This window comes from Nocardiopsis protaetiae (genome assembly GCF_045446735.1).
GTDB classification, from domain to species: domain Bacteria; phylum Actinomycetota; class Actinomycetes; order Streptosporangiales; family Streptosporangiaceae; genus Nocardiopsis; species Nocardiopsis protaetiae.
Map to the genome: position 1 here is coordinate 1 of NZ_JBJJBV010000003.1, position 56,958 is coordinate 56,958.

Consider the following 56,958-nt stretch of genomic DNA (forward strand, 5'->3'; position numbering starts at 1 on the left):
CGTGCTCTCCGCTCGGCGCGGGCTCTCGCTCAACGGACCCCCTCCACCTCCCGGGGCACGCGGCTGCGGCCGCGGACCAGGCTCACCCCGGCGACGACCAGGGCGGCCATGCCCAGCAGCCGGCCCAGCGGCAGCAGCGCCATGGCCATGGGCCACAGCACCGACACCAGGGACAGGACGGCGGGGACGGCGGCGATCCACGCGGTGACGCGCACCGGGCGGGTCCACCCGCCCGAGCCCGCCAGCGCCGCGACGAACACACCGAGCGCGACCACGTGGACGACCCCGCCCGTGACGAAGGAGACCGACCGCACGTTGACCGCGGCCTCCACCGACAGCTGGGGCACGAGCACGGACAGGACGACCGCGGTCACGGCCGACACGAGCATGGCGGCGACGGCGGTCCACCCGGCCACGGCCGCGACCCGGCGCGGCACCGTGTCCGCCTCCCGGGAGGGCGTGCGCACGGTGCGGGCCACCACGACGGCCAGGCCCAGGACCGACAGCGTCTGAAGGATCGCGGTGACCACCGACGCGGTGCCGTTGGCGGCCAGGAAGGCGTACACCTCCTCCGCGGGCGTACCCGGGCGCGGGATGTCACCGACGGCGAACATCCCGGCCACCGGGCCGACGGCGAGGTAGAAGACGAGGAAGCCGAGGGCTCCGAGCAGCGGGACGAAGGTGCGGGGGGTCGGGTTCATGGGAGGTGCCCTGCCTTTCTTTTCGGGTCCCCTCCACGGTCCTGCGAACCGGCCTCGCTTTCATCGCCCCGGGCACGTATCCGCTGCTACGGCACCGGGCGTACACCGGCGCGAGGGCCCGGCCGCCCCCGGCGAAAAAATCCCCGAGAAAAATCCCGGCGCGGTGTCGATCCCACCGCGGCCCGTTCGACGAGAGGGTGTAGGCACGGACAAGAAGCGAGGAACTCCCATCATGCGCACTCTGATCGTCACCGCGTTCGTCTCCGTCGACGGCGTCATGGAGGCCCCGGGCGGGGAGTCCGGCTACCGCAACACCGGCTGGACCGTGGACTCCGTCGAGTTCGACGAGGCGGCCTACGAGATCAAGGCCCGCGAGCAGGACGAGGCGACCGCCATGCTGATCGGCCGCCGCAGCTACGAGGCCTTCGCCCCGGTGTGGCCCTCGATGACCGAGGAGTTCAAGGGCTACAACGCCATGCCCCGCTACGTCGTCTCCACCACCCTCACCGGGCAGGACGAGCGCTGGCCCGCCACCATCCTGCGTTCGCTGGACGACGTGGCCGCCCTCAAGGGGACCGAGGGCGGGCCGATCATCGTCCACGGCAGCGGCGAGCTGGCGCGCGGCCTCGCCGACGCGGGCCTGGTCGACCGCTACCACCTGCTGGTCTTCCCGGTGCTGCTGGGCGCGGGCAAGCGCCTGTTCAGCGACACCGACAAGGACCTCACCAAGCTGAAGCTCGTGGAGAGCGAGGCGTACCCCAACGGCGTTCAGAAGCAGGTGTTCGAGGTCGTCCGCTGACCCGGCGGCGGTCCGTGCGGCCCTTACGGTCCGGGCGGTCCGGCGGGGCGCGGGAGGCCGGGGAGCGGCCGGGCGCTGGCCCGCTCCCCGGCCTCCCCGCCGGCCGCGGCCCCTTCAGTCGCCGACCGTCCCGGGCGCGGTGTCACGGCCCTGCGGCGGTGCCGGCTCCGGTTCCCGGCGGAGCACCGTGAGGGTCACCACCGCCAGCACCGCCAGCAGGGGGACCAGGACGAGCGCGTGCACGTGCAGGCTGTGCACGAACGCGCTCCGAGCGGTCTCCACCAGCGCTCCCCCGAGGTCTCCCGGCAGGCGTTCCGCCGCCGTCAGCGCCGCGGGCAGCGTCTCACCGGCGGAACGGGCGAGATCCCCGGGGACGCCCTCGGGCATCCGGTCCCGGACCCGGGCCCCGTAGACGGCGGTGGCCACGCCGCCGAGGACGGCGATCCCCAGGGCACCGCCGAGTTCGGCCCCCGTCTCGGAGATCGCCGAAGCCGCCCCGCTCCGCTCCCGCGGCGCCGCGCCCACGACCAGGCCGGTGCCCAGTGCCATGAAGGGCGACAGCCCGGCGAACAGCGCCACCGAGCCCGCCACGACCAGGCCCGGACCCCCGTCGGCCAGCACGAACAGCACCGGCCCCGCCACGGCCAGGGCCGCCCCCGCGCCCATGGGCACGGCCGGGTGGACGCGGGGCACGAGCCCGGAGGCCACCAGGGCGGTGAGGGTGCCGACGACCGCGGTCGGGGCCTGCCACAGCCCGGCCGCCAGAGGTTCCAGGCCCACCACCAGTTGCAGGTACTGCGAGGTCAGCAGGGTCGTGCCGAACAGGAGGGCGCCGACCACCGTCATCCCCGCCACGGGAACCGCGAAGGCCGGGTTCCGGAAGAGGGCCGGGTCGACCAGGGGGGCGGACAGCCGCCGCTGGCGCCGCACGAACGCCGCCCCGATGAGCAGACCCGCGGCGACCGAACCCAGCGAGGCCGTCCCCGGCCCGTCGGAGGCCAGCCCCTTGACCCCGTACACGAGCGTGAGGGGGGCCGCCAGGGACATCACCACGCTGGCAGGGTCCGGAAGCCCGGCGCCGGAGCCCCGGGACGGGGGCACCAGGAACGGGGCGCACACGAGCAGCACCACCATGGCCGGTACGGACACGAGGAACACCGAGCCCCACCGGAAGTACTGGAGCAGTGCCCCGCCGACGATCGGCCCGAGGGCGCCCCCGCCCATGAACGCCATCGTCCAGATCGTGATGGCGCGGGCGCGCTGCGCGGGGTGGGTGAACAGCCCGCGGATGACGCCCAGGGAGGACGGTGCCATCGCGGCCGCCGCGACCCCCTGGACGGCCCGCGCCGCGATGAGCGCTCCGGCGCCGGTGGAGTACGCGGCGAGGACCGAGGCCCCGGCGAAGGCCGCGGCCCCCAGGAGCAGGACGCGGCGGTGTCCCAGCCGGTCGCCCAGCGCACCCATCGTGATGAGGAAGCCGGCCACCGTGAAGCCGTAGACGTCCATGATCCACAGCAGCTCGGCCCCGTCGGGCTCCAGGTCGGAGCTCAGCCGCGGCAGTGCCAGGTAGAGCACCGACATGTTCATCATGACCAGGACCGCCGGAACGCCCAGGACCGCCAGGGCGGCCCACTCCCGGGCCCCGGCCCGGGCGGGCGGCCGACGCGGACGGCGGCTCACCGGACGTCCGCGCTCTCCGTGACCAGGAGTGTCTTGCCGATGGTCTCCCTGGCCTCGATCGCCGCGTGCGCGGACGACGCCAGGGCCAGCGGGAACGTCTGGCCGACGAGCGGGCGCAGCCCTCCCTCGGCGGCCGTCCGCAGCACCTCCCCGACGAGGGCCCGGTTCTGTGCCGGGCTCGGCGCGGAGGACAGGCCCAGGACGCGGATCGAGCGGGCGGCGAGGGCCTCCTCGCCGGGTCCGGCCTCCTCGCCACTGGCCATCCCGTACCGGCTGACCCGTCCGCCCGGCCCCAGCAGCTCCACGGCCTCGGTGCCGATGGCGCCTCCGACGCCGTCGAACACGACGTCGACCGGGCCGCCCGCCGCGTCCCGCACCCGCCCGGTCCAGCCGGGCAGGGAGTAGTCGACGTGGACCGCCCCGAGGGACGCGACCACCTCGCCCTTGCGCTCGCCCCGGGCCGCGCCGACGACCCGGGCTCCCGCGTTCGCCGCCAGCTGGACCAGAAGGCTGCCGACACCGCCGGAGGCCGCCTCCACCAGGACTTTCTCCCCGGGGGCGATCTCGGCCTGCCGGTGCAGCAGCAGGGCCGTGCGGCCGTCGGCCAGCAGTGCGACCGCGTCCCGGAGACCGAGGCCCTCGGGGACCGGGAACACCGAGTCGGCCCCGGCCACCGCGAGTTCGGCGTAGCCTCCCACCCCTCCCGTCGTGGCCACCACGGTCGTCCCCACCAGGTTCGCGTCCGCCCCCGGGCCGACGGCGAGGACCCGCCCGCCGACCCCGTTGCCCGGCACGCGGGGCAGCCGGGGCGCCCCGAAGGGGCCGTCACCGGAACGGGTCTGGGTCTCCACGAACGTCACGCTCGCGTACGCGACCTCGACGAGCACCTGGCCGGGCCCGGGAACCGGGACCCCGACCCGCCGGGGCCGCAGCACCTCGGGACCTCCGGTCTCCTCCATCACCACACACAGCACGGCAGACCTCCAAACGGATAGATTCGCTCCCTTTGGAAGCTATAACGGAGCGTTTCACTCCGCAAGTGGCTAGAGTGGAGCCCATGAGCCGACGAGCACCCAGGCAGGCGGAAGCCGAACGCAACGACCGCGCGCTCCTCGAAGCCGCGAAGAAGGTCATCGCCGAGGACGGCGTCCACACGTCCGTGGCAAGGATCGCGGACCGCGCGGGTGTCGGGATCGCCAGCCTCTACCGGCGCTACCGCACCAAGGACGAGCTCTTCCAGCGCCTGTGCACGCTGGCGCTGGAGCAGTGGATCGAGGCCGCCGAAGAGGGGCTGGAGTACGACGACCCCTGGGAGGGCCTCGTCCACTGCGTGATCGCCGCCACCGAGTTCAGCGGCGGCGCCCTGGGAGCGCTGGCCGGGACGATCACCGTCACCGACACGATGGCGGAGAAATTCACCCGCTCCGACGAACTGCTGCGGGCCCTGGTGGACCGCGCGCACCGGGCCGGGGCGCTCCGCACCGACGCCACCGCCGTGGACATCTCCCTGCTCATCGAACAGCTCGGCAGGGCCTCCCTACCCCAGCGGTTCGAGGCCAAGGGCCGGGCGGACCTCGTGGAACCGGCACGCGGGGCCCGTCGGCGCACCATCGCAATCGCCCTCGACGGCCTGCGCGCCGGCCACCCGGAACTGCCGGGCCGACCGCCGGCCCCCGAGCTGATCACCGAACGCTGGTGATCGGCGGAAGCGGGTCATCCGCCGATCAGGAGGCGGACCGCGCGGACCGCGCGGTCCGGCGGGAGGCCTGGGCGGCCGCCCGGTCCGCCTCCTGGCAGTACACCGCCCACCGGCCGAATGCCCGGTCCGCTCATACGCAAGGACCTCCACCCGGATCGCCGGACGGAGGTCTCCTCGGAAAACCTACCGGTCACCCGCCCGGCATCGCCGGGCCCGTGCGTGATCTCACCGCGCTCGCCCCACCGGTTCGCGGGGCAGGTGCCCATCGGCACCCCGGCCTCCGCCGTGCGCCGGAACGCCTCCTCGTCGACGACCCCGAGCCGGAACCACACGCCGCGGGCGCCGATCGCGACGGCCCGGTCGGCGGACTCCCCGGCCGCCTCGGAGCGGCGGAGGACGTCGATGGTCCTCCGGTCCGGCCACGGCTCGGTCATGTCGGTGGACGACATCCCCGCCGCGCCGCCGATTCCCGGTCCGGCATCGCCGCGGGCCCCGTCGGCGGACGCCTCCCCGTTGGCGGCGCCACGGCCGCCGCACCCCTCACCGCCGGCGGAACCGCCGCTGGGACCGTCCGGGAGCCGACCGGCTCAGGACGACTCGTACGAAGCGTCCGGGGCGTTGAAACGGAAGCCCACACCGCGGACGGTGACTATCCAGTCCGGTGCGCCGAGTTTCTTGCGCAGGCTGCTCACGTGGGTGTCGATCGTCCGGCTGGCCAGGGGGGTGACCTCGTCCTGGACGACGTTGAACTGCCACACCCGACGCAGGAGTTCGGCGCGGGAGAAGAGGGAGTCCGAGTTGGAGGCCAGCAGGTGGAGCAGTTCGAACTCCTTGCGGGTGGCCTTGACCGACCGGTCGCCCACCCGCACCTCCCGTGTCGTGGGATGGATCGACAGCTCGCCGAAGGCGAGCGCCGACGACGAGGAGACCCGGGAACGCCGGAGGAGGGCGGTGATGCGCGCCATGAACTCCCGGCTGGAATAGGGCTTGTCGATGCAGTCGTCGCACCCGCCCTCCAACGCCAGGATCCGATTCATCTCCGAGGACGTGAACCCGATCATGGGGATGTCGCTCGCCTTGCGGATCTCCCGGCACAGGGTCAGGCCGTCGAAGTCCTCAAGGTCGAGATCGACGAGGACCAACTGGAATTCTTCATACCTGGAAATCGCCTCGGCACCGGTCGAGACCAATTCCCTGGAGAACCCGTGCCTCCGCAGGTCCTTGAGTATTTCATCGCAACCCTCGCAGTCCGCGACCACCAGGACGGGGGGACCACTCCGGGCCACACCGCAATTCTTCTCCACCATGAAAAACGACCATTCAGTTCAATTGCGCCGACACAAGAAAGAATGAACGAACGCCCCTCGGGGGATTGATCTATTTTAAATTCCTAAGAATTCTTCTAAGATAAAACTCGAACATTGGTATTTTTATCACGACATGGGGCCATCTGTAAAGAGGTGGTTTGCGATCGGCCCGCCATCGGAGCGCAGCGGCAATACCCCAGCTCAAAGGCTTTTACAGACGCGCATGTCCTCGGCTTTCGCCAAAGGCTTTAGTGAAGAACCGGACGCAGGTGCGCGTACGCCCAGGCCGCCAACGGGCTGGGAGTGGTGGTGACCACGTCGCGCGGCTGTTCGGGGACCAGGTCGCGGGTGCCCGCCGCCATACCGACGATGCCCTCGACCGCTCCGGACCGCAGACCCGCCGAGCGCAGCACCGCGCGCAGGTCGTCGTCGCTCATGTGGTGCACCCGGATGTCCCGGTCGAGCACCTCGCTGAGGATGGCGGCGACCTGGCGGTAGCTCAGGTCCTCCGGGCCGTGGACGGCCTGGACCCCCTGCCCCCGCCAATCGTCGTTCAGCAGCCGGGCGGCGGCGACGTCCCCGATGTCGCGGGGATCGACCCAGGGCAGGGGCCGGTCGGGGTCCGTCGTCGTGGTGAGCACACCGCACGCGAGCGAGTCGGCGGATGCCAGCAGATTGGTGAAGAAGTACCCGGAGCGCAGGTGGAGCACGTCGACCCCGGTGGCCTCGAACCGCTGCTCGATCCGGGCGAGGCCGTCGATATGGCCGGCGCCGCCCCGTTTCTCGGCCCCCACGCTGCTCAGCAGCACGATCCGGTCCACCTCCCCCGCCTCCGCGGCCCGCGCCAGCGCTTCGGCGGTCCGCAGTGAGGCCTCTACCGGCTCGGGGGACGTGTGCGGCGTGGGATCGACCCACAGGACGGTCCGGGCACCGGCGACCGCCGCGCGGACGAAGGCACCGTCGGTGAGATCGCCCTGCCTGACACCGACCCGTCGGCGGGTCTCCTCCCCGAGCCGCTCCGCGTCGCGGACCAGCACCGTCGGCCGGACGCCGGCCTGGATCAGCAACCGCACCACACGCGAGCCGACATGCCCGGTCGGCGTCGTCACAACGATCGTCATGGAAGTGAACTTCCCTTGAAGAGTCAACGGGGACCGGCCCTCACGTCCCGGGGCCGGGTCCGGGCAGCACGCCGTGATCCACCCGACGAACGCGTCGGTGGCGGGGGAACGCGGTCGGCACAGGCGACGGAGCCGATCAGGACCTTACCGGCCGACCTGCTGTTCCGCCGGGTTATCGACGAATCCGGGCCGGGCCGCGCCCTCGCGGGCGCCGGGGCGGCGGCCGCCGTCGGGGCCTCCCGCGCCGCGATCGCCCGACGGCGCCGTCGGGCGATGGGCGGAAGACAGCGACAAACAGACTTTGAAAACAGTTTGAGAATACCTGAGTGCGCCTGATCTCCGCCCCTGGATACGCTTCACCGTGACCAGGGAACGGCAGTTTTCGCCAAGGGGATTACATGACCGGAACGAACACCGACCCGACCGGAAAAGTGATCGGATTCGATCCGTCCACAAAGAAATGGATAACCGAGGAATCCGGGGTAGCGCACTTCCCACTCGCCCCCGTCCCCCGCCTGGAGGGCGTCCTGGCGGTCGACGACGCGTCCCGGGACGCGGTCTCCGCCGACCTGGGAAACCTCTCCTCCGAGAAACCGGGTGCGGTTCTGCGTCCCGGTTCGGCACGCGACGTGGCCGAGATGATCGCATTCTGCCGTGAGCAGGGAATTCCGGTGTCCGGCCGCGGCCGGGCGCACACCACCTTCGGCCAGGGACTCTCCCGCGGACTGGTGGTCGAGAACCGTTGTCTGAACCGCATCCATTCCCTCGGACCGGACTCCGCCGAGGTCGACGCCGGCGTCCTGTGGAGGGACCTGGCCGAGGCGGCCTACGACCGGTCGCCGCGGCTGACGCCCCCGGTCCTGACCGGCTACACCGGGCTCACCGTGGGCGGGACCCTGTCCGTGGGCGGCGTCGGGGGCATCGTCGGCGGCCTGCGCACCGGACTCCAGGTCGACCACGTGCGCGAACTGGAGGTGGTCACCGGGACCGGGAACATCGAACGCTGCTCCCCCACCCGCAAGAGCGACCTCTTCGAGGCGGTGCTCGGCGGGCTCGGCCAGTGCGGCATCATCACGAGGGCGACCATCGACCTCGTCCCCGCCCGGGAGCGGGCGCGCACCTATGTCCTCGGCTACACCGACGGCGACACGTTCTTCCGGGACCTGCGCGCGGTCATCGACCGCGACGGCGTCGACCACGTCTACGCCGAGTTCGTCGCACCCGGCTCCACCCCGACGTTCACACTGCTCGCGACCGCGTTCTACGACTCCCCCGCCCCTCCGGACGACCGGGAGATCCTGAACGGCCTGGGCGCCTCGCCGGACATCCAGGACCGGGGGTACATGGACCACGTGCTCTCGATCGACGACCTCATCGACCCGCTGTGCGCGACCGAGGGCTGGGACCGGCTGGTCAAGCCGTGGTTCGACACCTGGCTCCCGGGCTCGAAGCTGGAGGACTTCTTCGCCGACGTCCACCCGACCCTGACCCCCCGGGACATCGGCCCCTACGGAGCCGGACTGATCTACCCGCAGCGGAGGTCGCACGCCACGCGCCCGCTGCCGCGCGTCCCCGAACCGCACGGGTCGGAGTGGATGTTCGTCGTGGACGTCAACACCGTGTCCGAGACCCCCGACCCGGAGCCGGGCTTCGCCGACTCCATGCTCGCGCGCAACCGCCGCCTGATGTCCCTGACCCGGGAGCGGCACGGCGGCGTGCTCTACCCGATCGGTTCGGTGGAGATGACGGAGTCGGAGTGGCGCGACCACTACGGTGACGCCTGGGACGGCCTCCGTGCCGCGAAGGAGCGCTACGACCCCGACCACGTGCTCACCCCCGGCCCCGGCGTCTTCGGGGCCCCGGGAATCGCCGGGGAGGTGTGAGGCATGATCTCCCGACCGGAACTCATCGGAGACATCGGAGCGGTCTCCAGCACCTCGCCGCTGGCCTCGGGCGCCGCGATGGCCGTCCTGGAGCAGGGCGGCAACGCCTTCGACGCGGCCGTCGCGGGCGGGCTGGTCCTCCAGGTGGTGGAACCCCACTCCAACGGCCCCGGCGGCGACGTCGCGATCGTCGCCCAGCGCTCGGGCTCGGAGGACGCCTCCGTCATCTGCGGGCAGGGGCCGATGCCCGGCGGCGCGGACCTCGCGCACTTCACCGGCCTGGGCCTGCGCCAGATCCCCGGGTCCGGACTGCTGCCCGCCACCGTCCCCGGCGCGATGGGCGCCTGGCTGCGGTTGCTCGCCGACTTCGGCCGGCTCCCCCTGGAGACGGTGGCGGAACCGGCGATCGGATACGCCGCGAACGGCTATCCGGTCATGCCCGACACGGCGAAGGCGATCGGCGCGCTCGTCCCGCTGTTCGAGGACGAGTGGGCCTCCTCGGGCAAGGCCTACCTGGTCGGCGGGCGCGCCCCGGCCGCCGGGGAACGGCTCGCCAACCCGGACCTGGCCGCCGTGCTGAGGCGGCTCGTCACCGAGGCGAAAGCGGGGGGCGCCGACCGGAACGCGCAGATCGAGCGCGCCGAACGCGCCTTCTACGAAGGCTTCGTGGCAGAGGCCATCGACGGGTTCGTCGCCTCGACCGAGGTGCTCGACGCCTCCGGGCGCCGGCACCGGGGGCTGCTCACCGGCGAGGACCTCGCGGCCTGGCGGGCCGAGGTCGAGCCCGCGCTCCGCCTCGACTACCGCGGGCTGACCGTCAACAAACCGGGCCCCTGGTCCCAGGGCCCGGTCTTCCTCCAGCAGCTGGCCCTCCTAAAGGGCTACGACCTGCGTTCGCTGGCCCCGGACGACCCCGAGTACGTCCACCTGCTGACGGAGGCGGCCAAGCTCGCCTTCGCCGACAGGGAGGCGTGGTACGGGGACCCCGCCGTCCACCCCGACTCACCGCTCACGACCCTGCTCTCCGCGGAGTACACCGCCGCCCGGAGGCGGCTCATCGGGGACCGGGCCGACCCGGCGCCCGTCCCGGGAACCCCGGGCGGCCGGACCTCCGGGGTGCCGGCCGTCGAACCCGACCCGGCCCCCGACTGGGGCGGGGACTGGATGGGCCAGCTCCAGAGCGGGATGCCCACGGTCGTCCTACGGGCCACGCTCAAGCCCAGCGATACCTGCGCGCTCGTGGTCGCCGACCGGTACGGGAACCTGGTCGCCGCGGTCCCCAGCGGGGGCTGGCTCAAGAGTTCGCCCGTCGTTCCCGGGCTCGGCTTCCCGCTCGGCACGCGCGGGCAGACCATGTGGCTGGTCGAGGGGCACCCGAACGCGGTCGCCGGGGGCAAGCGTCCCCGCACCACCCTGAGCCCGACGCTGGTCTCCCGCGACGGCAGGCCCCACCTGGCCTTCGGCACCCCCGGGGGCGACCGCCAGGACCAGTGGACGCTGGAGACCTTCCTGGCCGTGGCCGAGTTCGGCGCGGACCTCCAGCAGAGCACCGAGGTGCCGCTGTTCCACACCGACCACTTCCCGTCGTCGTTCACCCCCCGCGGCCGACGGCACGGGACGATGGTGGCGGAGGCCGGGATCGGCTCCGAGGCCGTGGCCGAACTCCGGCGCCGGGGGCACGTGGTCGACGTGGTCCCCGAGATGTCCCTGGGCGCCAAGGCCTGCATCGTGGGCGCGGGCCGGGACGGGTTCCTGCGCGCGGGCGCGGGACCGCGCGGCCGCCAGGCCTACGCGGTGTGCCGCTGACGGCTCGGCCGCCCCGTGGCCCCGAGGGGCCACGGGGCGGCCGGCGGCCGGCCGTCGCGGGCTACCGCGCGGTCAGCTCGTAGAAGCACGTACGGGGACCGGCGGCCGCGTTGGTGATGACGCGGTCGCAGCGCAGCCGCGACCTGCGGAACACGTCCAGCCACGCCGTCCGGTCCCGCGGTACGCCCTGGCCGGTCAGCACGTGCACGAGGAAGAAGTCGGAGTCGTTCTCCCGGTTGTCGTAGCGGAGTTCGGGCTCCCCGAGCAGGAACACCTTTCCGTCGGTCACGACGTCGGCGAGGCGGTCCAGGACCGCGATCACCGCGTCCTCGCCGTCCCGGAAGAGTTCGTGCAGCACCCCGACCCCGACGAGCACGTCGGCGGCCGCCGCCTTCTCCGACCAGGTGTCGGGGGCGAAGGCGTCGGCGACCTCGAAACTCGTACGGTCCGCGAACCCCTCCCGTTCGCTGTCCGCCCTGGCGTTGTCGATGGCGGCGCGGGAGATGTCGATCCCCGTGCCGTACAGCTCCGGCAGCCGCGCGCACAGCTGGAGGACCAGCGACCCATCCCCGCAGCCGATGTCCAGGATGCGGCGCGGCCGCCGTCCCGCGAGGGCCTCGGCGACGAGTCCGACGTAGGACACCGTGGCGACGGTGCCGGAGTGCCTGCTGAGCGCCCCGCCCGCCCGGACCACATCCCGCCCGTACTCGGCCTTGTTCGTGATCAGGTCCGTCATCCGGGCGGTGACCGGCGCGTACGCCTCCAGGTAGAAGCCGAGCCGGGCCAGCGCGATCTCGCCGGTGAGGAGGGTTCCCTTCGGGGACAGCCGGTAGCGCCCCCGCCTCCGGTCCAGGACGCCGCAGACCCGCAGGTAGTCGAGGAACCCGCGGCCGGTCCCGGTGTCCCCTCCGCCGAGGATCTCCGCGGGCGACGCCCACTCCCGGGCGCGCAGGCGGTCGAGGCATCCGGACTCGGCGAAAGCGTGGATCGACATGCACAGGTGCATCGAGCTTATCAGTTCCGGCATACCGGAAAGGTGATAGGAATGCCATAGGCCGATCTGCTCTTCATTCCACACTTCAACGAGGTCCGGCGCGTCCAAGGGAAACTCCTCAGGGTCTTCACGGGGAAACGCGATTCGGGTTCTCACCCTTTCGCGGACGACCATTGCGCCCCAGGGTAACTTTCACCCGAAAGCAGGACAATCAGGGGACCGACAGAGAAGAATCAGAGGACCTTTAAAACCCCCGGAGACACCCCGACCCACCGTCATCGCACGTCAGCGGCGCACGGGGCCGCGCGCCCGGGGCCGCGGGACGGCCCCGGGCGATCCGCGGCCAAAGAAATCCTTGAGAATATCTTCAGTTCCCCTGATGGAATCACCGCCGGCGAAAAGGAAAGGATGCACCGTAGACCACCTTTCGACTCCCCTGAGGAGGCCCTCGGACCATGAAGGCTCTGGTGCTGGCAGGCGGGTCGGGATCGCGGCTGCGCCCGATCACCCATACCTCCGCCAAACAACTCGTCCCGGTCGCGAACAAACCCGTGCTGTTCTACGGCCTGGAGTCGATCGCCGCGGCCGGAGTGCGCGAAGTCGGAATCGTCACCGGCGACACGGCCGCCGAGATCGAGAACGCCGTCGGAGACGGGGGCCGTTTCGGCCTTGAGGTCACCTACCTCCGGCAGGAGGCGCCGCTGGGACTGGCGCACGGTGTGCTCATCGCCCGCGACTACCTGGGCGACGACGACTTCGTCATGTACCTGGGCGACAACTTCATCGTCGGGGGCTTCGCCGACCTGGCCGCCCGCTTCCGGCGGCACCGCCCCGCGGCCCAGATCATGCTGACCCGCACCAGCACGCCCCAGGCGTTCGGAGTGGCCGAACTGGACGCCGCCGGGCGGGTGGTCGGGCTGGAGGAGAAGCCGGCCCACCCCAAGAGCGACCTCGCGCTGGCCGGGGTGTACATGTTCACGCCCGCCGTGCACGGGATCGTCGCGAACCTCAAGCCCTCCGAGCGCGGCGAACTGGAGATCACCGACGCCATCCAGGGGCTGATCGACACCGGTGAGCGGGTCGACTCCACCATCATCACCGGCTACTGGAAGGACACCGGGAACGTCGACGACATGCTGGAGGTGAACCGGAACGTCCTGGAGACGCTGGAGCCGCTGGCCGAGGGGACCGTCACCGACAGCGAGCTGGTCGGGCGCGTGGCGGTGGCCGAGGGCGCCCAGGTGGTCCGCTCGCGCATCGTCGGCCCCGTGACCGTGGGGCCGGACGCGGTCATCCGCGACTCCTACGTCGGACCGTTCACGTCCATCGAGGGCGGCTGCCGGATCAGCGCGAGCGAGATCGAGTACTCGATCGTGCTCCGCGGTGCCTCGATCGAGGGGATGCGCCGCATCGAGCGCTCCCTGATCGGCCGGGAGTCGCAGATCGTCCCCGCCCCGCCCACACCGCGGGCGCACCGCCTCGTGCTCGGCGACCACAGCCAGGTGCGGATCAGCACCTGAGCCGTCCCACCGTCCCCCTTCCCCCCGCCCCACCGGCACGGGGCCCGTCGGCATGGGCGAAGCGAAAGAGAGAGCGATGAGAATTCTGGTCACCGGCGGTGCGGGCTTCATCGGCTCGCACTTCGTGCGCGCACTGCTCGACGGGCGCTCCCCGTCCCGTGTGCGGGAGCCGGTCACGGTGCTCGACAAACTGACCTACGCGGGCAGCAGGTCGAACCTGGGGGCGGTCGCGAAACGGGTCGACTTCGTCAGGGGTGACATCTGCGACGCGGACCTGCTCGCGAAGCTCCTTCCGGGCCACGACGCGGTGGTCAACTTCGCCGCCGAGTCGCATGTGGACCGCTCCATCGCGGACGGCACGGCGTTCGCCCGCACGAACGTGCTCGGCGTGCAGACACTGATGCAGGCCTGCCTCGAAGCCGGGATCGGCAGGGTCGTCCAGGTCTCCACGGACGAGGTGTACGGAAGCATCGAGCGGGGGAGCTGGAGCGAGGACGCCCCGCTCGATCCCCGCTCCCCCTACGCGGCGGCCAAGGCCGGGGGCGACCTCATGGCCCTGGCCTACGCCCGCACCCACGGCCTGCCGGTGTGCGTCACCCGCTGCGGCAACAACTACGGCCCGCGCCAGTACCCGGAGAAGATCATCCCGCTCTTCGTCACCAACCTGCTCCGCGGCGAGCGCGTCCCGGTCTACGGGGACGGGCGCAACGTCCGCGACTGGGTGCACGTGGACGACCACTGCCGGGGCATCCGCACCGTGATGGAGCACGGCGTCCCGGGCGAGGTGTACCACGTCGGCGGCACCGCCGAGCTCACCAACCTCGAACTCACCGGGCGGCTGCTCGCCGCTTTCGGGCAGGGCTGGGACAGGGTGGAGTGGGTCCCCGACCGCAAGGGCCACGACCGCCGCTACTCCCTCGCCGACGACAGGCTGCGCGCCCTGGGCTACGCGCCCGAGGTCGACTTCGAGCGGGGGCTGGCCGAGGTGATCGACTGGTACCGCGCCCACCCCTCGTGGTGGGAGCCGCTGCGGGCGGCCATGGCGGAGTCGTAGCCGCCCGGTCGGGTACCGGTCGGCCAGGGCGGCCGACCGGTACCCGGCCGTCAGGCCGCGGTGCCGGACAGGCTGAGCCCGCCCTCCCGCACCCTGGCGAACTGGCCGATGATCTGCTCCCTGTCCCGGTACAGGTCCCGCCCCGCGCACAGCGCGTCCAGCACCGCGTTCGTCTCGCGGTACATGCGGCGGGCCTCGTTGTAGGGGAGGGAGGTGAACGCCACCAGCTGGTAGAGCGGCATGTACAGCTCCGGGTGCTCCTGGTGGAGCCGCCTCTCCAACGACCTGCGGGCCAGAAAGGCCGAGTCGTCGACGTGGGCGGACAGCTCCGCCAGGTTGTCCAGGGACAGCTCGGCGAGCGCGTGCCCGGCCTCGACCCGCGCGTCGCTGTACTCCCGGGCGACGAGTTCCGAGGCGGCGCGGGCCTCGCTCCCGTGGGCGAAGCGGAACTTCTCCAGGAGGGCGGCCAGGGTCGCCGCGTCCTCGAAACTGCAGTTCACCCCCTGGCCGTAGAACGGGACGACCGTGTGGGCGGCGTCGCCCACGAGCACCGTGCGGCCCCGGTGGTAGGGCGCGCAGTCGACCGTGCGGAGCCGTGTCGGCAGCCGCGCGAGGAGACCGCTGTCGACCCGGCTCATCCGGTCGAACACGTCCGGGAACTCGGTCGAGCAGTAGTCGCGGACCGCCTCGGCCGAGTCGAGCCCGGCGAAGTGGGACCGCCGGCCGCTCCCGGTCATCGGCTTGAACAGGCTCGTCGTGAACGTCCGGTCGGGGTTGGGCTGGGCCTGGAGGAAGTGGTCGCCCCGCGGCCACAGGTGCAGGCCGCTCGGGTCCGCGTCCCCGTAGTCCATGGTGATCTCCGCGTGCCCGTGCGCGATGGACCGGTGGGTGACCCGCAGGTGCTCCGGGGAGATGGCGTCGCGGACCGCGCTGTTGGCGCCGTCGCAGCCGACGAGGAGGTCCGCCTCGTGCCGTGTCGTGTGGCCGTCCCGGGCGCGGACCGTCACCGCGGCCCGGTCCGCGTCCACGCCGACGCACTCCCTCTCGTAGTGAATCCGCGCCCCGGCGCGGACCGCCTGGTCGCGCAGCAGGTCCTGGAGGTCCCGGCGGGGGATGGACAGCAGGTGGTGGGTGTCCGACGTCCCGTACGGCTGGGTGGAGATCGCGCCGTTGCGGTGGTGGATGATCCGTTTGGTCAGCACCGTGCCCCGGTGGTAGAGGCGGCGCTTGACCCCGTGGGGAAGGGCGGAGACGCCGCGCGAGGTGAGCGTGAGGTTGAAGGAGTGGCCGGAGCCGACCGGACCGGACTCGGAGGTCCGCTCGAAGAGGTCGACGTCGATCCCCTGGCCCCGGAGCAGGGTGGCCAGGGCGCACCCGACCGGCCCCGCACCGACGATCGCCACCGAGTACGTGCGTTCTTCAGTCATGGCTCGCCTTCCGTCGCGCCTTCTCCGGCCGGGGAACCGCCCCGTGGGAGCGGAAGTACTCGAACATCCGGTTGATCCATCCCGTGTCCTCCGGGGGTAGCGGACAGCCCAGTCCGGCCAGGGACCGCCGTGTCCTGTCGTTGTCGAAGGCGTGGTCGCCGAGCCTCATCACGCCCTCGCGCATGAACGGCACCAGCGGACCGAGCCCCTCGCCCCGGGAGTCGGATTCGGCCCGCTCCTCCAGGGCGGCCATCCAGCGCGCGCGGGTGACCGGTTCGACCGCGTACCCCTGCGCGCGGACGGTGTCGATGACCGCGGGCCACGACAGCCCCCGGTCGTGGAACAGATGCCAGGTCGCGCCGTCCGGTCCGGCGGTCGAGAGGCGCACGATCGCCCGGGCCACGTAGTCCACGGGCAGCAGGTCGACGGCGGGCGCGTCCGGCATGTCCTCGGGGTAGCAGCCCAGGAGCGCGAAGCTCTTCATCTGGAGCCAGAAGAAGTCGTCGTGCCGGCAGGCCCCCGTGCGGTCGTGGCCGCCGATCCGGCCGACCCGGTGCAGCGTGACCGGCAGCCCGGCCTCCCGGGCCTGGAGGGCGAGGTGTTCGGCCACCCACTTGCTCTGCGAGTACCCGACGCCCAGTGACGCGGGGTCCCCCGGAACCGCGTCCTCGGTCACCCGGCCGGTGGTCGAGTCGGGGGGGAAGACCCCCATCGTCGAGACCAGCCGCAGCGGTGTGCGGTTGACGGCGCAGAAGTCGAGCAGCACCCGCAGACCCTCGACGTTCGCGCGCCTGACCGTGTGGTACGGGACGATGAAGTTGATGTGCGCGGCGGCGTGGTAGACCTCGTCCACGGACCGTGCCAGTCGCCCGTACCCCTCCCCCAGCCCGAGTCCCGGCTGTGCCAGGTCGCCCCGGACGACCTCGACCCGGTCGAGCACGGAGGGGTCCAGGGCGAACTTCTCGAACGCCTCCACGAGGCGCCGCCGGGCCCGGTCCCCGGTGTCCGCGCGGACGAGGCAGCGGACCCGCCGCCCGGCCCGGACGAGTTCGTCGAGCAGGTGGCTGCCGAGGAAGCCGGTCGCGCCGGTCAGCAGGACGGTTCCATCGCCCGGCTCCCGCTCGGCGGCGACGGAGAAGTCGCCCAGGCGCGCGTCGTCGCGCAGCACCTGGGCCGTCGCCGTCCGGTCCCCGGTGCCGCCACCGCCCGCCAGGCACCCGGCCATCCCGCGCAGGGTGGGGGTGCTGAGCAGGGCCGACAGGGCGATGTCCGTGCCGAAGCGCCGCCGGACGAGCCGGTGCAGGCGGGCCGCGAGCATCGAGTGGCCGCCCAGGAGGAAGAAGTCGTCGTCCGGGGTCCGCGGGGAGAACCCGAGCAGCTCCGTCCACACCTCGGCCATGGCGAGCACGGACCGGGCTTCGGGCCCGTCCCGGCCGACCGCCTCGGTCAGGGGCGGGTGCGGACCGCCGGCACCCGCGGCGCCGTCCTCGGCCTGCCGGGCGAGCCGTTCCTCCAGGGCCCGGCGGTCCATCTTCCCGGTCGGAGTCAGGGGAATGCGGTCGACGCGGGTGAGCGTCGCCGGGATCATGTAGCCGGGGAGCACGTCGGCGAGCCGCGCGCGCCATGCGGGCGTCGGTTCGGCGGCGGACTGCACGAACGCGTGCAGCCGCCGTTCGCCACCCGACACCCGGGCGATCACCGCGGCCAGCTCCGCGTCCAGTACGCGTTCGAGCGCGGACTCCACCTCGCCCGGCTCGACCCGGTAGCCCCGGATCTTGATCTGGTCGTCGGCCCGGCCGCGGTAGTGCAGGCGTCCGTCCGGCGTCAGCACGACCATGTCCCCGGTCCGGTACATCCGCTGTCCGGGCGGTCCGAGGGGGTCGGGCCGCATCGCGCGCTCGGTCCTCTCCGGCAGGTTCAGGTACCCGGGTGAGATCACCGGTCCCGCGATGCAGAGCTCGCCCTCCACCCCGAAGGGGGCCAAGCGGTCGCCGTCGACGAGGACGCGGGCGTCGACCCCGGGGACGAGCCCGCCGATGGGCGGCATCGCGGGCCAGGCGTCGGGGTCGGCGGCCAGGGTCTCCGCCGTGCACCAGTGCGCCTCGGACGGGCCGTAGGCGTTGATCAACCGCGCGTCCGGCAGCGCTCGGAACATGGCCCGCAGGTCGTCGGTGACCACCAGCCGTTCCCCGGTGACGTACACCTCCCGCAGGTCCGGCAGCGGCACGGAGCGGGTCCGCAGGACCGCGGCCAGTTCGCGGAGCGCGACATAGGGGAGGAACACCCGCTCGATCCGCCGCCCGGCGAGTTCGGCGGCCAGCGCCTCGAAATCGGTTCTGGCGTGCGCGGGCGGGATGACCAGTGTGCCCCCCGTGCACAGGGAGCCCACGAGTTCCAGCGCGAAGACGTCGAAGGCCGGGGACATGTACTGGAGCGTGCGCATCCGCCGCCCGCGGGACATCCACTCCTGGCAGTGCGCGAGGTTGGCCAGTGTGGCCTCGGTGATCACCACGCCCTTGGGGCGGCCGGTGGAACCCGAGGTGTAGACGACGTAGGCGGTGTCGCCGGGCCCCTTGCGCCCGGGCTCGACCGGGGCGGCGGGATCGCCGTCCAGGTCGGCGGGGGCGATGACCTCCAGCCCCGCGGGCAGGTCCGCGCCGGACAGGTCGATGCCGGGGTCGCGGACGAGGATCTCCGCGCCGCTGTCGCCGATGGCGAAGCCCAGCCGCTCCACGGGGTTGCCGGGGTCGAGGGCGACGTAGCTCCCCCCGGCGCGCAGGATGCCCAGGACCGTGGCGACGAGGGCGGGCCCGGGGTGCAGCAGGACGGCGACCGGTGCGCCCGAACGCACCCCCCGCGCGGCCAGGCCCACCGCCGCGGACCGGACCCGCCCGTCGAGTTCGGCGTACGTGGACACGGCGCCGCCGGCGACCAGGGCGGGGCGGTCGGGGGCGGCCTTGACAGCGGCGGTGAAGAGGTCGTCCGTCAGTTGGTCGCCCAGGTCCGGGGAGTCCTGCCGCCGCGAGCAGGACGCGATGACCGCGGCCTCCTCCCGCTCGTCCATCCACGGCAGCTCCCGGACGGGGGTGTCCGGTCGGGCGAGCACGCTCTCGACGAGCCGCCGGAGCCGCCGCACGAGGTACTCCGCGAACACGGCGCCGTCGTCGGTGGTCGAGGTGTGCTCGACGATGAGCGTCCTGCCCTCCGCGGCCTCGTCGACGATGAGCGCGAGATCGTACTTGGCCCCGCCCGAGGTGTACTCCCAGGTCTGGACCCCCCACTCGCGGAGGTCGAGGCCGCGCGCGTCGGCCGGCATCACGGTGATCATCGCGTTGAACAGCTCGCCGGTGCCGTCGCGGTGGCCGCCGCTCTCCCGCAGGCCCGCGACCACGGCCTCCAGCGGGGCGTGCCGGTGCCGGAGCACGTCGAGCACCTCGCGCCGGACGGCCCGGAGCACGTCGTGGGCGGTGGCGTGCTCCGCCAGGCGGTGACGGAGCACGACGGTGTTGGTCAGGTGCCCGACGACCTCGGCGTCCTCCCCGCCCTCGCGCACGGAGAGCGGCATGCCCAGCAGGACGTCGTCCTGACGGGTCTGCCGGTGCAGCAGCACGAAGGCCGCGGCGATGAAGAACATGCCGGTGGTGATGCCCTGCGCGGCGCAGAACTCCCGCACCCGCGCGTTCAGCTCCGGGTCCAGGACCGTCCGGGCGGCGGTGCCGTGGGGCTCCCGCTCCCCGATCGGCGCGACGGGGGCCGCCTCGGGCGCGTCGGCGAGCTTCTCCCGCCAGTAGGCCGGGGTCGCGGCGTCCGGCCCCGGCTCCATGGCGCGCGCCACGCGCTCGCGCCACCGGGCATAGGCCTCCGGCGCCTGCCGCCGAACCGGCGGCTCGGACGCGTCGCCGCGGCCCAGGGCCGCGTAGGCCGCCTCGACCTGGCGCAGGTAGGGCTTCCAGGACATCCCGTCGAAGACGGTGTGGTGGATGTTGAACACGAGCAGGCTCGTGCCCCGGTCCAGGAGGCGCAGGTGGCGGACGTGCGCGAGCGGTCCCGCCTCCAGGTCGAAGACGGTGCGGGCGACCTCCTCCACCTGCGCGTCGATCCACGCCCCCGGGTCCGGCCCGGCCGAGTCCCGCAGCTCGATGACCGGGTCCAGGCGGTCGTGCACGATCTGCCGCAGGTCGCCGTCCGCGTCCGGCTCGAACGTCGTGCGCAGGGAGTCCTGTGCGGCGTGGACCGCGCGCACGGCCGCCGCGAGGCGGTCGTGGTCCAGCCGGACGGGGAGCCGCAGGACCAGGGGCTGGTTGTACGCCGCGGGGTCGTCGGTGCCGTAGGTGCTGGCGAACCACAGCCCGGCCTGGACCGGTGACGGCGGGAGCGCCCGTCTTCCGAGGCTCGTCATCGGGTGCCACCCCCACTGCGCTCGGCCCGAATCCGGGCGGCGATGCCGGCCGCCGTGCCCGCGTCGAGGAGGTCGCCGGGGGACAGCGCGACACCGACGATGTCGTCGAGCCGGGAGCCGAGGTCGATCAGGTGCAGCGACGTGGCCCCGGCTTCGAGGAGCCCTTCGTCGGCGCCGAGCCGCGGGCGGTCCATCACGGCGGCCAGGGTGGAGCGGACGACCTCGACGAGCCCGTCTCCGGGGACCCGCCGCGTGCCCTGTCCGGACTCCCGCCCGGCGGCGAGCCGGGCCCGCAGCTCGCCCCGGTCGATCTTGCCGTTGGCGTTCAGGGGGAACTCCCCGAGGACCGTCACGGTCGACGGGACCATGTAGTCGGGCAGCCTCTCGCGCAGGTGGGCCGTGAGGGCCTGCTCGTCCACCCCGCCCCCGGCCCCGGAGTCGGCCGTGCACCACAGCACGAGCTGTTCCGCGGCCCCGTCGGCGGGGGCCTGGACGACGGCCCGGGCCACGCCCGGGAACGCCTCGGCGGTCACCTCGACGTGGCGGGGCTCGACCCGGTACCCCCGGATCTTCAGCATCTGGTCGCCGCGCCCGCCGAGCACGATCTCGCCATCCTCGGTCCACCTGGCCAGGTCTCCGGTGCGCAGCAGCCTCCGGCCGCCGTGCAGGACGAACTTCTCACCGGTGAGCTCCGGGTCGTCGAGGTAACCCAGGGCGAGGCCCTCCCCGGCGATGCAGTACTCACCGATCTGCCCGGGCGGGCACTCCTCGAAGTCCTCGTCGCGGACGGACAGCTCCACGCCGGGCATCGGACGGCCGACGGGGACCTCCCCCCGCGCCAGGTCCGCCGGTGTGACCCGGTGGATCGCCGTGAGCGCGGAGTTCTCCGTGCAGCCGAAGGCGTTGAACAGCGCGCCGTCCATGACGCCGAGGGCGCGTTCCAGGTGCGCGGCGGACGGGAAGTCCCCGCTGACGATCACCCACCTCGCCTGGGCGAGGGTCTCCGGATGGTGCTCGGCCAGGAGGTTGAAGAGCCCGACGGGCAGGTTGAGCACCGTGGTCCGGTCACGGACGATCAGCTCGGCCAGCTCCCGCAGGGCGGGGACCTCCTGCGGGGCGGCCCGGAGCCGTCCGCCGCGCAGGAGGCAGGTCCAGATGTCGGTGGTCGACGCCGCGAAGCCGGGCTGCGCGAGTTGCAGGAACCGGTCGTCCGGCCCCGGGGTGTAGCCGGTCAGGTGCCGGGAGACGCGGGCGATCCCCCGGTGCGCGATCACGACGCCCTTGGGCACCCCGGTCGATCCTGAGGTGAACAGGACGAAGGCCGGGGCGTCCGGGGCCGGTCCCGCCGGAGGCGCCCCGGCCGGGAGCGCGGCCGCCTCGGCCAGCAGGTCGGATACCGGCAGGGCCCCTTCCCAGGGGTCCCCGGCCGCACCGGCCCGGGTGGGACCGACCACCATCAGGGCGGGCTCCGCGGCCTCGTACATCCGCGACTTGTAGTCGGGCGGATGGACGGGGTTGAACGGCACCACGACGAGCCCGGCCTTGAGGATGCCGAGGAAGAGCCGGTAGGTGGAGAGGCCGCGGTCGAAGTGGACGCCCACGCGCTGCCCCGGCCGCAGCCCGCGGGCGGCCAGGGCCCGGGCGATCCGGTCGGTGTCCGCGTCCAGTTCCCCGTACGTCAGCGTCCTCACGCCGTCCGTGATCGCCTCACGGTGCGCGTGCTCCCGTGCCGTCCTCGCGAACGCACCGGTGATCGTCTCCGAGACGACGGCCCCCGGTCTTCCGGGTGTGGTCGTCGACAGCATTGGCACTCCTCCCTCACAGCTCCACTCGGCACCACTCATCCGGTCAGCCCGGCTCCTTGGCCAGGTACCGTCCTGTCAAGCTGTCCTGGTCGTTGACCAGGTCCTCCGGCCGACCGGTGAAGACGATCCGGCCGCCGTCGTGCCCCGCCCCCGGCCCGAGGTCGATCACCCAGTCGGCGAGCCGCACGACGTCGAGATCGTGTTCGATGACGATCACCGTGTTGCCCGCGTCGATGATCCGGTGGAACAGGGCGACCAAGTTGCGCACGTCGGCCATGTGCAGCCCCGAGGTCGGTTCGTCGAAGACGAAGACCCGCCCGTTGTCGGTGAGCCGGCTCGCGAGCTTCACGCGCTGCCGCTCACCGCCGGACAGCTCGGACAGTGACCGGCCCAGGGTGAGGTAGCCCAGCCCCACGTCCACGAAGGCCCTCAGCCGCTCCTTGACCGTGCCGCCGATCACCTCGACGGCCTCCTCCAGCGTCGTGTCCAGCAGCTCGGTGATCGTGCGGCCGTACAACCGGTAACGGAGAACCTCGGGGCTGTAGCGGCGGCCCCCGCACGTCTCGCACGTGACCGTGACGGGGTCCAGGTAGGCCATGTCGCTGGTCACGCTCCCGCGCCCCTTGCAGGTCGGGCAGGCGCCCTCGGCGTTGAAGCTGAACAGCCCCGGTTTGACCCCGTGGGCCCGCGCGAACTCGTTGCGGATGTGGTCCCAGATCTTGGCGTAGGTCGCGGGGGTCGACCGGGGGTTGATGCCGACCGCGCTCTGGTCGATGACGACGACACCGGGGTGCTGCCCGGGCAGCACCTTCGTGGTCAGCGAGCTCTTCCCCGAACCGGCGACCCCGGTCACGGCCGTGAGGACGCCGAGGGGGAAGTCCACGTCGACGTCGCGCAGGTTGTGCAGGTCGGCCGACCGGACCGGGAGGCAGGCGTCGAAGCGGCGCGACCTGGACGCCGGGAGCGGCTCGGACAGCCCCCTGCCGGTGGCGGTGCCGCTCGCGGCGAGTTCGGTCGGCGTGCCCTCGAAGACGACCGATCCGCCGTGCTTGCCCGCGCCGGGGCCGATGTCGATCACGTGGTCGGCGGCCTCGATGACCGCGCGGTTGTGCTCGACGACGAGGATGATGTTGCCCTTGTCCCGCAGCTGGTGCAGCAGCACGATCAGCCGTTCGACGTCGCGCGGGTGCAGGCCGGTGCTGGGCTCGTCGAACACGTAGATCATGCCGGTCAGGCTCGACCCGAGGTGGCGCACGGTCTTCAGGCGCTGCCCCTCGCCGCCGCTGAGGGTGAGGGAGGAGCGGTCGAGGGAGAGGTAGCCGAGACCGACCGTTTCCATGCGCCGCAGCGCGGCGATCGGCTGCGCCAGGAGCGAGGCGTCGCCGATCGTCCCCTCCATCGCGACGAGCGTGTCCACCAGGTCGGTCACCTGCATCGCCGACAGGTCGGCGATGTTGTGCCCGCCGATGCGCGAGTCGAGGACCGCCCGGGAGAACCGCGTACCGCCGCAGGCGGAGCAGGCCGCCATGTCGACGACCGCCTCGACGTGCTTGCGCTCCTTGGCCTTGAGCGAGTCCAGGCCGGGCTTGATGAACCGCCGCGTGAACCGCTCCACCAGGCCCTCGTAGTCGTTCACCGAGACGTTGCCGAACTCGTCGGGCCGGGCGGTCTGGAAGCCGCCGCCGTGCAGCAGGAGCTCCAGTTTCTCCTCGGGGTAGTCCCTGAGCGGGAGGTCGGCGTCGAACAAGGGCTCTCCGAGGCGGGAACCGGTCCGGTCGACGTGGTGGTGGGCCGTCGCGTAGCGCTTCCAGTAGTTCGTGCCGACAGCGAAGTTGGGGTGCCGGATCGCCCCCTCGTTCAGGGATTTGGACCGGTCCAGCAGCCGGTCGATGTCCAGGCTCAGGACCTCGCCCAGCCCTTCGCACTCCGGGCACATCCCCTCCGGCGCGTTGAACGAGTAGGCGGTCGACTCGCCTGCGCTCGGACTTCCGTACCGGGAGAACAGGACCCGCAGCATCGGCTGGACCTCGGTGAGGGTGCCGACCGTCGAGCGGGCGTTGCGGCCCAGGGCGCGCTGGTCGACGACGATGGCCGGGGCGAGGTTCTCGATGTACTCGAAATCGGGGCGCTCGAACTTCGGCAGCCGGTTCCGGATGAAGAGCGGGAAGACCTCGTTGAGCTGGCGCTGCGACTCTTTGGCGATCGTCTCGAAAATCAGCGACGACTTCCCCGACCCGGATACTCCGGTGACCACGGTCAGCGCCGGGGAGGGGATTCGCACGGTGACACCGTTCAGGTTGTTCGCACGGGCCCCGTGGACGACGAGTTCCGGCCTCGTACCGTTCACCGCGTTCTACCTTCTTTCATGGTCCATTGCCGGTCATTCGTGGGATCGGTGATTTCCGAAACGCCCCCCTCTGGTCAGGAGGCTGGCCGCGAACCGGCTCAGCGGAAGGTCGAACACGTCGTCCACCTGGGAGAACCATGCGGCGCTGACCCTGCCCAGGCCCTGGAACCGCTCGATGACCGGACGACGGGTCTCCTCGTACAAGGAAAGCGCCCGGGGGAGGCTGTCGGCGGCGGCCAGGCTCTCCACCAGCGTGGAGGCGTCCTCGAAAGCCAGGTGGGTGCCGCTGCCGATCGAGTAATGCGTCGTATGCGCGGAATCACCGACCAACACGATATTACTGCGCGACCACGGCCGTACCACCCGTTCTCTGAATTTCCGCCAGCCGAATTTTTCCCGATCCGGTTCGGGGTGAACGGGAAGGCCGAAAAGAGCACTGAGATCGGCCGGGGTGAGCGCCCTTTTGCCTTCCACCAGAAAAGTGCTGGCAGAGTCGCTGAACGGGTACGTGTGCGCCATATAACAGCCGTCGGACGTCGATTCGGCCAGGAAGGTCAGCATGTCGACGGCCTGGTCGAGACCGAGCCAGGTGTAGGGCGGGCCGACCTCGCGGACCGTGGCGGTGAAACCGGCCCGGTCCGCCAGCGAGCCCGCGCCGTCCGCGCAGACCACGAGGTCGTAGGAGCTGGAGAGGGCGGGCAGCTTGGGCGCCTCGCGCTCGCGCAGGACCACGCCCTCCGCGTCGCACGCCTCCCACAGCAGCCCGTTCAGCGTGGAACGCGCGATCGCCGCCATCGGCGGGGTGGCCGCCAGCGTCGTCAGCTCGCCGCTCCTGCCGACGCTCGTCTTCTCCCAGCGGGCCATGTGCAGGGCGACGGAGTCCGCCAGGTGCGGCACGGCACCGCGGAGGAGGCCGAGCGATTCCGCGGGGATGATCACGCCGAAGCCCGCGGTCTCCCACCGGTTCCGCTCCCACACGACGGCGTGGTCCGCCACCCCGTACCGTTTGAGCAGCAGCGCCGTGAACAGTCCGGCCGGTCCTCCGCCGATGACCGCCACCCTCACGACACCACCTCGCCCCGCTCGGCGACGATGGACGAGATCTGCGCGGCCACGGTGCGCACCGGCGGCATGTCCTCCATCTCGCGCCGGACCGCGACCGCGGCCTCGCGCTTGGCCTGGGAGGTGAGCACGTCGGCGGCGGCCTTGGCGAGTTCGGCGGCGTCCAGCGCGGTGGGGTCGAGCACCGCGCCCGCGCCGCGCGCTTCCACGGTCAGGCCGTTGCTCATGCTGACCGTTCCGGGCAGGGGGATCACCAGCTGCGGCAGGCCCGCGGCGAAGGACGTCATCAGGCTTCCGGCACCGCCGTGGTGGACGATCGCGTCCGACTGCCCCAGGGCGAACCTCAGCGGCAGCCATTCCTCGACCCGCACCCACGGGGGCAGCGGGTCCGGCAGGCGGTCCAGGACCGCCCCGCCGGAGAGGACCACCGCCTCGCACCCCGTCCCGTCCAGTGCCTCGATGACGCGGCGGTAGGTGTCGCCGGCCAGGGCCTCGGTGGTCCCGCAGGTCAGGATGACGCGCGGCGCGGCGCGCTCGCCGAGCAGCCACGGGGGCACGTCTCCGGCGCCGTTGAAGGACCCGTACCTCATGCCCAACCGGTGGCGCGGGGTCCCGTTGGTCCAGGGCAGCTCGGCGAAGTTCCGCAGCGACGGCGGCAGCACGTCCACCTCGACCTCCGCCTCCGGAACGCTGTCGGGCAGGTCGTCCCGGTTCGCGAGCATGTGCTCCAGGGCCGGGGCGAACGTGGGCAGCGGGGTCCCGTAGCCGTGCAGCACCCCCACGGCCCCGAGGGCGCGGGCCGCGACCAGGCCGCCGGCGTGGATACCCGGGTACACGACGGCCCGCGCACCCCACTCCCGGCCGATGCGGAGCAGGTCGTCGAGCATGCGCAGCCCCACGTCGCCGAAGAAGGTGCCGTGCACCCGCAGGGCCTGCGCGTCGTCCGCCGCGTGTCCGGACTCCCCGCGCGCGATGACGCCGAGCAGCCGGTCGTAGGGCTCGCGGGCGTCGAGCCGCCCGCCCGCGTCGACGGTGGTGAGCCCCGCGTGGCGGGCGGCGTCGGCGGCCGGACCGGTGGTGGCCACCAGGACGTCGTGGCCGTCCAGGGCGAGCTGCTGGGCCAGCGGCACCAACGGCAGGAGGTGGGACACGACCGGCATCGAGGTGAACAGGTACTTCATGAAGAGGAGGTCACCCTTCCCACATGTTCCAGACTGAGCCGACCGAAAGCGGTCGCGGGGTCGCACAGGTCCAACGGCAGGTCGAAATGGTCCCGGTCGGCGATGACGCGGGAGACGACCGGGAGGGCGGAGGCCGCGAGGCGGGCCTCGTACTCCTGCTGCTGGCGCAGGTAGGTGCGGGTCTCGTGCCGCCCGGCCGCGAGGAGGACCGCGTCGCACCGCGGGGCCGCCATCCACAGGGGGCTGCACCGACGCGCGGTCCCGGGGGTCAGGCCGAGGGCGTCGTTGACGTAGGTGTCCGGGATCTCGGCCAGGTCGTACAGGCCGCTCAGCAGCAGGGCGCCCCGGGCGCGGGGCGTCGCGGGGTCGGCCAGCGCGCACGCGAGCAGGTGGGCGCCCGCGCTGCTGCCCGCGACGTACACCCGGTCCGGGTCGAGACCACGGGACGGTCCGCTCTCGGCGATCCAGGCCAGGGCCCGGCTCACCGAGGCGATCATGTCCGGCAGCGTCCGCTCCGGCGCCAGGCCGTAGCCGACGGCGACGTAGGCGAAGCCGTGGGACACGGCGTTCTCGGCGGCGAAGCACGCGTCGTCGATGCCCGACTCCTGCCAGTGCCCGCCGTGCACGAAGACCAGGACGGGCGCGGGGCGACCGGGGGCGCCGGCCGGGAACACGTGGCACAGCTCGCCGGGCCCGTCCCCGTAGGGCACGGACTCCTGGACCCGGAGACGGCTCCGGGCCGCGTCCCCGCGTTCCCGGTACAACCGCAGCGACCGCTGCGGGTCGCGCGCCGCGGAACTCGGGGAGTACTCCAGGTCGAGGCGTTCAGAGGGCATCGGGCTTGCTCCCCCCGATGACGCCGTGCGGCGTCCACCCGTTGCCGCGGGTGCGCGTGATGTCGGTGAACCCCGTTTCCCTCAGCCAGGCCTCGTGCTCGCACCACTGGTAGATGGTCGCCTCCTCGGCGGGCAGCGTCGCGAAATAGACGTTGTCCAGGGCCGCGTAGAGCGGTCCGCGCCCGTCGTCGTCGGCGAACGCGTTGAAGACCGCGACCCTGCCGCCCGGCCGCAGCGCGTCGTACGCCTTCTTGAGCAGCTCGCGGTTCTGCTCCGGGGACCAGATGACGAACTGGTGCGCGAACAGGACGAGGTCCGCCCCTCGCGGCCAGGGGTCGGAGAACATGTCGCCGACGACGACGTCGACGCGGTCGGAGAGCCCGGCGGCGCGAATGTTGTCCCGGGCCACCTCGGTGGCGCCCTCCAGGTCGAAGACCGTCACCTTCAGGTGGGGGTGGGAGCGGGCCAGGGCGATGGCGTTGACCGCGTCACCGCCGCCGACGTCGAGCACGGTGGCCGTGTCGCGGAAGTCGACCTGGTCCAGCAGCACCGGGTTGGACAGCTCCGACCACGCGTGCATGCCCCGGAAGAACAGGTTCTCCAGCTCGGGCGACTGCTCCAGCCGGGTGTACAGGTCGTTGCCCCTGCCGGGCAGGTGCTTGAGCCCCTCGTTCTCCCCGGTGCGCAGCGACTGCGCGTACTCCGTGGCCGGGAGGTAGGAGAGCCTCTGCTGGAATTCGAGGATGTTGCGGATCAGCGGCCATGTGCCGTCCTCGATCGCGTCGCGCAGGGGAGCGCTCGGCACGTAGGCCCCGTCCTCGCGGTCGGTGAGCCCGAGCGCGGTGGTGCCGAACAGCAGCTTGCGCGCCGACTTCGCGGGCAGGCGCAGCCCCTCGGCGACCTGGTCGCAGGTCGCCGGGCCGTTCTGGGTGAGGTACTCGAACAGCTGGAGCTCGGAGGCGGCCCGCAGCTGCTGGAACGCGGAGAACCCGAAGATCAGCGGAACGAGGGGGCTGAGGTCGGCTTTTCCCGTCATGTTCTGGCTCCGATCGGTTCGACGGTGTTCGGTCACGGAGTCCTCCCGGGCGCGACGTTCTCCAGACGGGTCCGGAACGTCCACAGCTCCGGGAAGAACCGGTGTTCGTTGATCTCCCGCAGCCAGGAGGCGCCGTCCGTTCCACCCGTGCCGTTCTTGCCGCCGAGCATCCGCTCGACCACGAGCAGGTGGGTCGCACGCCACCGCGAGAACTGGTAGGCGACCTCCAGCAGGCATTCGGCGAGCCGGTGGGGACCGCGGTGGCGCCGCGGGTCGCCGTAGATCTCCAGCCACACGTCCTCGACGGCGGCGCTGGGCTCGTACTGCCGGTCCGGCGGCCGCATCAGGCAGGACACCGGCACCGCGAAACCCCGCCGGTCCAGGTGGTGCAGCACCGCGTCGTACAGCGACGGCTTCGCGAGTTCCGCCCGCACCTGCTCGGGTCCCTGTCGCAGGGCGGCCCGGACGTGGCGTTCGGGCCGGTTCCCCAGGAGGAACTCCAGGGTGCGGTAGGCGAAGGACTGCACGCCCGACGCGTCGTTGAGGACGTGCCGGAACTCCAGGAACTCGTCGGCGGACATACCGTTCATGGACTCCCAGCAGGCCGAGAGGACGCCCTGGCTCCGGACCGCCCGGGCCAGGGCCAGGCAGGCGCCGTCGAGGTCGTCGTCGCCGAGCGCGGCCCTGGCCGTGCCGAGGTCGTCGGCCACCACCCGGAAGAGCAGTTCCTTGACGTGGCTGATCAGGAGGAAGCTCAGTTCGCCCCGGGCGTCGGTGCGCGGGCGTTGCAGTTCGTGCAGCTCGTCCATGCGCGCGTACGAGACGTACTCGGGTACCCCGGTCATCGTTCTCCCTCCAAGACGTGGGCCAGCTCCCGCGCCGCGTACCACACCTGGACGTGGGTCACGTACAACGGGGCGAAGGCGATCCGGATCAGGTCGGGCGGGCGGGAGTCGAGGAGGACGCCGCGGGCGGCCAGCTCGTGCTCGACCTTGGCCGCGTCGGGGACGGCCAGCGCCAGGTGCCCGCCGCGGCGGGCGGCGTCCGCGGGGGAGGAGAGCCGCCGGGTGAGGCCGGGGGAGCGCTCCTCGACGCAGGTGAGGAAGAAGTCCGACAGCGAACGGTTGCGGCGGCTCAGCGCCCCGATCCCCGCCCGGGTCAGCGGGCCCAGGGCGTGGTGCAGCGCGACCAGGCTGAGCAGCGGCGGGGTCCCGGTCCGGGCGCGGTCGATGCCGTCGGCGGGAACGAAGCCGGGGGACATCTCGAACGGCGCCGCGTGGCCGTGCCACCCGGACAGGGGCAGGTCCACGTCGGGCTGCAACCGCTCCGCGACGTAGAGGTAGGCCGGCGCCCCGGGGCCTCCGCCCAGGTACTTGTAGCCGCATCCGACCGCCAGGTCGACCCGGTTGGCGTCGAGGTCGGTCGGCAGGACCCCGGCCGCGTGGCTGAGGTCCCACACCGACACCGCCCCTGCGGCGTGGCAGAGAGCGGTCGTCGGGCCGATCGGGCGGAGTTCGCCCGTGCGGAAGTCCACGGGTGCGGCGATCGCGGCGGCGATCTGCGACCCGTGGGTCTCCAGGGCCGCGTCGAAGCCGGTCGCCGGCTCCACGAGCAGGCGGCGGCCGAGCAGGCGCGCCACCGACTGCGCGATGTACAGGTCCGTGGGGAACGCACCGGCCTCGATCAGCAGGAGCGGCCGGTCCCCGCGCAGGCGGCAGGCGGCCACCACCGCGTTGAACAGCGTCGTCGACGTGGTCTCGCCCGCGACGACGACCTGCCCCGGCCGGGCCCCCAGCAGCGTTCCGATCGCGTCGCCGACGGTGCGCGGCAGATCGAGCCAGCCGTCGGCGAACCACCCCTGCACCTGCCTGGGCGCCCACTGGCGGTCCACCACCCGTTCGAGCGCGCCCAGCAGACCCGCGTGCGGAGGGCCCAGCGAATTGCCATTCAGGTGCACGAGATCGCCCACGGAGAACTCGGCCGCGTATCCCGAAAGAGGATCCTCGGCGTCCCGGCGCTCGGCCTCGTCGAGTGTTTCGCGCATGCCCCCCCTTTCAGAAATCGCACCGGTGGCGACTTGTCGCGTCCCGCCGTACGAACGTAGCCGAGCGGGAGGAGCCCGCACCATCAAAGAATGATCAGCCCATTGTCAGAGATCCTCTGAAGCTCCGGACCCGGGCCCTGACCCGCGAATATCCGATCGTCGGCAATCCTGACCTGCACCGGAGCCCCGGGGAACGGACCGCGGCCCCGTCCGGTCCCGCGACCGCGGGGCCCGTCCCCGCTGCACCGGCGCGACCTGGAGTTCTCCTCCCCCGCCGGAAAAGTTTGAGGTCCTCTGAATCTCTTCTGATTGTCGGCCGGACCGGACTCACCGAGCATAAGTCGGGAGTATCAGCAGCCATGGGGGCTTCATGAACAGAATCGAAATCGCACCGAAGTTCAACCACATAGCCATCCAGACCGATGACGTGGACGCGACGATCCGGTGGTACGAGGATTTCCTGGACGCCACCGTCGAATGGAAACTCGACACGTTCTCCCCGCTCACCCTCGAACGGCTCCCGGGCATCAGGAAGCTCGTGGAGCTGAAGGCGGGGGAGGTCCGGTTCCACGTCTTCGACCGGAGCGACCACTCGCGCAGCGGGCCGTCCCCCCTGGACTACCAGTTCCAGCACCTGGGAATCGAAGTGGACGATCCGGCGCACCTCGTGGAACTGCGGGAGCGCTGGCTGCGGGTGCGCGAGTCCAGCACGGGAATCCGCTGGAACCGGGACGAGCCCCCGTCGGAGATCGTGGTCGACTCGGACGGTATGCGGAGCCTCTACGTCCTGGACCCCAACGGGCTGGAGATCGAGTTCATCCACTTCCCGGAGAAGCGGACATGACCGCATCGGACGAGTCGACGGACCTGCGTCCGCGGACGCTCAGCCTGCCGCCGACCGGGCACGACTACGGCGGGGGCGAGGGCGGCCCCTCGGACGTCCGACCCCTCCGCCAGGAGAAGTACGAACTGTTCGGCCCCGCGTGCGCGGACGCGCTCGCCCTCTTCTGGTACCGGTGGGTGACGGGGCACCAGATCTCGTTCCTCCTCTGGCGGCTGCTGGGCGACGCCCTCGAACGCTGCTCCCACCGTGCGCCGACGCGCCTGGAGCGCGAGGCGATGGCGGCCTGCGTGGACGGGTACAGCACGATGCTGCTCTACTCCGCCACCGTCCCCCGCGACCTCTACCACGCGCACATCCGTGAGCGGATGGCGCTCCAGCACCCCGCCTTCAGCGGGGCCTGGGCACCCGACTACCGGCCGCTCCGACCGCTCTTCCGGTCGCGGCTCCCGTGGCAGGGGGACCCCTCGTGCGCGGCCCTGCGCGAGGCGATCGGGCTCAACCACATGACGCACGCCCGCATCGCGGACCGCCTCGTCCCGGACGGGCAGTCGCTGTTGCAGAAGCACTCCGGCAGGGCGGGCATCTCGCGGGAGAAGGAGGACCTGTTCGACGACTTCTTCATGACCGTCAGGCGCCCTGTCAGCCGCTCCGCGCTCACCGACCAGCTGAACACGCGGATCGCGGGGATCACCGCCGACCTCGACGGCAACGGCCTGTACCCCCTGGTCGACGGAGAGCACCACGCGGTCGTCCCGGACCCGCCGGACCCGTCAGAGGAGGCGTTGCACCGCCTGGCCGCGAACGTGCTCCTGTCCACCCACCGCGCCGCCCGCCTGTGCGCCGACGCGGAGAACTCACTCCAGGAAGCCCACCTATGAAGCACGGCATCGTGTTGCTGCCAGAGCACGAGTGGAAGGTCGCCGTGGAGCGGTGGCGCGCCGCCGAGGAGCTCGGCTACCACCACGCATGGACCTACGACCACCTGATGTGGCGCTGGTTCGCGGACCGCCCTTGGTACAGCTCGGTGCCCACCCTCACCGCGGCGGCCGCGGCCACCGACACGATCGGGCTCGGGACCCTGGTGGCGACGCCGAACTTCCGGCACCCCGCCGCCTTCGCCAAGGATCTGGCGACGCTCGACGACATCTCGGGGGGCCGTGCCATCTGCGGTCTGGGGTCGGGCGCCCCCGGGTTCGACACGACCCTCCTGGGGCAGCCCCCGCTCTCCCGGCGGGAGCGGACCGAGCGGTTCGAGGAGTTCGTCGGGCTACTCGACGCGCTGCTCACCGAGGGGGACCTGGACCGGTCCCGGCGCTGGTACACGGTGAACGGGGCGACCTTCCACCCCCGGGCCGGGCGGGGACCCCGCACGCCCTTCGCCGTCGCGGCGGCCGGCCCCCGGGGCATGGCGCTCACCGCCCGGTTCGGGCAGTACTGGATCACCAGCGGGCCGCCGAACGACTTCCGGTCGCGGCCCCTGCGCGAGATCGTGCCGGTCCTGCGGGAGCAGCTGCGCGGCCTCGACTCGGCCTGCGAACGCGAGGGGCGCGATCCCGCCGACGTGCGCCGGCTGTTCGTGGCCGACGCGTCGGCGGGCGGGATCACCGCCTCCCGGGCGGCCTACGAGGACGCCACGAGCGAGCTGGAGGCCCTGGGGTTCACCGACCTCGTCGTCCACTGGCCCCGGCCGGACCACCCCTACCGGGGGGACGAGCGGGTCATCCTCGACTTCGCCCGGAACAACCTGAGCGGGAGGCCGTGATGTCCTGCACCAGGGTCGACATGTTCGGCCTCTCCCCCGGCCGCGGAAGCGCGCTGGACGTCCTCGTACCGGACGGGGCGTGCCCGTGGGACACGGAGGCGGTGTCCGCGCACGTCAACGACACCGACGCGGACGAGACCGCTCTGGTGGTCTCGTGCACGGAACGCACGTTCGCGACCAGGGTCTTCCACCCCGGCGGGGAGACCCCCTTCGGCACGCACTCCATGGCCGGGGTGGCCGCCTGCCTGGTAGCGGGCGGTCGGCTGGCACCCGGCTCCGGCCAGGTCGCGCAGACCACCCCCCACGGGCTCCAGCGGATCTGGACCGACGGGCACCGGGTCCGGGTGCCGTTCCACGGGCCCGCAGTCCACCACGGCGTCGAGATCGACCCCGGCCTGCTCTCCCCATACGCCGGTGAGGCGATCGGCGCGGGGGTCGGACGCCGGTTCACCCTCATCCGCGTCGAGGAGGACCCGCGGGACCTCCCGGCCCCCGACCCCGTGTCGATGCGGAAGACGGGCCTGACCGACCTCACGCTCTTCCGGTGGGACCCCGGGCGCAGGCACATGACGGCGCGGGTCTTCGCCCCCGGGTTCGGCTTCCCCGAAGACGCCGGCTGCCTGCCCGCCGCCAGCGCCCTCGGAGTCGCCGCGCTGGACCTGGACCCCGCGTCGCACGGCGTTCCCGTGACGGTCGCCCAGGTGACCGCGCGCGGCACCGAGTCGGCCTTCACCTGTACGGGATCGATCGCCGACGGCACCGCCGACCTGGAGGTGACGGGACGGGTCTGGGTCCCGGGCCACCTCCCCGACCGGGACGTCCGCCCGGATACCCCGCGCTCCTCGGAGCACGGGACGCCGTCACCGCGCTCGACGAGCAGGGAGTGGTCCGTTGTTCACCGATCTGAGTGAGTTCCACGAGTGGTTCGCCCACCGGGGCCGGGAGCAGCGCCAGCGCGTCACCAAGATCCCCCTCGACGAGCTCGAAGGGTGGGCCGCCGACCCCCTGACCGGGAACATCGCCCACCACACCGGCGGTTTCTTCACCGTCGAGGGCCTGGACGTGACCCGTTCGGGCCGCGGCGTCGAGGCGTGGCAGCAGCCGATCCTGGTCCAGCCGGAACAGGGGGTCCTCGGCATCCTGGTCAGGGAGTTCGACGGCGTCCCGCACTGCCTGCTCCAGGCCAAGATGGAACCGGGCAACGTCAACGGCCTCCAGCTCTCGCCCACCGTGCAGGCCACCCGGAGCAACATCTCCCAGATCCACGGGGGCAGGACCGTCCCCTACCTCCGATACTTCACGGCCCCCAGGAAGGGACTCGTGCTCTCCGACGTCCTCCAGTCGGAGCAGGCCTCGTGGTTCCTCGCCAAACGCAACCGCAACATGATGGTCCGGGTGGACGAGGACGTCCCCGTCCTGGACGAGTTCTGCTGGCTGAGCTTCCCGCAGATCAGCGCCCTGATGCGGCTGCCGAACCTGATGAACATGGACACGCGCACCGTGTTGGCCGGGGCCGCCGGGCTCCGCCTCAGCGAGGGCGACGGCAGCGAGGACTCCTTCCGCGGCGCCCTGACCCGATCCCGCGAGGCCGACACCTCCCTGCACTCGATGGTCGAGGTCCTCAGCTGGTTCACGGAGGCCAAGGGGCGGTGCACCCTGACCCGGCGCTCCATCCCGCTCAACAAGGTCGGAGGCTGGTCCCACCGGGACGGGGCCATCAAGCACGACCTGGACCTGCACTTCTCGGTCATCGGAGTGGACGTGGAGAGCGACAGCCGCGAGGTGGCGCGGTGGCGGCAGCCCATGTTCGAACCCCGGGGCCAGGGGATCATCGCCTTCCTGGTGAAGCGCATCCGGGGGGTCCTGCACCTGCTGGTCCAGGCGCGGATCGAGACCGGCGCCCTGGACGGCGTGGAGATGGCGCCCACGGTCCAGTGCCAGCCGGACAACTACAGGTCGCTCCCGTCGGCCCGCCGGCCCCTGTTCCTGGACGAGGTGCTGGGGGCGCCCGAGGATCGCATCCGGTTCGACAGCGTCCACTCAGAGGAAGGCGGGCGCTTCTACCACGCGCGCAACCGCTACCTCATGGTCGAGGTCGGGGACGACTTCGGCCCCGACGTGCCCGAGGACTACACCTGGGTCACACTGCGGCAGCTGACCGAGTTCGTGAGGTACGGCAACCACCTGAACGTCGAGGCCAGGAGCCTGCTGACGTTCTTCGGATTCTACGAGGAGGAGTGACGAGTGGTCACCCACGTGTGGGACTACCTGCCGGAGTACGAGACGGAGCGGGAGGACCTCCTCGACGCGGTGGGCGAGGTCTTCGCCAGCGGGCGGCTGATCCTGGGCCGGAGCGTCAGGGGGTTCGAGGAGGAGTTCGCGGCCTACCACGGCGTCCGGCACTGCGTGGGCGTCGACAACGGCACCAACGCGGTGAAGCTGGCGCTGGAGGCGTGCGGGATCGGCCCCGGAGACGAGGTGGTCACGGTCTCCAACACGGCCGCGCCGACCGTGGTGGCGATCCACGGGACCGGGGCGACGCCGGTCTTCGTGGACGTGCGGGACGAGGACCACCTCATGGACCCCGACCTGGTCGAGGCCGCCCTCACCCCGCGGACCAGGGCCATCCTGCCCGTGCACCTGTACGGGCAGTGCGCCGACATGGACGCCCTGGGGGAGCTGGCCCGCAGCCGCGGCCTGGCCGTGGTGGAGGACTGCGCGCAGGCGCACGGCGCGCGCAGGAACGGCGTGCTCGCCGGGACCAGCGGCGACGCCGCGGCCTACTCCTTCTACCCGACCAAGGTCCTGGGCGCCTACGGGGACGGCGGCGCCGTCCTCACCGGCGACGACGCCACCGCCGCGAACCTGCGCCGCCTGCGCTACTACGGCATGGAGGAGACCTACTACGTGGAGCGCCTGCCGGGGCACAACAGCAGGCTCGACGAGGTGCAGGCCGAGATCCTGCGGCGCAAGCTCACCCGGCTGGACAGTTACGTGAAGGGGCGCCAGGAGGTGGCCCGGCGCTACGAGGAGGGCCTGGGCGACCTCTGCGGGAACGACGGGCTCCAGCTCCCGTCGGTCACCCCGGGCAACACCCACGTGTACTACGTCTACGTGGTCCGCCACCCGCGCCGGGACGAGATCATCCGCCTCATGAGGGAGCGCCACGGCATCGCCCTCAACATCAGCTACCCCTGGCCCGTGCACACCATGAGGGGCTTCGCCCACCTCGGCGTGCCCGTCGGCGCCCTCCCCGTCACGGAACGGCTCGCGGAGCGGATCTTCTCCCTCCCGATGTACCCCTCCCTGCCGCCGGCCACCCAGGACAGGGTGATCGCCGCCCTGCGCGAGGTCCTCCGGGACCTCTGAGGGGCGCGGCCCGGTGCACGGGGCGGCGGGCGAGGACCTCAGCTTTGAACGGGACGAACGAAGGCGGGAACATGTACGGCGAAGAGTTCACCGAGATCTCCGACCTGGTCTACGAGGGGCGCGGCAAGGACTACCGGGCGGAGGCCGAACACCTCGAAGGGCTGGTGCGGGCACGGATGCCTCACGCGCGCTCCCTGCTCGACGTGGGATGCGGCACCGGCGCGCACCTGGCGGCCTTCACCGAGTGGTTCGACGACGTCGCCGGGCTCGACCTCTCGGAGAGCATGATCGCGGCGGCCCGGGCCAAGAACCTCCCGGCGACCCTGCACCTGGGCGACATGTGCGACTTCTCGCTGGGCCGCACCTTCGACGTGATCACCTGCATGTTCGGCTCCATCGGACACCCGGAGTCGGTACGGGCCCTGACCGACGCGCTGCGCTGCTTCGCCCGGCACCTGGAGCCGGGCGGCATCGCCGCCGTCGACCCCTGGTGGTTCCCGGACACCTTCCTGGACGGTTTCGTCTCCGCCGACGTGGTCGAGGGCGGGGGGCGCACCATCGCCCGGGTCTCGCACTCGGTGCGCGAGGGGGACCGGTCGCGGATGGAGGTCCACTACACCGTCGCGGACAGCGAGACGGGCATCCGGCACTTCACCGAGACCTACGTGGCCAGCCTGTTCAGCCGGAGGCAGTACGAGGCCGCGTTCGACGAGGCGGGGTTCGACACGGAGTACACCGAGGAGGTCCACCGCGGCCGCGGCCTGTTCCTGGCCGTGCGCCGCTGACCCCCGCCACACCCACCCCTGAAGCGAAAGGTACGAGGGCTTGCCCGCATCCAGTCAGCCGAGGCCGGGTCCCCCGGAGGGGACCGAGACGATGACCGCGCGGCCGCTGGCCGTCGTCGGCGCGTACGAGTTCACCCCGAGGATCTTCCCGGACGAACGCGGGATCTTCGTCGCGCCGTTCCAGGAACCGGTGTTCGCGGAGGCGGTGGGCCGCCCCCTCTTCCCCGTGGCGCAGTCGAACCACAGCCGGTCCCGGCGCGGGGTGGTGCGCGGCGTCCACTACACGGTCACTCCCCCGGGTACGGCCAAGTACGTCTACTGCCCGAGCGGTCGGGCGATCGACATCGTGGTGGACATCAGGGAGGGGTCACCGACCTTCGGGAAGTGGGACAGCGTGGTGCTCGACCCGGTGGATTTCCGGGCGGCCTACCTGCCGGTCGGGGTCGGCCACGCGTTCGTCGCGCTGGAGGACGACACGGTGATGTCCTACCTGCTGTCCGATTCGTACGTGGCCGAGAACGAGCTGGCCCTGTCCCCCACGGACCCGGCTCTCGGCCTGCCCCTGCCCGGGGCGGCGGAGGCGATCCTCTCCGCCCGGGACCTGGCCGCGCCCACGTTCGCCGAGGCCCGGGAGCGGGGACTCCTCCCCTCCTACGAGCGCTGTGTCGAGGTGTCGGAGGCGAAGTGGAGCTGAGATCCCCCCGCCCCCTGGTCGTGGTGCTCGGCGCCTCGGGGTTCATCGGCTCCGCCGTCACCCGGGAACTGGCCCGGCGTCCGGTGCGGCTCAGGCTGGTCGCCCGCAGGCCGGTGCCCGTTCCCGGACACCGCACCGCGGACGTGGAGACGCGCACGGCCGACCTCACCGAGCCCGGCGAGCTGGCCCGGTGCGTGGCCGGTGCGGACGCCGTCCTCCACCTGGTCGCGCACCTGGGCGGCGGGACCGGGTGGCGCATCGCGGACGGCGACGACACGGCCGAGCGGGTGAACGTCGGCCTCGTCCGCGACCTGGTGGAGGCGCTGCGCGCCCGCCGGGGTTCGGGGCCCGCTCCCCAGGTGGTGTTCTCGGGAACGACGACCCAGGTCGGCCCCGTCGACCGCGTCCGGCTCGACGGCAGTGAAGAGGACCGACCCAGGAGCACCTATGACCGACACAAACTCGCGGCCGAACAGGCCCTGAAAGCCGCGACGGCCGAGGGGGTCCTGCGCGGCACCGCCCTGCGGCTGCCGACCGTCTTCGGCCACGGCCCCCTGTCCACCGCGCGCGACCGCGGGGTGGTGTCCACCATGGTGCGCCGGGCCCTGGCGGGCGAACCGCTGACGATGTGGCATGACGGGAGCGTGCTCCGCGACCTCGTCTACGTGGACGACGTCGCGCGGGCCTTCGCGGCCGCCCTCGACCACCCGGACCACCTGGCGGGCCGCCACTGGCTGGTGGGCACCGGCGACGGCGCCCCGCTCGGCGAGGTCTTCGCCCGGATAGCCGAGATCACCGCCGAGACCACGGGCGGCCCCCGGGTGCCGGTCGTGTCGGTCGATCCCCCCGAGCAGTCGGAGGCGACCGATTTCCGGAGCATGGTCATCGACCCCGCCCCGTTCCGAAAGGCCACGGGCTGGAGCCCGGAGGTCCCCCTCACCGAGGGCCTGCGGAGAACGGTGGCGGCACTCGCCGCGCAGACGGGCAGCCGACACGTGGTTTCACGGGAAAAGAGAAGAGCCGGCGAGGGGACTTGAACCCCTAACCTGCCGCTTACAAGGCGGCTGCTCTGCCAATTGAGCTACGCCGGCGGGGCGTCGGGCTCCGCGAGGGAGCCGCGTCCACCCGAATGGTACCGGGTGAGGCGCGTTTGGGCCTACTCGGAAAAGCCCGCCCCCGGGCCCGTTGCGGGACCGGGGGCGCGGGGGATCAGGAGTTCTGCTGCTCGGCGCGCAGGCGGGCGACCTCGTAGAGGGACACCCCGGCGGCGACGGAGGCGTTGAGCGACTCGGCGTTGCGGATCGGGATGCTCGCGACCACGTCGCAGGCCTCGCGCACCAGGCGGGACAGGCCCTTGCCCTCGGAGCCGACCACCACGACCAGCGGGCCGGTGGCCAGGTCCAGGCCCGGGATGGCGGCGTCGCCGTCGGCGTCGAGGCCGACGACGAACAGGCCCGCCTTCTTGAAGGCCTCCAGGGCGCGGGTGAGGTTGGTGGCCTGGGCGATCGGGAGCCGGGCCAGGGTGCCGGCCGAGGTCTTCCACACGGTGGTGGTGACACCGGCGGCGCGGCGCTCGGGGATGAGCAGGCCGTCGGCGCCGAACGCGGCCGCGGAGCGGGCGATCGCGCCGAGGTTGTGCGGGTCTGTGACGCCGTCGAGGGCGACGATGAGCGGCGGCTCGTCCGCGCCCAGGGCGCGCTCCAGCAGGTCCTCCGGCACCAGGTAGCGGTAGGGCCGCGCCTGGAGGGCCATGCCCTGGTGGACGGCGCCCGGCTGGCCGTTGCTGTCGCAGCGCCGGTCGAGTTCGGCGCGGGTGACCTCCAGCACCTCCACGCCCTGCTCGCCGGCCAGGCGGGCGGCCTCGTTGACGCGGTCGTCGGAGTCGAGGCTGTTGGAGAGGAAGAGGCGGCTGGCGGGCATGCCGGCACGCAGCGCCTCCAGCACGGGGTTGCGGCCCACGAGCAGGTCGGAGTCGACCCGGCGGCGCTCGGGCTCGGCGGTGCGGGACGGCCGCGGGGCGGCGCCGGAGGCCTCCACGTCCTTGGCCCGGCGGATCGCCTTGGAGCGCTGCTTGCCGTCGTACCAGTGCCGCTGCTCGGCGGGCAGGGTGCCCTTCTTGCCCTCCAGGGACCGGCGACCCTTGCCGCCGCTGCCCTTGGTGGGGCCCTTCTTGCTCTTCTTCGCCGGCATGGTCGCCGTCCCTCCGCTACGTATCGCGAGCATGCCGGAAGCGTTCTCCGGCCGATGGGGTGCCGCGTCGCCGATGGCGGCGGCAAACCCCCAGGGTACCGCCGAGCCGGTACCGCACGTGTTGTCCACAGGTCGTCCACAGGCCGCCGCCCTCCCGTGGCGGCGGACGGCGGGGCGGCCTACCGTGGAAATCGGGGGGCCACCCCACCCCTGACGATGTGCGCTGCCCTCAGCCCCGCCGCAGGTCCCAGCGCGGACCCTGCGGGGTGTCCTCCACCACCACGCCCGCGTCGGCGAGCCCGTCGCGGACGGCGTCGGCGGCCGCGTAGTCCTTGCGGGCGCGGGCGGCCTGGCGCTGCTGGAGGGCGACGGCCACGAGCGCGTCGACGACCTCGCGCAGCCCCTGGTCGCCGGAGGACCACTGCTCGCTGAGCGGGTCCAGGCCCAGCACGTCGAGCATGGCGCGCAGTTCCCCGGCGAGTTCGGCGGCCTTCTCCTTGGCGCCCGCGGCCAGGGCGGTGTTGCCCTCGCGGACGTGCCCGTGCACGACGGCGAGCCCCTGGGAGACGCCCAGGTCGTCGTCGAGCGCGTCGGCGAACTCGGCGGGCACCCGCTCGGCCGGGACGACCCCGCCCAGCACCTCGACGGCGCGGGTGAGGAAGCCCTCGATGCGCTGGTAGGCGACCGCGGCCTCCTGGAGCGCCTCGTCGGAGTAGTCGATGGTGGAGCGGTAGTGCGCCTGGCCGAGGTAGTAGCGCAGTTCGACGGCGCGCACCTTCTCCAGCATCTGCGGGATGCGCATCGAGTTGCCCAGCGACTTGGCCATCTTCTCGCCGCCGATCTTGAGCAGACCGTTGTGCAGCCAGTACTGCGCGAAGGCGTCACCGGCGGCGCGGGACTGGGCCATCTCGTTCTCGTGGTGCGGGAAGACCAGGTCCAGGCCGCCGCCGTGGATGTCGAAGGCGGGCCCCAGGTACTTGGTGGCCATCGCCGAGCACTCCAGGTGCCAGCCCGGGCGGCCGCGCCCCCACGGGGTGGGCCAGGTGGGCTCGCCCGGCTTGGCGCCCTTCCACAGGGCGAAGTCGCGGGGATCGCGCTTGTCCCGGTCGGGGTCGGAGTCGGCGGCGGGCTGCACCTGCTCCAGCCGCTGGTTGGACAGGTCCCCGTAGGGCGGGAACGAGCGCACGTCGAAGTAGACGTCGCCGGAGCCGTCGTCGGCGGCGTAGGCGTGCCCGGAGTCGATGAGCCGCTCCATGAGCTCGACCATCTCCGGCACGTGTCCGGTGGCGCGCGGCTCGACGGTGGGCGGCAGGCAGCCCAGCACGTCGTAGGCGTGGGTGAAGGCGCGCTGGTTGCGCTCGGTGACCTGCCACCAGGGCACGCCCTCTTCGGCGGCGACCTTGATGATCTTGTCGTCGATGTCGGTGACGTTGCGGCAGAAGGTGACCCGGTAGCCCTTGTGGGTCAGCCAGCGGCGCAGGATGTCGAAGTTCACCCCGGACCGGATGTGGCCGATGTGGGGCGGTGCCTGCACCGTGGCACCACACAGGTACAGGGAGGCGTGTCCCTCGCGCAGGGGGACGAAGTCGCGGACCTGTCGGGCACTGGTGTCATAGAAGCGCAGACTCACGTTGTCAAGCGTATCGTCTTTCCCCTCACACCGGCGTCACAAACCGGCTCCTCTGTGTGGGCTACGGCCGGGTCCCGGTACCCGGGTTTTCCTCATCGGACATCCCCAAGTGCTCATATATGGAGAACCGTATTCGGGGACCCGGCGTGTGAGATAACCCGGAACAATGCGTCGTGATCGGGGAACCGCAGGTCACGAGATACTGCATATTCCGACATAACACCACGGAACGCCGCTGGCGCACGCGGTCGCGAAGCCACCGGAATCGGACGGAATCTCGTGTTAACGGCACCACCTCGACTACGCTGCGAAGGCGATGGCCCCTTACAACGATTCCCCCGGCGCAGGAACACGGAACGGCAGCCCCACGGGTCGCGGCACGGGAGTCGGCGCTCTCGCCGGCGGCGCCCTGTTCGTCGGGCTGATCGCCCTGTGCGCCCTCCTGATCTCCTATAACGGTGTCTTCCGGCTCGCCGAGTACGGGCACCCGCGCGGCGGTCTGCTCGTCCACGTGTTCCCGGTGACCTACACGCTGCTGCTGCTCATGGCGTGCTGGACCAGCTATCTGCTGCGCGACGCGCCACCACGCCGCCGCGCCTGGGTGGACCTGGTGCTGATCCCGCTGCTGGTGCTGTTCGCCGGGGCGGTCATGGTGCTCAACAACCTGGGGTTGATCGAGGCGATCCCGCAGCGGGTCGCCAACGTCATCGTGGCGGTGGCGCCGCTGGCGGCGCTGCTGGTCGCCCTGCTGCTGTGGATGGCGGCCCGCGCCCACCTGCGGCGCAAGCGCCGCACCGGCGGCCCCCGGCCCGAACCGGCGGACGACCGCACCACGGTGCTGCACGCCCGCCCGGTGGTGCGCGAGGACGGGCCGCCGGCCGCCGACGACGGCTTCTCGCTGGAAGAACGCCTGATGGGCCTGGGGTTGGACTCCACGGGGGCCGCTCCCCCGGAACCCGAGGAGGCCGACCTCCCCGTCCCGGACGAGCCCGAGCCGGTCCGGCCGGAACCCGTCGCCGAGCCGGAGCCTGAGGTCTCGGTGCCGACCCTGGTGCTGCCGCGCCGCGGCCGCGGCGGGGGCAACCCCATCCGGAACGCCGCCGAGAACCCGCCGCTGGTCCCGATCGCCCCGGCGCCCGAGCCCGACCCGGTGCCCGTGCCGACGGGCCCCGTGGACGAGGGCTTCGAGCACGACCCGCTGCCGGGCGACCCGGTCACGGACGAGGCGGAGGCACCCGTCCCCGAGCCGGTGGAGGAGCCCGAACCCGCCGCCTCGGAGCCGGAGCGCGCTGTCGCCGAAGCATCCGTGCCGGACGAGACCCCGGAACCCGCCCCGGAGCCGGAGCACACCGCCGCCGATGCGCCCGCCCCGGACGAGACCCCGGAGGAGTCCGGGGAGACACCCGCCTTCGGCATCAGCTGGGAGCCTCCGGAGGACGACGACGAGGACACCTGGACCCGTTCCGACTACGTCCCGCCGGTCTGGACGCCCCCGGAGGAGGACACCCCCGAGGAGCCGGAGGAGGTGCCCGCCCCGGCCCTGGACCACGACACCGGCCCCGCCGTCCGCGCGGCCTTCCGCATCCCGGACGACCCGATGGCCGACTCCCGTTCGGCCCTGTCGGACGACCTCACCGACGACCGCCCCGTCTGGTCCCCTCCGGCCGATCCGAACCCGGAGGACACCTGGCCCGCCGTGCCCAGGACCCGCGCCTCGGCAAAACCCGAGTCTGCGCCCGCCGCCCATCCCGAGGACAACGCCCCTTCGACCGGCGACCGAACGCCCGAACCCGAGACCGACGAGTGGCCGACCAGCACCACCCCGGCCTCCCGCGCCGCCGCGACCTCCGACGAGGACCGGTGGCCCACCCGCCCTCGAGCCGACGACCCGGCGACGGACGGCTCCCACGAGCGATCGGCCACGGGCCTCCCGGCCACCGCCGATCCCGAGGACACCTGGCCCGCCGTGCCCAGGACCCGCACCTCGGCCGAGCCCACACCTGCGGCCGCCGAGCGCCCCGAGGACGACGCCCCTTCGACCATCGACCAGGCGTCCGAACCCGAGGCCGACGAGGAGCTGTGGCCCACCCACCCCCGGTCCAGCGCCGACGAGGACACCTGGCCCGGCGCGCCGCGGACGCACGCTTCGGCAGCGGAACCCGTGTCCGCGGCCGCCGGGCAGACGCCCGAGCCCGAGCCGGAGCCCGCTCCCGATGAGGACGTGTGGCCCGGTACGGTCCGAACCCCCGTCACGGCGGAGGACGACGAGCCCCTGTGGCCCGCGCCGAGCAGACCGGCGCGGGGCGGCGGGCGGGCCCCGGCCGGGATTCCGGCGGCCGAGGACCCGCGTACGTCCGAAAGCGCCGACGACCGGGCGCCCGTGCCCGAGTCCGGGCGGGCGCGGCGGGGCGGGTTCGGCGCGCCGGCCGTGCCGCCCGGGGCGGCGCGGCCGCGCGAGGACGACACCGACGACGACCCCGAGCGCACCACCGAGCCCCTGCGCCGCCCGGCGCTCGAAAAGCGCCCCATGGTCCTCAAGCCCCCGCGGCCGCCGATGCCGGACTTCGCCTCCGGCCCGCCCTCCCGGCGGGTGCGCAGCGAGCCCCTGCGCCCCGACGAGTGACCGGTCTCAGACCCGCAGCCGGGCGGCGACCGGCACGTGGTCGCTGCCCGTCTCCGGCAGCGACCACGCCTGCGCGGCCGTCACCCCGCGCGTGAGGATGTGGTCGATCCGCACCAGCGGGAAGTCCGCGGGCCAGCTGAAGCCGAGCCCTTCCCCGGCTTCGTGCGCCGAGTCCATGGTCGACGTGAGCGGTTCCAGCCCCCGGTCGTCCGTGCTCGCGTTCAGGTCGCCCATGAGCACCACCCGCCCCAGCGGTTCCCGGTCGATCACCTCCCCCAGCGCGCGCACGCCGGCGTTGCGGCGTTTCACGTCGAACCCGGAGGCGTCCACCCGCACCGACGCCAGGTGCACCACGTACACGGCGAAAACACCCCCCGGCCCGTCCACCTCGGCGCGCAGCGCCCGCGCCCAGCCCATGCCGGTGTCCACCGGGGCGGCGTCGACGATGGGGTGGCGGCTCCACAGGCCGACGGTGCCTTCGCGCACGGAGTACGGCAGCGGCCCGGCGAGTTCGGCGTCGAAGCCCTCCCACTGCTCCCAGGTGACCTCTTCCAGGGCCACCAGGTCGGGGTCGGCGGACAGCAGCACCCCGGTCACCGGCCGGGTGTCGGCGGTGGCGGCGTTCACGTTGTGGGTGACCACGGTCAGGTTGGGTTCGACCCCGGGGTCGGGGGTGACCAGCGGTTTCCCGGGTCCGGCCAGCCAGACGGCGAGCAGCAGCGGGGCGGCGAGCCCGGCGGGGATCGAACGCCGCACGAGTGCCGCGGCCGCGGCGGCGGGGACCGCCAGCACGCTCCAGGGCAGCACGGTCTCCCACAGCCCGCCCAGGTGCGCCGAGGTGTCGGGGACCAGGGAAGGGACGGCGACGGCGAGGGCGACCAGCGCGGTGAGCGCGGCGGCGACCGTCCCGCGCCGCCAGGGCGCCCACCGGTCGGCCGACTCCCGCCCGGGCCCGACCGGCTCGGCCTCGACGGCCTCGGCGGATCCGGCGGCCTCGGGCCGCACGGCCGGAGCGGCCTCGTTGACGTCCGTCATGTTCCCCCTTGAACCCTTTGCACCACTTGCGTGGCACATGTCCGGCTCAGGAGGGTAACGGCACCGATGTTGCGGCGCTGTGAAGAAGAACGCCCCGCGGCCATCGGCCACGGGGCGTTCACGGGTTGTTCGGGTGGTCAGTCCACCGGGACGCACAGGGCGGTGGCGATGGCCGCGATGCCCTCGCCGCGCCCGGTGAGGCCCAGGCCGTCGGTGGTGGTGGCCGACACCGTGACCGGCGCCCCCACGATCCCCGTCAGCGTCTTCTCGGCCTCCGCGCGCCGTGGCGCGAACTTGGGCCGGTTGCTGACGATCTGCACCGCGATGTTGCCGACCTCGAACCCGGCCGCGCGCACGCGGGCGACCGTCTCGGTGAGCAGCGCGGCGCCCGAGGCGCCCTTCCACTGCGGCTCCGAGGTGCCGAAGTTGGACCCCAGGTCGCCCAGGCCGCACGCGGAGAACAATGCGTCACATGCGGCATGCGCGGCGACGTCGCCATCGGAATGACCACTGACGCCGTCTTCTCCCGGCCATTCCAAACCGGCGAGAAAAAGCGTCCGTCCAGGAGAAAACGGGTGGACGTCGGTGCCGACGCCCACCCGAGGAATTTTCGTCATGAATTATGCGATTCTGCGACCGTGCTTCAGTTCGTGAGAACCTCGTCGAGGAGGGCTTCGGCCTTGTCCTCGTTGGTCTTTTCGGCGAGAGCGAGCTCGCTGACGAGAATCTGGCGCGCCTTGGCGAGCATCCGCTTCTCACCCGCGGAGAGACCGCGCTCCTTGTCACGGCGCCACAGGTCGCGCACGACCTCGGCGACCTTGTTGACGTCGCCGGAGGCGAGCTTCTCCAGGTTGGCCTTGTAGCGCCTCGACCAGTTGGTGGGCTCTTCGGTGTGCGGTGCACGCAGCACCTCGAAGACCTTGTCCAGGCCCTCCTGACCCACCACGTCACGAACGCCGACGTCCTCGGCGTTCGCGGCCGGCACACGCACCGTCAGATCGCCCTTGTCGACCCTCAGAACGAGGTAGGTTCTGTCCTCGCCCTTAATGGTGCGAGTCTCGATCGCTTCAATACGAGCAGCCCCATGATGGGGGTAGACAACAGTGTCGCCGACCTTGAAAGCCATGTGACAGGTACCCCTTCCGCTACCACAAGGATACCATGAATCTGTGACTTAACGTACCTATTAGGTTTGCGAACACGCAGGTCAAGCCCCACTTTTTAGGGCTTGACAAAGTCTACCCGACGCGTCAAGAGATGCCGATCGACGCAGGTCCGAGAGGGCCGACGGCCCTTTACCGGAAGGGATCGGCGACCCTCGCGCGGGGGTCGGCGGACCCGGCGCCGAACGCCCCGGGGACACCCCGAAAGAGATTCGTATCACCATACCGGGGCCGCCCCCGCCGCACCACCGGGACCGCCACGCACCTGCCGGCACCGGCCCCGCCGACACCTCCGCACCGGCCCCGGACGGCACACCGCGGCTCAGCTCTCCGGCTCGTAGTCCTCCCGCCGCTCCCCCGTCACCATGTAGACGAGGTTGTCCGCGACGTGCACCGCGTGGTCACCGAAACGCTCGTAGAACCGCCCCACCAAAGTGACGTCCATGGTGGCCTCCACCCCGTACTCCCACCCGGGGGCGAGGATGCGCTGGAGCAGCTTGCGGCGCAGCCGGTCCATCCGGTCGTCGTCCTCGTCCAGTTCGAGCGCGGTGTCGGGGTCGCGGTGCCGGATGACCTCCCCGGCCTTGGTCACCAGCATCTCCGCCTGGTGGCCCATCTCCAGGACGATGGAGCGCACCGGCTCGGGGATCGCCGAATCGGGGTGCCGGCGGCGGGCGATCTTGGCCAGGTGGACGGCGTGGTCGCCCATCCGCTCCAGGTCTCCGCGCATGTACAGCGAGATGATGATCGTCCTCAGGTCGGACGCCACCGGCTGCTGCCGGGCCATCAGACTGAACGCGGCCTCCTCGACCTCCTGGTCGAGCCGGTTGATCTTCTCGTCACCGGAGATGACCTCCTGCGCCGCGTCCAGGTCACTGTCCAGCAGGGCCGTGGTGGCCCTGGCGATGGCGTGCCTGGCCAGGCGGGTCATCTCGATGAGCCGTTCACTCAGGCTGTCGAGATCCTCGTGGTACGTATCGCGCATGGTGTCAATGCTCCCAGTGGTTTTTTGAAGAGTCGGCCAAGAGTCGGTGAACGCTGGAAGAACCTCGACCATGACACAGGCCCTGACCGGGTAAAGGTCCAGTCCGCACGTTTACGATCGAAACGTGCAAGGGGAACTTCTCGCCGCTCTGACCGGCATCATCGGACTCGTCTCGGGCGTCGTCGTGGGCGTCCTCGCGGGCTCGTTCTTCCGGGCCGGCGCCACCGAGCGACCGGCACCGGCTCCACAGCGGAACGACGGCACCACGCTGCCGCCGGGCATCGCCGAGGTCCTCTCCGCGCTCCCCTCCTCCGCCGTGGTCCTGGACTCGGCCGACCGGGTGCTGCGCGCCTCCTCGGCCGCCCGGGCGTTCGGTATCGTCCGAGGTGAGGAGCTGGTCATCGACGAACTCCTCTCGCTCGCCCGCCGGGTGCGGCGCGACGGCGTCATCCGGGAGACCGAGATCGAGGTGGCCGTGCGCAAGTTCGGTCCCGACGCCACGTCCTTCGCCGTGCGGGTGGCGCCGCTGGGCGGCACCGGGCTGGTGCTGGTGCTGGCCGAGGACCAGACCGAACACCGGCGGGTGGAGGCGGTGCGCCGCGATTTCGTGGCCAACATCTCCCACGAACTGAAAACACCGGTCGGCGCGTTGTCACTCTTGGCCGAAACCGTACAGGACGCCAGTGACGACCCCGAGGCCGTGCGCCGGTTCACCGACCGCATGCAGACGGAGGCGTCGCGGCTGACCGCGCTCATCCAGGACCTCATCACGCTCTCGCGCATCCAGGGCGCCGAGCCGATGGCCGAGCCCACCCGGGTGGACCTGGGGGACGTGGTGGAGGAGGCCCTGGACGCCGTGCGCATGCCCGCCGACGCCAAGGGCATCGAACTGGTGGGCAGCGGCGCCGAGGGCATCACCGTTCTGGGCGACGAGGGGCTGCTGGGCACGGCGCTGCGCAACCTGATCGCGAACGCCGTCTCGTACAGCCCCAAGAACACCCGGGTCGCCGTGTCGGTCGCGCTGACGCGTTCCACCGTGGACATCAGCGTCGCCGACCAGGGGATCGGCATCCCCCAGCAGGACCTGGAAAGGATCTTCGAGCGGTTCTACCGTGTGGACGCCGCTCGGAGCCGGGCCACCGGAGGTACCGGTCTGGGCCTGGCGATCGTCAAGCACATCATGACCCACCACCGTGGAGAAGTGACCGTGTGGAGCAAGGAGGGGTCGGGGTCGACGTTCACTCTGCGTCTGCCCAGACCCGACGACCGGGGGCTGGACGCCACCCGGAACACCGACCGTCAGGAGGCGGCACAGTGACTCGTGTACTCGTGGTCGAGGACGAGGAGTCCTACAGCGACGCCCTGTCCTACATGCTGCGCAAGGAGGGCTTCGAGGTCGCCGTGGCCCCGACCGGGACCGTGGCCCTGGAGACCTTCGACCGCACCGGCGCGGACCTGGTCCTGCTGGACCTGATGCTGCCGGGACTGTCGGGCACCGAGGTGTGCCGGAGCCTGCGGCAGAAGTCCAGCGTTCCGGTGATCATGCTGACCGCCAAGGACTCCGAGATCGACAAGGTCGTCGGCCTGGAGCTGGGCGCCGACGACTATGTGACCAAGCCCTTCTCCTCCCGCGAGCTGGTGGCCCGCATCCGCGCGGTGCTGCGTCGCCGGGGCGGGGAGGTCATCGACGAGCCGGGGCTGCCCACGGCGCTGGAGGCGGGTCCGGTCCGGATGGACGTGGACCGCCACGTGGTGACCGTGCGCGGCGACAACGTGCAGCTGCCCCTCAAGGAGTTCGAGCTCCTGGAGGTGCTGCTGCGCAACGCGGGTCGGGTGCTGACCCGGATGCAGCTCATCGACCGCGTGTGGGGCGCCGACTACGTCGGTGACACCAAGACCCTCGACGTGCACGTCAAGCGGCTGCGCGCCAAGATCGAGGACGACCCGGGCAGCCCCAAGTACATCGTCACGGTGCGCGGTCTGGGCTACAAGTTCGAGCCGGTCACCGCCGACGTCTGATCCCCGCTCCTCCCTCCGAGAGGCCCGTTCCTCTCCCTGAAAGAACATCGCCCCCTCGCGTCCCGGTTCCGGCCCTTCAGGGCCCGGAGGCCGGGACGTGCCGTTTCCGGGGGAGCCGTTCGACGCGGTCCCCATCGGCGGGCCGTCCGTCGACACCTCCGACGCCCCGGCCACCGTCCGGATCAGGAGAACGGGGCCGGGAAGTCGGCCAGGCCCGCGCGGTAACCGGCGAGGCGCTCCTCGATGTCACCGCGCCGAAAACGCTCCGGCGCCGTGACATCGAGGGTTTTTCCCAGGTCGGAGAAGAAAGCATCGGACGGAACCCCGTCGGCCCCTTCCGGAATGAATTTGAGGACCTCTTCGAGCAGCGCGATCGCGTCCTTCATGATCCTGCGGCCCACGTGCATCTCTTCGGAGGTGAGCCCGGTGAGGTCCACCGGAACCCGCGAGGCGGCCCTGTCACTCAGCCAGAGGAATTCACCCGGGTCGATGATCCGGGAGGGTTCCGGGCCCCCTATCGCACCCCCGGGAACCGGTGCGCCGCCGACGAACTCGAACTCGAAAACCGCGGCTTCCGAGCAGTTGGCACAATGGGCGCGGTAGGTGGCCACGCGCGTTCCGTCCTCCGTCGTCCCACTCGTATGATCGAGCCCGGCCGGAACCGCATCACCGCAAGAGCACAGGTGGAGTTCCATGTAGTAAAGGGCTTCGGCCGTGGATCGTGCGCTCAACATGCCCCGCATCCTAGCGGCCGGGCGGGGACGGCCACACGGCACAGCCCGGAAACGCCGGGATCGGGGCCGCCGTGCAATACTTCGAGCCGGATCTCCTTACCCGCGCAAAGAGAACAAAGTCCCCTCCCTCTTCACGTTTCATATCGCTGCAAGAAGGCCGAAGACCTGGGGCCCACCGATCGGGAAAGAGGCAGAGGTGCCCGCTCCGGAAAACGAGGACGCACGAAACGCGGCCCGACAGGCACTCGTCGGGCTCGTGCAACGCGAATTCTCCGACTCCTTCCGGGTCGAGGGGTACCGGAACGAGAAGGGGCGGGAGTTCCTCGCCCTCCTCGACCACACCGGAGCCCGCCTCACGATTCGAACCGATGTCGGTCCGCTACCCCCCGGGCAGGACTCACGGACCTATCCGAACACCTCGTCCGACAACCACGTGATCCTCCTCTCCGCCGGCCTGGACCGCAGCCGGATCGAGGAGACCGTCCGCGACGGACTGGTCGTCATCGACACAGCGCGGGAGACCGCCCGGCAGACCAGGCTTTCCCTGCGCTCCGGGCCGGAAGCCGAACGCGTCCTGGGTGCCGCGGCGGATGTGGGGATGGGTCGGCGCGAACTCCTGCCCGAGCGTTTCCGCTATCCCGTCCCGGGGCGGCACGACGATGGCCGCAGGATCTCCCGTGCCGAACTCCCCGGCGCCGCACGCCGCCAGGCGACCGAGCGGGACCGTGCCAGCTCGCGGACCCTCGAAGAACTGCGCGCCGCCGCCGCGGCCCTACCGGAGGGGGAATACCCCTCGTACCCCGTCATGATCGGCGGCGGGGCCTCTCTGGCGGCGCGGGACCCGGACCGGCTCCTCATCGACGCCCGGGGCCGGTGGCACAAGGACCCCATCAGCCGCATCGTGCAGACCGCCGATCAGATGACCCACTTGCGCAGCACCGGCATGGGCGACCCCCACCAGTTCGCCTCCCACGGCGAACGCGTCCCGGGCGATGCCCTCAGACTCTGGGAGAACAGCATCGCCGTCCAGGGCCCCGTGGTGGACGGCGGGGCGAGCCTGGCCATCGACGACCGCGACCGGCTCCTGGTCCACATCCAGCCCGGCGACGGTTCCGCGCCCGTCACCGTCCAGGTGGAGGGCGCTCCCCTGGTGGCCACGGGATTCCAGCCCGAATCCGTTCCCGGGACCGCGCGGAAGGTGCCGAACGTTCCCCGGGCCCTGGACGAGCTCCAGGGCCACTTCGCCGGTCAGGGAGACCAAGCGGGCAGCGACCTCGCCCAGCGGTTGTCCCGTTCGGCCCAGGGCCCCGGAGCTGCTCGGGACGTGCTCGAAACGCTGGACCGGGAGGGGCGGCTGGCAGGCCTGCGATCCTCGTCCTCCCAGGAGGTGCGGGACGCCCTCCAGACCTTGAACGCCACAGCGCACTGGGACCACATGCGTGAGACCTTCCCCGACAGGTTCATCTTCGGGGACGAGGTGGGCGAAGGACGCTTCGATCCCCGGGTCTCCAGGGACTGGGTGGTGGCGGGGCTCGGCGGGACCGGTATCTCAGCCGCGGAGAGCATCCTCCAGGAGAACCCCGACGCCCGGGTGACGATCGTCGGCGGTGAGCCCGCCCCGGTCCTGCGCAACGCGGTGCAGCTCAAAGAGCTGACGGAGCGCCACGGCGCGTCCGGGGACGGCCGCCTGTCGATCGTCGAGGGCCGCCTGACCTCCGTAGAGGCCACAGTACGTGCGGACGGGGAACCGGGGGTCCGGATCCGGACGATGCGCGCCGAGACGGACCCCTCCGGGAACACCGTGCGCCGACCCGACTCCGTCGAGGGCGGGGCCGTCGCCGCCTGCCTGGGCCGCCCTCTCGAACCCCCTCCCGTCCTCGCCGAACTGATGAAGGACGAGCGGCTGAGAGGGAACATCTCCGGAGAGCTCATGTTCGACTCCCAGGGGCAGTACCTGGGGTACACCGTCACCACGGGCAGCGGGGAATCACGGCACGCGTTCGAGGTCGTGGGCTCGTCCTCCCAAGCGCTTCCCCTGGGGATCTTCACCCGTGAGGACCAGGAGCGGGTGGCCCGTCTCGGGGAGACCGTCGTACCGCCGGAGGCCGCCAACGTTCCCGGCGGGTTCATGGGCACGGCCCTCCAGGCCGTCGCCCTGGAGGAGCACAGACAGCGGGAGGGCGGGAACCCGGCCGGCGGCCCGACGTCCCCGCAGAGACCCGCCGCGCCGTCTTTCGGCCCGCGCCCCGGTGACCCTGCCTCCTTCCTGCTCGCTTCCCCGTCCCCTCGCGGCGGCTCCGGCCGGGGTGGTGGCGAGGGACCGACGGGGCCGCGCCCGAACGGGCCGGGGTCGAGGAATCGGACGGATCCGGGCATCGGCCGCTGAGGGGTGCCCCGGCCGGCGCCCGGGTCAGATCTCCAGGAGGACGGTGAAGGGCCCCTCGTTGGTCAGGCCGACCGACATCTCGGCGCCGAACACCCCGGTGGCGACCGTGGCGCCCAGTTCGCGCAGTTCCTTGACGACGGCGTCCACCAGCGGCTCGGCGACCGGGCCGGGCGCGGCCGCCTGCCAGGTGGGGCGGCGGCCCTTGCGGGCGTCGCCGTAGAGGGTGAACTGGCTGACGACCAGCAGCGGGGCGTCGATGTCGGAGCAGGACCTCTCGTCCTTCAGGATGCGCAGCGTCCACAGTTTGCGGGCGAGCTTGGCGGCGTCGGCCTCGGTGTCGGTGTGGGTCACCCCCACCAGGGCCATCAGGCCGGGTCCGGTGATCTCCCCGACCACCTCGCCGTCCACCGTCACCGACGCGTGCGACACCCGCTGCACGACCGAGCGCATGGGCCGCTCCCCCCTTTTTCTCCTCTACCGGCGTTCGGAACGCTGGAGCTGGTTGAGCACCCGCAGCCTGCGGGTGTTGGTGATGATGCCGGTCAGGGACACCACGAACGCGCTGATGGAGTCCGAGAAGTCCTCGATCCGCCACTCGCGCGGACCGGTGTACCAGTGCAGCCGGTCGCCCTGGGGCGCGCCTGCCTCCGGGTCGGCCAGGGCCGCCGCGGCCAGCAGTTCGGCCCACCGGTCGACGTCGTCGAAGATGACGGCGTAGGGCAGGTAGCGCGAGTACAGCTCGACCCGCTGGCCCGGCGGCACCGCCTCCGCGCGCGGGCTGAGCAGGTAGTCCCGGAAGCCCACGGTGTGGGCGTACACGGAGCTGCCCAGCTTGGTCTTGGCCGGCATGTACTGGGCGCCGGCCGTGATGGCGGCACCGGCGATGACCACGGCCAGGCCGGTGAAGGCGGCGGTGGTGAACGCCGCCAGCGCCACGGTGAGGATCACGCCGACGGCGGTGACCACCATCCCGGCGGTGCTCCACACGGTGCGCACCCGGTTGGGCGAGCGGACGAACCACTTGAGCCGCACCATGTCGCGGTACAGCTCCTCGCGGACCCGGTCGATGCGCGCCGGGAAGTCGGCGGAGGCGCGGGGCGAGCCCAGCCGGGACAGCTTGACCGTGGGGCGGTCCCCGAACAGGGCGTCCAGCAGCAGCCACTCCGAGGCCAGCAGGGTCTCCCCGGGCGGGCCGTCCAGGCGGACGAGCCGCCAGTCCACGGAGGTGAAGTGCTCGTGCGGCTGCTCCTCCACCCGGATGTAGCCGCGCACCGCCAGGTCCAGGACGGTGGCGGTGAGGTCGGCGATGTCCACCCGCTCGTCGATGAGCGTGCCGATCTGGCCGGGGTGGACGTCGTCGGGCGGGGCGAACCGCACCCGGCCGTGCTCCTCGGTGACGGGGGCGTGGTCGCCCGCCGCGGCCTCCTTGCGCAGGGCGCGCTCGTCGCGGCCGCGGACCCGGATGAGCACGGCCAGGCCGCCGACGAGGACGACCAGCAGCACCCCGAACACACTGGCAGTGGCGGGCGTGACCTTGAAGGCCGACACCAGCGACCAGCGGCGGGTGAGGATGGGTTCGCCCTCGGCGGTGCCGGGCGGGTAGTTGACGACGATGTCCAGGCGGTCGGCGGGGGCCATGTCGGCCTGGAGGAAGTGCGCGACCGCGGACTCGGGCCCCATGTCGGAGGCGGTGCAGTACATGGCGCTGCGCGGTTCGCCCGCCAGGCAGGACAGCGCCTCGGGCGGCAGCGGTGCGGTGACGGTGACGTCGGTCGCCTCGACGGTGTGGCTGTAGGCGCCGATGGCGCGCCACTCCATCTGGACGCCCTGGGAGATCTCGCTGACGGTCCCGCCGACCCGGTAGGTGAGGACGACCTCGTCCAGGCCGCGGGTGGGGATCTCCACCACGAGCGCGCCGTCCCGGTGCTCCACCGCGGCGTCGAGCGCCCGCCCGTCGGGGCCGGCGACCTCGACCCCGGAGACCTCGAACCGGCGGTCGTGCTCGGTGTCGTAGAGCATCGTCTCGGTGAGGCCGCGGACGAACACGTCGGGGGCCGGGCCCTCGAACGTGATGGTCTCCTCGGCGTGCAGGACGCCCAGCGCGTCCAGGCCGAGTTCAACGGTGTTGGTGATCAGGGGGTCGGCGGCGGTCCGGTGCCCGATGACGCTCGGACCGGCGGCCGGTACTGTGGTGGCCGGTGTCGCCACCGTCGCGGCGCGGGCCGCGTCCACCGCCCCCGCGGCGGGCGCCACCGGCAGCGAGGAGAACACGAACAGGGCCGCCGCAGCCGCGACGGCCTGGCGCCAGGAGCCGACCCACCACATGATGCGAGAGCCTATCCGGTCCCCCCGGTCCGCGATGTCCCCGGGCGGTCCGCGCACGGCACCGGTGCCCCGGCGGGACCGGAGTGCGGAAGGGTCCGGCCGGTGAGGGGCGGACCCCCGGTCGAGGACTGGTCGGAGCGGCCCGGGTTCTTCCAGCGGATGGGGATCGGTGTGTCGCTCACCCTGGGCACCGGGCTGGCGGCGGTCGCCCTGACCGGGTTCCTGGCCATCTCCGCGATGCTGCCGGGCACGGACGCCGCCTGGTCGCACCCGGTGCCGCTGGGGGACGCGATCGCCGACGGGGGCGACGGGAGGCCGGCCACGGGAGGGTCGGCCCTCACCGACAACCCGCTCTACCTGGCCGGTGAGCTGGGCGAGGTCACCTGCGAGGCGCCCGCGCTGGACGAGGAGGACCCGGCGTCGGTGGAGGGCTTCGTGCACACCATCGCCGACTGCCTGGACCGGGCCTGGGGCTCCTACTTCGCGGACGCGGGGATGGAGTTCACCGCGCCCAACCGCGTGTACTGGTACACCGAGGGGCACAGCCCCTGCGGGGCGTTCCCGTCGGGGAACACGGCGGCGTTCTACTGCCAGGCCAACCAGGGCCTCTACCTGGGGGTGGAGGACATCGTGGAGGCGTCGGCGGGCAGTGAGCGGCCGGAGGCGTACACGTTCATCATCAGCCACGAGTACGGGCACCACGTGCAGGGGCAGTCGCGGATCCTGGCGGAGTTCCACTCGGCCCGGGCGGGGGTGCCGCGGGCGACGGCCGACGAGCTGACCCGCCGCAACGAACTTCAGGCCAACTGCCTGGGCGGGGTGTTCTTCGGGGCGGCCGAGGAGCACCTGGGATTCGGTGCGCGGGGCCGGGACAATATCCTCGATGACGTCGTCCGGCGTTCGGACCGGGGCCTGGGGCACACGCACGGCAGCGGGGAGAACGGCCGGCTGTGGACCGCGCACGGGATGGACCGGATCGACCCGGGCGTGTGCAACACCTGGAACGCCCCCGAGGAGCTGGTGCAGTGACGGTGGCGGTGCACGGGTCGGGCCGGTCGGCCCGGTGAGGACGGGACGGTCGGCGGTGCCGGGTTCGGGTGAGATGTCCCCCGCGGAGCGGGCGCGGCGCACCGACCGCCGTGTGTTCGCGATGGTCACCGGTCTGCTGGTGGTCCTGCTGGCGCTCACCCTGCTGTCGTGGACGACCGTCGAGGACTCCGGTGGGAGCACCACCGCGGACGGGTCGGGTTTCCCGGCCACCGACTCCGACGAGAAGGTCGGCTGGGGTCCCTCGGGCGGCGAACGCTCGGGGCCGCTGCCGGAGGTAGAGCTGCCCGAACGGCCCACGGGGCAGGCGGCGCTGGTCGCCAACCCGCTGTACGCGACGGGGCGGCTGAGCCCGCGCCCGTGCCCGGCGCCGGAGCTGGACGTGGACGACCGGGAGTCGATGGGGGCGTTCCTGCACGCCGTCGCGGACTGCCTGGACGACGCCTGGGGCACCCAGTTCGCGCGGGCGGGCATCCCGTTCACGCCGCCGCGCCGGGTGTTCTGGGACGAGCCGGGGGTGAGCCCCTGCCGGAGCTACCCGTCGCAGGCGGGTGCGTTCTACTGCCGGGCGAGCACGAGCATCTACATCGGGATCACCGACGTGGTGGACAAGTGGAACGGGGCCCGCAACGGGGTCGTGTACGCCTCGCTGCTGGCCCACGAGTA

Annotated in this window: 47 protein-coding genes and 1 tRNA gene (1 of these 48 only partly in view); 21 read left to right on the forward strand and 27 right to left on the reverse strand. The window is 72.2% G+C overall.

Annotated features, from left to right (window positions below):
• Positions 1–29: 29 nt before the first annotated feature.
• A complete protein-coding gene (locus tag ACJOT3_RS00745) occupies positions 30–701 on the reverse strand; it encodes a hypothetical protein (protein WP_406967624.1) in 672 nt (223 codons plus the stop codon).
• A 232-nt stretch (positions 702–933) separates the two neighbouring features.
• Between ACJOT3_RS00745 and ACJOT3_RS00750 the strand changes: the two genes are divergently transcribed.
• Entirely contained in the window at positions 934–1,500 is a 567-nt protein-coding gene (locus tag ACJOT3_RS00750) for a dihydrofolate reductase family protein (protein ID WP_406967626.1), read from the forward strand.
• Between the two features lie 114 nt (positions 1,501–1,614).
• On the opposite strand, the gene ACJOT3_RS00755 is transcribed toward ACJOT3_RS00750, so the two are convergent.
• Positions 1,615–3,180 carry an MFS transporter gene (locus ACJOT3_RS00755; RefSeq protein WP_406967628.1) on the reverse strand — a complete coding sequence of 522 codons (1,566 nt, stop codon included), beginning with the start codon at positions 3,178–3,180 and terminating at the stop codon, positions 1,615–1,617.
• Positions 3,177–4,139, reverse strand: coding sequence for a zinc-binding dehydrogenase (locus ACJOT3_RS00760; protein WP_406967630.1), 963 nt, complete (start codon positions 4,137–4,139; stop codon positions 3,177–3,179). The genes ACJOT3_RS00755 and ACJOT3_RS00760 overlap by 4 nt, the downstream gene beginning before the upstream one ends.
• A gap of 98 nt (positions 4,140–4,237) precedes the next feature.
• On the opposite strand from ACJOT3_RS00760, the gene ACJOT3_RS00765 reads away from it, so the two are divergent.
• Complete coding sequence (locus ACJOT3_RS00765) at positions 4,238–4,879, forward strand: TetR/AcrR family transcriptional regulator (RefSeq protein WP_406967632.1); 642 nt, start codon at positions 4,238–4,240, stop codon at positions 4,877–4,879.
• Between the two features lie 14 nt (positions 4,880–4,893).
• On the opposite strand, the gene ACJOT3_RS00770 is transcribed toward ACJOT3_RS00765, so the two are convergent.
• The 3 genes from ACJOT3_RS00770 to ACJOT3_RS00780 form a co-directional block, all read right to left on the reverse strand.
• Complete coding sequence (locus ACJOT3_RS00770) at positions 4,894–5,328, reverse strand: CoA-binding protein (RefSeq protein WP_406967634.1); 435 nt, start codon at positions 5,326–5,328, stop codon at positions 4,894–4,896.
• 138 nt (positions 5,329–5,466) lie between these two features.
• On the reverse strand, positions 5,467–6,186 hold the full coding sequence (locus ACJOT3_RS00775) for a response regulator transcription factor (RefSeq protein WP_406967636.1): 720 nt from the start codon (positions 6,184–6,186) through the stop codon (positions 5,467–5,469).
• A gap of 248 nt (positions 6,187–6,434) precedes the next feature.
• Positions 6,435–7,307, reverse strand: a complete 873-nt coding sequence (locus tag ACJOT3_RS00780; RefSeq protein ID WP_406967638.1) for an NmrA family NAD(P)-binding protein — start codon at positions 7,305–7,307, stop codon at positions 6,435–6,437.
• A gap of 605 nt (positions 7,308–7,912) precedes the next feature.
• Here ACJOT3_RS00780 and ACJOT3_RS00785 point away from each other — a divergent pair.
• Positions 7,913–9,190, forward strand: coding sequence for an FAD-binding protein (locus ACJOT3_RS00785; RefSeq protein ID WP_406967746.1), 1,278 nt, complete (start codon positions 7,913–7,915; stop codon positions 9,188–9,190).
• A gap of 3 nt (positions 9,191–9,193) precedes the next feature.
• Positions 9,194–10,996 carry a gamma-glutamyltransferase family protein gene (locus ACJOT3_RS00790; protein WP_406967640.1) on the forward strand — a complete coding sequence of 601 codons (1,803 nt, stop codon included), beginning with the start codon at positions 9,194–9,196 and terminating at the stop codon, positions 10,994–10,996.
• Positions 10,997–11,057: 61 nt separating this feature from the next.
• Here ACJOT3_RS00790 and ACJOT3_RS00795 read toward each other — a convergent pair whose 3' ends face one another.
• Positions 11,058–12,023: an SAM-dependent methyltransferase gene (locus tag ACJOT3_RS00795; RefSeq protein WP_406967642.1), complete on the reverse strand. Its 966-nt coding sequence runs from the start codon at positions 12,021–12,023 to the stop codon at positions 11,058–11,060.
• A 422-nt stretch (positions 12,024–12,445) separates the two neighbouring features.
• Between ACJOT3_RS00795 and ACJOT3_RS00800 the strand changes: the two genes are divergently transcribed.
• Together ACJOT3_RS00800 and rfbB are read left to right on the forward strand one after the other, a co-directional pair.
• A complete protein-coding gene (locus tag ACJOT3_RS00800) occupies positions 12,446–13,510 on the forward strand; it encodes a glucose-1-phosphate thymidylyltransferase (protein WP_406967643.1) in 1,065 nt (354 codons plus the stop codon).
• 76 nt (positions 13,511–13,586) lie between these two features.
• A complete protein-coding gene (gene rfbB, locus ACJOT3_RS00805; protein WP_406967645.1) occupies positions 13,587–14,564 on the forward strand; it encodes a dTDP-glucose 4,6-dehydratase in 978 nt (325 codons plus the stop codon).
• A 50-nt stretch (positions 14,565–14,614) separates the two neighbouring features.
• Here rfbB and ACJOT3_RS00810 read toward each other — a convergent pair whose 3' ends face one another.
• The 10 genes from ACJOT3_RS00810 to ACJOT3_RS00855 are packed head-to-tail and all read right to left on the reverse strand — an operon-like array spanning position 14,615 to position 30,701.
• A complete protein-coding gene (locus ACJOT3_RS00810; RefSeq protein WP_406967647.1) occupies positions 14,615–15,991 on the reverse strand; it encodes an FAD-dependent oxidoreductase in 1,377 nt (458 codons plus the stop codon).
• The gene (locus ACJOT3_RS00815) at positions 15,984–20,390 is read right to left on the reverse strand and encodes a non-ribosomal peptide synthetase (protein WP_406967649.1); all 4,407 of its coding nucleotides are present in this window, start codon (positions 20,388–20,390) and stop codon (positions 15,984–15,986) included. The genes ACJOT3_RS00810 and ACJOT3_RS00815 overlap by 8 nt, the downstream gene beginning before the upstream one ends.
• Entirely contained in the window at positions 20,387–22,195 is a 1,809-nt protein-coding gene (locus ACJOT3_RS00820; protein ID WP_406967651.1) for an amino acid adenylation domain-containing protein, read from the reverse strand. Before ACJOT3_RS00820 ends, ACJOT3_RS00815 begins: the two co-directional genes overlap by 4 nt.
• A 43-nt stretch (positions 22,196–22,238) precedes the next feature.
• The gene (locus ACJOT3_RS00825) at positions 22,239–24,542 is read right to left on the reverse strand and encodes an ATP-binding cassette domain-containing protein (RefSeq protein WP_406967653.1); all 2,304 of its coding nucleotides are present in this window, start codon (positions 24,540–24,542) and stop codon (positions 22,239–22,241) included.
• Positions 24,543–24,575: 33 nt separating this feature from the next.
• On the reverse strand, positions 24,576–25,607 hold the full coding sequence (locus ACJOT3_RS00830) for an FAD-dependent monooxygenase (RefSeq protein WP_406967655.1): 1,032 nt from the start codon (positions 25,605–25,607) through the stop codon (positions 24,576–24,578).
• Positions 25,604–26,785, reverse strand: coding sequence for a nucleotide disphospho-sugar-binding domain-containing protein (locus ACJOT3_RS00835; RefSeq protein ID WP_406967657.1), 1,182 nt, complete (start codon positions 26,783–26,785; stop codon positions 25,604–25,606). Before ACJOT3_RS00835 ends, ACJOT3_RS00830 begins: the two co-directional genes overlap by 4 nt.
• Positions 26,782–27,621 (reverse strand): alpha/beta hydrolase, encoded by an 840-nt coding sequence (locus tag ACJOT3_RS00840; RefSeq protein ID WP_406967659.1) that lies wholly within the window; start codon positions 27,619–27,621, stop codon positions 26,782–26,784. Before ACJOT3_RS00840 ends, ACJOT3_RS00835 begins: the two co-directional genes overlap by 4 nt.
• Positions 27,611–28,657 (reverse strand): methyltransferase, encoded by a 1,047-nt coding sequence (locus tag ACJOT3_RS00845; RefSeq protein WP_406967661.1) that lies wholly within the window; start codon positions 28,655–28,657, stop codon positions 27,611–27,613. Before ACJOT3_RS00845 ends, ACJOT3_RS00840 begins: the two co-directional genes overlap by 11 nt.
• A gap of 32 nt (positions 28,658–28,689) precedes the next feature.
• Positions 28,690–29,502, reverse strand: a complete 813-nt coding sequence (locus tag ACJOT3_RS00850) for a tryptophan 2,3-dioxygenase (RefSeq protein WP_406967663.1) — start codon at positions 29,500–29,502, stop codon at positions 28,690–28,692.
• The gene (locus tag ACJOT3_RS00855) at positions 29,499–30,701 is read right to left on the reverse strand and encodes an aminotransferase class V-fold PLP-dependent enzyme (protein ID WP_406967665.1); all 1,203 of its coding nucleotides are present in this window, start codon (positions 30,699–30,701) and stop codon (positions 29,499–29,501) included. Before ACJOT3_RS00855 ends, ACJOT3_RS00850 begins: the two co-directional genes overlap by 4 nt.
• Positions 30,702–31,071: 370 nt before the next feature.
• On the opposite strand from ACJOT3_RS00855, the gene ACJOT3_RS00860 reads away from it, so the two are divergent.
• The 9 genes from ACJOT3_RS00860 (at position 31,072) to ACJOT3_RS00900 (ending at position 39,192) form a co-directional block, all read left to right on the forward strand.
• Positions 31,072–31,545 (forward strand): VOC family protein, encoded by a 474-nt coding sequence (locus tag ACJOT3_RS00860; protein WP_406967667.1) that lies wholly within the window; start codon positions 31,072–31,074, stop codon positions 31,543–31,545.
• Entirely contained in the window at positions 31,542–32,423 is an 882-nt protein-coding gene (locus tag ACJOT3_RS00865) for a 3-methyl-L-tyrosine peroxygenase-related protein (protein WP_406967669.1), read from the forward strand. The genes ACJOT3_RS00860 and ACJOT3_RS00865 overlap by 4 nt, the downstream gene beginning before the upstream one ends.
• The gene (locus ACJOT3_RS00870; RefSeq protein ID WP_406967671.1) at positions 32,420–33,307 is read left to right on the forward strand and encodes an LLM class flavin-dependent oxidoreductase; all 888 of its coding nucleotides are present in this window, start codon (positions 32,420–32,422) and stop codon (positions 33,305–33,307) included. The genes ACJOT3_RS00865 and ACJOT3_RS00870 overlap by 4 nt, the downstream gene beginning before the upstream one ends.
• The gene (locus ACJOT3_RS00875; RefSeq protein ID WP_406967673.1) at positions 33,307–34,218 is read left to right on the forward strand and encodes a hypothetical protein; all 912 of its coding nucleotides are present in this window, start codon (positions 33,307–33,309) and stop codon (positions 34,216–34,218) included. Before ACJOT3_RS00870 ends, ACJOT3_RS00875 begins: the two co-directional genes overlap by 1 nt.
• Positions 34,199–35,548, forward strand: coding sequence for an NDP-hexose 2,3-dehydratase family protein (locus tag ACJOT3_RS00880; RefSeq protein WP_406967675.1), 1,350 nt, complete (start codon positions 34,199–34,201; stop codon positions 35,546–35,548). The genes ACJOT3_RS00875 and ACJOT3_RS00880 overlap by 20 nt, the downstream gene beginning before the upstream one ends.
• Before the next feature lie 3 nt (positions 35,549–35,551).
• The gene (locus ACJOT3_RS00885; RefSeq protein ID WP_406967677.1) at positions 35,552–36,676 is read left to right on the forward strand and encodes a DegT/DnrJ/EryC1/StrS family aminotransferase; all 1,125 of its coding nucleotides are present in this window, start codon (positions 35,552–35,554) and stop codon (positions 36,674–36,676) included.
• Between the two features lie 71 nt (positions 36,677–36,747).
• Positions 36,748–37,461: a class I SAM-dependent DNA methyltransferase gene (locus tag ACJOT3_RS00890; protein ID WP_406967679.1), complete on the forward strand. Its 714-nt coding sequence runs from the start codon at positions 36,748–36,750 to the stop codon at positions 37,459–37,461.
• 91 nt (positions 37,462–37,552) lie between these two features.
• Complete coding sequence (locus tag ACJOT3_RS00895) at positions 37,553–38,155, forward strand: dTDP-4-dehydrorhamnose 3,5-epimerase family protein (RefSeq protein ID WP_406967681.1); 603 nt, start codon at positions 37,553–37,555, stop codon at positions 38,153–38,155.
• Positions 38,146–39,192 (forward strand): NAD-dependent epimerase/dehydratase family protein, encoded by a 1,047-nt coding sequence (locus ACJOT3_RS00900; protein WP_406967683.1) that lies wholly within the window; start codon positions 38,146–38,148, stop codon positions 39,190–39,192. Before ACJOT3_RS00895 ends, ACJOT3_RS00900 begins: the two co-directional genes overlap by 10 nt.
• On the opposite strand, the gene ACJOT3_RS00905 is transcribed toward ACJOT3_RS00900, so the two are convergent.
• The 3 genes from ACJOT3_RS00905 to cysS all read right to left on the reverse strand — a co-directional run bounded on the left by ACJOT3_RS00905 (position 39,174) and on the right by cysS (position 41,975).
• Positions 39,174–39,246, reverse strand: a tRNA-Thr gene (locus ACJOT3_RS00905). The two genes, ACJOT3_RS00900 and ACJOT3_RS00905, sit on opposite strands and share 19 nt — an antisense overlap.
• Positions 39,247–39,364: 118 nt before the next feature.
• Positions 39,365–40,345 carry a 23S rRNA (guanosine(2251)-2'-O)-methyltransferase RlmB gene (rlmB, locus tag ACJOT3_RS00910; RefSeq protein ID WP_406967685.1) on the reverse strand — a complete coding sequence of 327 codons (981 nt, stop codon included), beginning with the start codon at positions 40,343–40,345 and terminating at the stop codon, positions 39,365–39,367.
• Positions 40,346–40,574: 229 nt separating this feature from the next.
• Positions 40,575–41,975, reverse strand: a complete 1,401-nt coding sequence (cysS, locus tag ACJOT3_RS00915) for a cysteine--tRNA ligase (protein WP_406967687.1) — start codon at positions 41,973–41,975, stop codon at positions 40,575–40,577.
• Positions 41,976–42,291: 316 nt separating this feature from the next.
• Between cysS and ACJOT3_RS00920 the strand changes: the two genes are divergently transcribed.
• Positions 42,292–44,598, forward strand: coding sequence for a Yip1 family protein (locus ACJOT3_RS00920; RefSeq protein ID WP_406967689.1), 2,307 nt, complete (start codon positions 42,292–42,294; stop codon positions 44,596–44,598).
• Positions 44,599–44,604: 6 nt separating this feature from the next.
• Here the strand turns inward: ACJOT3_RS00920 and ACJOT3_RS00925 are convergent, their stop codons facing one another.
• From ACJOT3_RS00925 to phoU, 4 genes are all read right to left on the reverse strand, one after another.
• Positions 44,605–45,633, reverse strand: coding sequence for an endonuclease/exonuclease/phosphatase family protein (locus ACJOT3_RS00925; RefSeq protein WP_406967691.1), 1,029 nt, complete (start codon positions 45,631–45,633; stop codon positions 44,605–44,607).
• A 137-nt stretch (positions 45,634–45,770) separates the two neighbouring features.
• Complete coding sequence (gene ispF, locus ACJOT3_RS00930; RefSeq protein ID WP_406967693.1) at positions 45,771–46,250, reverse strand: 2-C-methyl-D-erythritol 2,4-cyclodiphosphate synthase; 480 nt, start codon at positions 46,248–46,250, stop codon at positions 45,771–45,773.
• Positions 46,251–46,276: 26 nt separating this feature from the next.
• On the reverse strand, positions 46,277–46,759 hold the full coding sequence (locus ACJOT3_RS00935) for a CarD family transcriptional regulator (protein WP_026129182.1): 483 nt from the start codon (positions 46,757–46,759) through the stop codon (positions 46,277–46,279).
• A 359-nt stretch (positions 46,760–47,118) separates the two neighbouring features.
• Positions 47,119–47,781: a phosphate signaling complex protein PhoU gene (phoU, locus tag ACJOT3_RS00940; protein WP_406967695.1), complete on the reverse strand. Its 663-nt coding sequence runs from the start codon at positions 47,779–47,781 to the stop codon at positions 47,119–47,121.
• A gap of 124 nt (positions 47,782–47,905) precedes the next feature.
• Here phoU and ACJOT3_RS00945 point away from each other — a divergent pair, with 124 nt between their 5' ends.
• Complete coding sequence (locus ACJOT3_RS00945; RefSeq protein ID WP_406967697.1) at positions 47,906–49,099, forward strand: sensor histidine kinase; 1,194 nt, start codon at positions 47,906–47,908, stop codon at positions 49,097–49,099.
• Positions 49,096–49,800: a response regulator gene (locus ACJOT3_RS00950; RefSeq protein ID WP_220564603.1), complete on the forward strand. Its 705-nt coding sequence runs from the start codon at positions 49,096–49,098 to the stop codon at positions 49,798–49,800. The genes ACJOT3_RS00945 and ACJOT3_RS00950 overlap by 4 nt, the downstream gene beginning before the upstream one ends.
• Before the next feature lie 182 nt (positions 49,801–49,982).
• Here the strand turns inward: ACJOT3_RS00950 and ACJOT3_RS00955 are convergent, their stop codons facing one another.
• Entirely contained in the window at positions 49,983–50,411 is a 429-nt protein-coding gene (locus ACJOT3_RS00955) for a hypothetical protein (protein WP_406967700.1), read from the reverse strand.
• Between the two features lie 379 nt (positions 50,412–50,790).
• On the opposite strand from ACJOT3_RS00955, the gene ACJOT3_RS00960 reads away from it, so the two are divergent.
• Positions 50,791–52,920: a hypothetical protein gene (locus ACJOT3_RS00960; RefSeq protein WP_406967702.1), complete on the forward strand. Its 2,130-nt coding sequence runs from the start codon at positions 50,791–50,793 to the stop codon at positions 52,918–52,920.
• Between the two features lie 24 nt (positions 52,921–52,944).
• Here the strand turns inward: ACJOT3_RS00960 and dtd are convergent, their stop codons facing one another.
• Both dtd and ACJOT3_RS00970 read right to left on the reverse strand, forming a co-directional pair.
• A complete protein-coding gene (gene dtd, locus ACJOT3_RS00965; protein ID WP_406967704.1) occupies positions 52,945–53,370 on the reverse strand; it encodes a D-aminoacyl-tRNA deacylase in 426 nt (141 codons plus the stop codon).
• A 24-nt stretch (positions 53,371–53,394) separates the two neighbouring features.
• The gene (locus ACJOT3_RS00970) at positions 53,395–55,245 is read right to left on the reverse strand and encodes a DUF2207 family protein (RefSeq protein ID WP_406967706.1); all 1,851 of its coding nucleotides are present in this window, start codon (positions 55,243–55,245) and stop codon (positions 53,395–53,397) included.
• Between the two features lie 159 nt (positions 55,246–55,404).
• On the opposite strand from ACJOT3_RS00970, the gene ACJOT3_RS00975 reads away from it, so the two are divergent.
• Positions 55,405–56,274 (forward strand): neutral zinc metallopeptidase, encoded by an 870-nt coding sequence (locus ACJOT3_RS00975; RefSeq protein ID WP_406967748.1) that lies wholly within the window; start codon positions 55,405–55,407, stop codon positions 56,272–56,274.
• Positions 56,275–56,347: 73 nt separating this feature from the next.
• On the forward strand, positions 56,348–56,958 hold the 5' portion of the coding sequence (locus tag ACJOT3_RS00980) for a neutral zinc metallopeptidase (RefSeq protein ID WP_406967708.1). It continues 355 nt past the right edge of the window; only the first 611 of its 966 coding nucleotides appear in the window; it begins with the start codon at positions 56,348–56,350; its stop codon lies beyond the right edge, outside the window.

Bases quoted from the DNA above. Each gene is read 5' to 3' on its own strand.
- ACJOT3_RS00745 (WP_406967624.1), bottom strand. From the start codon at position 701: ATGAACCCGACCCCCCGCACCTTCGTCCCGCTGCTCGGAGCCCTCGGC.
- ACJOT3_RS00750 (WP_406967626.1), top strand. From the start codon at position 934: ATGCGCACTCTGATCGTCACCGCGTTCGTCTCCGTCGACGGCGTCATG.
- ACJOT3_RS00760 (WP_406967630.1), bottom strand. From the start codon at position 4,139: ATGGAGGAGACCGGAGGTCCCGAGGTGCTGCGGCCCCGGCGGGTCGGG.
- ACJOT3_RS00765 (WP_406967632.1), top strand. From the start codon at position 4,238: ATGAGCCGACGAGCACCCAGGCAGGCGGAAGCCGAACGCAACGACCGC.
- ACJOT3_RS00770 (WP_406967634.1), bottom strand. From the start codon at position 5,328: ATGTCGTCCACCGACATGACCGAGCCGTGGCCGGACCGGAGGACCATC.
- ACJOT3_RS00775 (WP_406967636.1), bottom strand. From the start codon at position 6,186: ATGGTGGAGAAGAATTGCGGTGTGGCCCGGAGTGGTCCCCCCGTCCTG.
- ACJOT3_RS00780 (WP_406967638.1), bottom strand. From the start codon at position 7,307: ATGACGATCGTTGTGACGACGCCGACCGGGCATGTCGGCTCGCGTGTG.
- ACJOT3_RS00790 (WP_406967640.1), top strand. From the start codon at position 9,194: ATGATCTCCCGACCGGAACTCATCGGAGACATCGGAGCGGTCTCCAGC.
- ACJOT3_RS00795 (WP_406967642.1), bottom strand. From the start codon at position 12,023: ATGCCGGAACTGATAAGCTCGATGCACCTGTGCATGTCGATCCACGCT.
- ACJOT3_RS00800 (WP_406967643.1), top strand. From the start codon at position 12,446: ATGAAGGCTCTGGTGCTGGCAGGCGGGTCGGGATCGCGGCTGCGCCCG.
- rfbB (WP_406967645.1), top strand. From the start codon at position 13,587: ATGAGAATTCTGGTCACCGGCGGTGCGGGCTTCATCGGCTCGCACTTC.
- ACJOT3_RS00810 (WP_406967647.1), bottom strand. From the start codon at position 15,991: ATGACTGAAGAACGCACGTACTCGGTGGCGATCGTCGGTGCGGGGCCG.
- ACJOT3_RS00815 (WP_406967649.1), bottom strand. From the start codon at position 20,390: ATGACGAGCCTCGGAAGACGGGCGCTCCCGCCGTCACCGGTCCAGGCC.
- ACJOT3_RS00820 (WP_406967651.1), bottom strand. From the start codon at position 22,195: ATGCTGTCGACGACCACACCCGGAAGACCGGGGGCCGTCGTCTCGGAG.
- ACJOT3_RS00835 (WP_406967657.1), bottom strand. From the start codon at position 26,785: ATGAAGTACCTGTTCACCTCGATGCCGGTCGTGTCCCACCTCCTGCCG.
- ACJOT3_RS00840 (WP_406967659.1), bottom strand. From the start codon at position 27,621: ATGCCCTCTGAACGCCTCGACCTGGAGTACTCCCCGAGTTCCGCGGCG.
- ACJOT3_RS00845 (WP_406967661.1), bottom strand. From the start codon at position 28,657: ATGACGGGAAAAGCCGACCTCAGCCCCCTCGTTCCGCTGATCTTCGGG.
- ACJOT3_RS00850 (WP_406967663.1), bottom strand. From the start codon at position 29,502: ATGACCGGGGTACCCGAGTACGTCTCGTACGCGCGCATGGACGAGCTG.
- ACJOT3_RS00855 (WP_406967665.1), bottom strand. From the start codon at position 30,701: ATGCGCGAAACACTCGACGAGGCCGAGCGCCGGGACGCCGAGGATCCT.
- ACJOT3_RS00860 (WP_406967667.1), top strand. From the start codon at position 31,072: ATGAACAGAATCGAAATCGCACCGAAGTTCAACCACATAGCCATCCAG.
- ACJOT3_RS00865 (WP_406967669.1), top strand. From the start codon at position 31,542: ATGACCGCATCGGACGAGTCGACGGACCTGCGTCCGCGGACGCTCAGC.
- ACJOT3_RS00870 (WP_406967671.1), top strand. From the start codon at position 32,420: ATGAAGCACGGCATCGTGTTGCTGCCAGAGCACGAGTGGAAGGTCGCC.
- ACJOT3_RS00875 (WP_406967673.1), top strand. From the start codon at position 33,307: ATGTCCTGCACCAGGGTCGACATGTTCGGCCTCTCCCCCGGCCGCGGA.
- ACJOT3_RS00890 (WP_406967679.1), top strand. From the start codon at position 36,748: ATGTACGGCGAAGAGTTCACCGAGATCTCCGACCTGGTCTACGAGGGG.
- ACJOT3_RS00895 (WP_406967681.1), top strand. From the start codon at position 37,553: ATGACCGCGCGGCCGCTGGCCGTCGTCGGCGCGTACGAGTTCACCCCG.
- rlmB (WP_406967685.1), bottom strand. From the start codon at position 40,345: ATGCCGGCGAAGAAGAGCAAGAAGGGCCCCACCAAGGGCAGCGGCGGC.
- ACJOT3_RS00920 (WP_406967689.1), top strand. From the start codon at position 42,292: ATGGCCCCTTACAACGATTCCCCCGGCGCAGGAACACGGAACGGCAGC.
- ACJOT3_RS00925 (WP_406967691.1), bottom strand. From the start codon at position 45,633: ATGACGGACGTCAACGAGGCCGCTCCGGCCGTGCGGCCCGAGGCCGCC.
- ispF (WP_406967693.1), bottom strand. From the start codon at position 46,250: ATGACGAAAATTCCTCGGGTGGGCGTCGGCACCGACGTCCACCCGTTT.
- ACJOT3_RS00935 (WP_026129182.1), bottom strand. From the start codon at position 46,759: ATGGCTTTCAAGGTCGGCGACACTGTTGTCTACCCCCATCATGGGGCT.
- phoU (WP_406967695.1), bottom strand. From the start codon at position 47,781: ATGCGCGATACGTACCACGAGGATCTCGACAGCCTGAGTGAACGGCTC.
- dtd (WP_406967704.1), bottom strand. From the start codon at position 53,370: ATGCGCTCGGTCGTGCAGCGGGTGTCGCACGCGTCGGTGACGGTGGAC.
- ACJOT3_RS00970 (WP_406967706.1), bottom strand. From the start codon at position 55,245: ATGTGGTGGGTCGGCTCCTGGCGCCAGGCCGTCGCGGCTGCGGCGGCC.
- ACJOT3_RS00975 (WP_406967748.1), top strand. From the start codon at position 55,405: ATGGGGATCGGTGTGTCGCTCACCCTGGGCACCGGGCTGGCGGCGGTC.